The sequence below is a fragment of the Bacillus sp. 17RED48 genome, from assembly GCF_019837545.1.
GTDB lineage: Bacteria > Bacillota > Bacilli > Bacillales > Bacillaceae_G > Bacillus_A > Bacillus_A wiedmannii.
The window spans coordinates 1-57,671 of sequence record NZ_JADAXG010000008.1 but is presented as its reverse complement, the minus strand read 5'-3'; the positions used below and the strand labels follow the sequence as shown (position 1 = coordinate 57,671).

Genomic DNA, 57,671 nt, shown 5'->3' with positions numbered 1-57,671 from the left:
ATTTCATGTGGTTGGCTTTTGTATGCAGTATTAGGAAAATCATCTCATATGCCTTCACATACAACGCTAGTCAAGTTACCAGCGATATTTGCTTGGGGCACACCTAGATTCGATATTGGAATGACTCTAACTGCAACTTTATTTACCTTTCTTTTAGTTGCAAATACAATTGCTGCTATTTCGGCTGTAAAACAAGTGGCTCCCCTATCTAAAGAAAATGAAAAGCAAACACTGAACCGTGGTGTATGGGTCGGAGGTATATCACATATTATTTCATCATTGTTCTCTACAATTGGAATTGTACCATTACCTGCATCAGCAGGATTTATTCAACTAACAGGTCAAAAAAAGGTGAAGTCGTTTCTTATAGCAAGTCTTATATTAGCAGGTATTTCTTTTATCCCCTCAATTGTAAACTTTATATCCTTGCTACCAGGTCCTATTGCTAATTCTGCACTTTTAGCTACATTTGTCCAAGTAATAGGCATTTCATTTCAATCCATTTTACGTGAAGAATTAAAGCAACGCCGATTAACTATATTAGGAATTTCATTATTAATCAGTTTGGGAATAATGTTTCTTCCAGAAAGTGCATTTAGTGGAGTTCCTTCTTCCTTACAATATGTTTTAAGTAACGGATTACTCGTAGGTACTATGATCGTTATTTTGCTAGAGCAGTTTTGGAAAGAGTAAAATTTGTGACTAAGTAAAAAAGCGCCCTGATTACAGGGCGCTTTTTTATACCTAATGACTAATACTAGCCGTTGGGTATAATGTTGTTCCTCCAATTGAAACTTTTATTTCATTTGTTAATGGAACATTTTGTTCATTAATAATTGTTCTCCACCATTCCCATGCAAGACCAGTACATTCTCTAGCTACGATTTTTATATTTTTTGAATTTGGTGGAAGAGGGATAACTGTAGAGTAATGAGCTGTTTTGTCTCTGCCGCTACCATCCCATGTTTTATGTGTTAGTACTTCTTTCCCATTTTGATCAAATGTGAATTCATCCCAAGATACATCAAATTGAGCAACGTAAGCACCGTAATGATCAAGTTTCATTTTAGCACTTGAATATTCTGTAGTTGTCGTCTCAATATAATCTGTATTGTTATGAACAGCAGCAGTTGCATTATCTTTTAAGAAAGTGCTTGTATATGAAATTGGATATGCTGGATTTTTAAGACTTAATTCAGCATTATCTTTAATGATATTTCGGATTTCATTGAAATCTTTAGTAACAACCTTGTTATGCTCTTTCGCATCTCCGCCTAATACTACAGCAGTAAAGGTACTTTCTTCAAAAATATCTTTATACTGTCCACTCGTTTCGACGCTGTTATTCTTAAGTAAGGCTTTAAAAGCAGCTTGTACATCTTTACTCTTAGATGTTGTTTCTAATTTTACATAAACAGTTCTACCATAAGCTACATTTGAAACCATAACAGGTGGAGCCGAATTACTTATACCTTTACGAGTTAACTCACCAAAAGTAACACTATTATCAAAAAGATCGGATGGATTGTTAGGTAGTTCAGCACTTACGGTATAAAATATTTGCTTATATGCCGCTACCATCACTTTCTTCTCTCCATTTGCAACCGCATTAAAATCGATGTTTAGACTGTTATCGAGATATTTAGCGTTAACGTTAAGGGCACTTGCGATTTGTGATTTACTATAAACCATAGATTCTGTATACTGCATTCTTGCAGGTAACGTATGTGTTTTAGAATACTTTTCATTCCAAGTAGATACTAAATCATCTACTGCTCCAGCCACATTACCATATGTCGGATTTTGGACAGTAATTGTATTTTCTTTTCTCATGCCAGGTAAGTCTATACTAATATTCAAAGGCTTTCTCTTAGCCACTAATAAACTCGGTTGATTGTCTGCAAAAGCTTTATTTGCAAGTTGTACCGCTCCTGGATACGTACGATTCACCACAGAATCAATAATCGAAATATCGACTGGTGAAGTTGTAAGTGATTTTTTCTCGCGTTCCACTACTACAAATTTACCATTTGAATTGATACTTTCTTTCGGAACAAAACTCTCTACCTTATCACCATTTACAGCTAAAACTTCTTGATTATTATATTTAAGATTTGCTATGCCAGTATCAATGCCACTAGCATTTTTGATTACATCAGTTGCATTACCTACTTGTGTTTCTGCGAAGGAAATAGATGAATAATTAATAGTGCATAAACTAACTAATAAACATGTAAGGAATTTTCTTCTTTTAGTGTTTTTCTTAATATTCAGAAAAATCACCCCGTTCTTTTTTTAGTAAGATATGATAATGATTGATAAATGATAGCTAACTAATAAACTTACATAAATGCTTTTAAAAGTTCTTGAATTAACGGGATTACGCCACCTACAAATTTCAAAACTGCCATTGCGATTTCCATATTATTTCCTCCTTTTTCTTGCTACGATAATGTGATTTATCTTTATGCCCTCATTATAGTGACCCCTTACACTTTTATCAATACACTCTGATATGCAATATTACATATAAAAAACCAAGCTGAATTCTTTTAAAAAGTTATACAGAGATATTTTTTCGTTTGGTACATACTTGAATAGGTGAAGCATTCCTTTGCATTTTATGAGTAATTTACAAGTTTATTGTTTGAAGCATCGCAGGACCGGAAGTAATGAAATACCTGTGGGACAGAGCTATCATCGGCAATTGCATAAAAAAAGCTGCTGCCTATAAAATATAGACAGCAGCTTTTTTACATACTCATTTTGTAACTAATAAACAGCGATGGGCCCATAAGGACCTTTAATAATTTCTATTTTTGTTTCAAAAATATCTGTCAAAAGTGTTGGGTCCATAACCTCTTCTACTGTTCCAAAAGCAGCAATTTGTCCATCTTTCATAGCACAAATTTTATCAGAGTATTTAGCTGCAAAATTTATGTCATGCATAACAGTCAAAATTGTTCTTCCGAATTCATTAGCTGCACGTCTCAAATGCTCCATCATTTGAACAGAACGAGCAACATCAAGGTTGTTCAGAGGCTCGTCCAAAAGCACATATTCAGTCTCTTGGCACAATACCATCGCTACATATGCCCTTTGTCTTTGACCACCAGAAAGCTCATCTAAATATCTATTCTCTAAACTAGTTAAATCTAAGAAATCGATATATTTAGAAATGATAACCTCATCTTCTTTAGTTAATCTTCCCTTTGAATAAGGAAAGCGCCCAAATCCAACTAGTTGTCTAATAGTAAGCCTCGTTACAAAATGATTTTCTTGTCGCAATATAGTCAAAATTTTTGCTAAGTCTTTTGATTTGGATTCAGAAACATCCATATTCGCTACTTGAATTTGGCCTTCATCCATATCTAAGAGTCTTCCAATCATCAATAGTGTCGTAGACTTTCCAGCACCATTTGGTCCAATTAAAGAAGTAAAGCCCGCTTTTGGTATTTCAATATCCAAAGGTCCTATTTTTACCTTATCAGTATAGAACTTTTTAACATTATCAATTTTTATCATAAAGCCCTCTTCCTTAAAACAATAGTTAAGAATATGATTCCACCAAATAATTCAATAATAACTGAAACTACACCTTGAGCATTGAATACATGATACATTAAAAAGTATGCACTCGTCATTATCAAAAATCCTATTGCAAAAGCCATTGGAAAAATATATCTATGATCATAAGTTGACGCCGCCTGATAACTCAAAGTTGCTACTAAAAAGCCGTAGAAAGTAAGTGGCCCAATTAGAGCTGTTGAAATGGACATCAAAATAGCAACTAATACAAGCGTATAAATTACACTAGGTTGATATTTAACCCCAAAGGAAGTAGCAACATCCTTTCCAAGTGATAAAATATTCAACTTCTTAGAATGAACAAAAATTAATACCGCTACAATTATAATCATAGGAATTACAACAGGAAAATATGCAGGATCTGCATGATTAACAGAACCAAATAATTTCGCTTGTAAAATATCAAACTCTGAAGGCGCAAGTAGCTTTCTCATAAAAGTTGATACGGAATTCAGTCCAGTACCAATAATAATTCCAACTAAAAGCATAAGTTGTAAATTCCCGTATTTACCGGAAAGTAACCATCCATAAAGTATCAAACTCATCAAGACCATAGCAACAACTTGGAATAAAAATGATCCAATTCCATTAAAGTTTATTAATGCACTAGCACCAAAGAAGAATATTGTACTCGTATGAATTGCTGAATAAAGTGATTCGAAACCTAAAAGCGAAGGAGTAATAATCTTATTGTTCGTAATAGATTGGAAAGCAACTGTCGACAAGCTATGGCAAACTGCAGCAATAATCATCGCAACAATAGCTATTATCCTTCTCTTAACAACTGGGATAAAAGAAGGTGAATCTATCGGAACTGGATTGTTATAAACTAAAAGTCCATATGAAGAAAGGAGACCTAAAGCAATCAATGTTATCAGTACAATCCAATAACGTCTTGCTTCCTTCTTAGAACGAAAAGCACTAGCTGATCTACTTTCATTATGAAGGCTAGAATCGATTTCGACATTTTCTTTATTTTTATAGTCTAATGTGATCATCGTAGCCTCCTTGGTTTTCTTCGTCTCAATAAAATAGTAATAAACACGACTGCTCCCACTGTTGCAAGTATTAAAGAAACAGGTACTTCAAAAGGCTTTATAATTGTTCTAGAAATGATGTCACAGGTAGTTATTGTCCCCATTCCGATCACACATACCCAAGGTAAATTACTCCTAAGATCATCCCCTCTAAACATGGAAACAATGTTTGGAACAATTAATCCCAAGAAAGGTAAGTTTCCAATAACAGCTGCAACAATTCCAACTGCAACAGAGATAAGGCCAGTCCCAAAAAGAACAATTCTATTGTAATTAACTCCAAGGCTTGTTGCGACATCTTCTCCTAGCCCAGCTAAAGTCAATCTATTAGCATACATAAAAATAAGCAAAGTAACGATAACAATTAGCCATAAATATTCATATCTTCCCACCTGAACGGTAGCAAATGAACCTACGAACCAAGTTTCAATACTTTGCGTCATTTGAAAAAGGAGTCCCAAAAAAGTAGACACTGCAGAAATAACTGCTCCAAGCATCAATCCAATAATAGGGACAATTAAAGACGAACGAAGTTTAACTCTTCTTAAAAACAGAAAGAAAATCATAGTTCCTATAAAAGAAAAAATGATTGCACCAGTCATTCTTTGAACTAAAGTCGGGGCAGGAAATAATAAATATACAAAAAGCAGGCCTAAGCCTGACCATTCAATAGTCCCCGTTGTAGTAGGTTCAACAAAACGATTCTGTGTAATTAATTGCATTACGAGCCCTGCCATCGCCATTGCAGCTCCAGTAAGCATTAATGCAACTGTTCTCGGAACACGAGTGATGAAAAACATCTCCATTCCGTCCTCTTGTCCACGTATATCATAAACTCCAGTAAACAGTGATATAATCCCTAAAATTATAACAACTATAATCGCTATTATAAAAGGTTTTGTCCATATTTTATTGTGATTATAAAACTGGGGTTGAGAAATATTCTCAACCCTAGAAATCATATTTTTTGACACTGTTTCGTACTCCTTTACACTACTTAGCTAAAGTTTTTGCGATATTTCCAAATAACTCTATATAAGTCTCAATTGATTCATTTGTGTAAGTATCTGCTGGTGCATAAATAACTTGTTTTTTAGAAACAGCAGTTGTGTTTTGAAGAGCAGGTGATTTAGAAATAACATCTTGAGCAGGAGCTGAAGTAGCAGCATCAGATGTTGCAGCATCACGATCTAATACGAAAAGCCAATCAGGATTTGTTTGTGCAATAGCTTCAACAGAAACGTCATCACCTTTATGACCTGCAGTAGAATTAGACACTTCTAGTGCTGGAGTCCAACCGAAAATTTCATACATTGGTCCCCAAACGCGACCAGAGTGAGGCGCAGCAAAACCAATATTCCCACCAGTAACGATAACACTCATAACTTTATCTTTTCCATTATAAGCAGATTTTGCATTTTCAATAGATTTATCAAAATCAGCTACTAATTTTTTAGCCTCTTTATCTTTATCAAAGATTTTTCCTAAAGAAATTGTAGAATCTTTAAGTCCTTTTACTAAATTTTCTCCAGGCTTAGTAGCTTTCTCAGAAACATCAACATTAAGATCAATAACAGCTGCATTTGGCACTAATTTTTTGATTTCTTCGTAATGGCCAGCAAATCTTTGACCAACGATTACAAGGTCAGGGTTTGCCGCTGCTATAATTTCAAGATTTGGTTCGCGGTGATTCCCAATATTTTTAACTGAATCATCTTTTTTATATGCTGAATCTGCAGGCATTACATCCTTTGGAGCAGCCGCTAATTTAATTCCCCAATCAGCTAAAGTTTCAAAAGTTCTATTATCTAAAGCAACTACATTCTTTGGATTTACAGGGACTTTAACAGTTCCATGTGCATCAGTAATTTCAACCGTTTTTGGCTTATCACTACTATCACCTTTATTAGCTTTCGAAGTTTCCTTACCTGAATCTGAGCAAGCTACTAACATTAAAGTGAAAATCGCTAGAATACTTACTAATTTTAAAAGCATAGTTTTTTTCATACGTATACTCCTTATTATGTAATTTAGTTCGAAAATGATGACGTCCATAGATTGAATTAGATAGTAACTGCTATTCACCTAAACCAATATTGATAATCATTTTCATTTGAATATCCTGTTAATTAGTATAGTCATTAATTCTGTGAAAATCTTGTGAATGGTGTGAGTTAATAGAATTAAGCATACTTTGTATACGAAAAGTAATATGTGCAGTCAGGCGTGTTGATTAACCTTTATTTTACAGAGAATACATGAGAAAATCTTGATTTTCTTTTCAAGTAGGTACTTGCATTAGATACGGTCGCGCTAGAATCTTCCCCTCCACACTAACCAAATATATGAGCACCTTATAAACCATGATCCATTGCCTGATAGAAATATTCTAGTTCCGTCTTTTAATATTTCACAGAAACTATTTTATTATCTTATTTTTATCATTCAACCATTGAATAGCCTCTGCCATGTATCGTTTGAATATATCTGTCTTTCTTCTCGCACTTTAACTTTTTTCTTACATACCCAATATATAAGTCTACTACATTTGGATTTACTACTACGTTATATCCCCAAACCTGATTCAAAAGCATTTCACGGCTCAATATTGTATTTTTATTCTTGATTAAAAATACAAGTAAATCGTACTCGCGCTTCGTAAGCGAGAGATTTTCGCTACCTTTTTTCACAATATTGCTAGATGCATCAACAAAGAGATCTTTAAACTGAAAAAAGTTTGTCTCATTTTGCTGAGTATAGTCAGTTCTCCTTAAAATAGCTTGAACCCTTGCTACTAATTCTTCTTTCGCAAATGGTTTTCTAATATAATCATCTGCTCCTGCTTGTAGCCCTGCTATGCAATCCTTACTAGAAATATTGTCGGTCACAATAATGATCGGTGTCGTTTTAACAATTCGTATTTGTCTACAAATTTCTGGCCCCGATATACTTAATGAATCCCAATCCAATATGATAATATCCCAATCTTGTTCATATACTATATTTAAACCTTGGTTTTCATTGTGAAGTTTTAAAATGAAATAGCCCTCTTGCTTTAGACCGCTTACGATTTTCTTCGCAAAAGACCGTTCATTCTTAATTACTAACACCTGCTTCACCGATGGTTCACCTCTACTTCAATATAACTTAGTTAGATAAAAAATTATCTCAAAAAAACATTTTAAAATTTATAAATATGACCCCCCTAAAAAAGGCCATTGTAACAGCTTATTAGGAGAACTCTATATAATCTTACAATAAATATGAATAGAAACACAAAGGATATGAAGATTTAAATACATATTATGTAATCATTAAAGGTAGCTATAGTATCTACCTGTTTATCGTCAATAACTATTTCTTCATTTTCTTTTTCAGGGGTACCACCCTTCCCTCATCAACTTAAACATTTTATAAAACTACAAAACAAAAAGAACCATAAGCTTGCCACAAAAAATAGTAGTGGTCCATCTCCAACATTTAAAATCAAATATTTTTCATTGGGAATATCTTGTTGTTTTAGACTATAGAATAAAGTATTAGACCATTAAAAAATGGTTGTAAGCTGAAAAGGTATTAATCTTTTTGATTAAATAAAAAATACTTTTGTTTTTCTTTTATTTACTTTAATATCAATAAGGGCACCAAAAAAATAGATAGAGGTGCTAAAATGTACGGAATTATTAATTATGAAGTGTTTTTACTAACAGGGATTTTATTAAATTTAATTCCTGGTGCGGACACCATGTATATTGTGGGAAGAAGTATTTCACAAGGCAGAAAAGCAGGTGTGTATTCTGTTTTTGGTATTATTACTGCCTCTTTAGTTCATACGTTATTTGTTGCTTTTGGTTTATCTATTATACTTACAAAATCCGTTGTATTATTTAACATCATTAAGATTATTGGTGTTATCTATCTCGTATATCTAGGGATTAAAATGGTACTTGATAAGACGAATGTAGATTTCCAAGCTTCATCCAATAAATTAAACATTAGAAAGATATATATACAAGGGCTTTTAACAAGTCTTACGAATCCAAAAGTCTCTTTATTCTTTATTGCGTTTCTTCCGCAATTTATAGATACAAAGGCTTCAGGTCCTATTCCCTTTATCATTTTAGGACTTACTTTTACAGCCACTGGATTATTGTGGTGTTTATTTGTGGCTTATTTCTCTTCATATGTTACAAAAAAACTAAGAGGAAACCAAAAGGTAGGAATGATTCTAAATAAGGTAACAGGAATGATTTTTATTGGTATGGGGTTAAAGTTGCTTCAAACGAAAGCTCCTCAATGAACCTGAATAACATAACAATGCCCCCTTCTAAGAAATGTTATATCGGGTTTAAACCAATTCCTATATACTAAAAAGTCCCTTCAGAATTTGAAGGGGCTTTTTAATATACCTGTCTTGATGATACGATTCACTCTTTATTGAAAAAAATGAGTGTAAATTGAGTCTGCTATCAAATAATTACTGTTAAAATAGATATTTCTTGCTGTTAGGAATAGTCGATGTATCTATTTGTATAGAGAAAGCATATCTTTGCCGCAAACAAAAAGAACCATAACCTCGCCAATCTGGCAAAGTTATGGTTCATATCATACAAAATAAAAAAACCACCAAATATGTATTGGTGGAGACGGTGGGAGTCGAACCCACGTCCAAAAATATCGGCACTTAAGCTTCTACGAGTGTAGTCGATATATTAGCATTTCGCGAACTCTTCGGCCTATCGACAGGCTTCCAAGTTGCTAGTCTGATTGTTCTCTTCCTTCGCCCTCAGACGGCGAACTCCGGCGTAGTCCACTTAGTTTGAGTCCCTTACCCTACCACATGGACGATGGAGGGAGGAACCTTTAGTGCAATTAAGCAGCTAAAGAAAGATTGTTTTGTTTGCCAATTATAGGCTTTGACGTTTTAACGAGGCCGATCCCCTCGACTCGCAACCTAAGCTCGAACTATCCCTGTCGAATCCGTAACGTCCCCATGATAAAAATGGAGCATACGAAGAAATATCGTGATAGCTACTAAGAGCTGTTTTTCAATGTGCAACAATCTTACATAAGTTATTATAACATACGCGCGTCGTTTTACAAATGTAAATATCTGTATTACATCTTTTGACGATCACGGAACGCGCGTGCAATTTCACGTTTTGCTTCTTTCTCTTTTAAATCGTTACGCTTATCATATTGCTTTTTACCTTTTGCTAAACCAAGTGCCATTTTCGCGAATCCATTTTTTAAATAAATTCTAACTGGAACTAATGCATAGCCTGTTTCTTTTGAAGCACCCGTTAACTTCTCAATTTCTTTTTTATGAAGAAGTAACTTTCTCGTGCGAAGCGGATCATGGTTGAAACGATTCCCTTGCTCATATGTACTAATATGCATATTATGTACCCATACTTCACCATTATGTACACGTGCAAACGCATCTTTCAAGTTCACGCGTCCAGCGCGAATCGACTTAATTTCAGTTCCTTGAAGGACAAGCCCTGCCTCGTATGTTTCTTCGATGAAATAATCATGAAATGCTTTTTTATTTTGTGCAATAACCTTACCTGTACCCTTTGGCATATAACGTCCCTCCTCTATTTTTACTATTGTAACAAATGTTAATAAAAAGCGAAAGTGGCTCGCTCAGAATGTAAGGTGGATGGAGCTTCTGACCTTGAGGCGCTCTTTGCCTCTCGGGAAGAAGCGAAGCCGCCGAACATTCTAGCCACTGTAGCTGGATTCCAACAAAAAGCGAAAGTGGCTCGCTCTCAAGCCACCAATAAAAAAGAAAAAGCCCCGCTTTTCATCAAAGCGAAGCCCTCCTTTTCTTACTTACGCTTTTTCTTTTTCTTCTTGAACCCTGGTACATTTTCGAAGAATGCTTTTTTCTTCTTACCGTTACCATCTTTTTTCCCTGGCTGACTAGCGGACGTGGAAGTGGAAGCAGAAGCTGATCCTCTTCCTTTTCCTTTGCCACCACGGTCGAATTTTCTACCTGTACCACGTTCTCCGCCGCGCTCATCACTGCGTTCGCTACGTCCACCGCGTTTCTTTCTGCCTGTTCTTGGCTGTTCGATAACGACTGGACGATCTTTGAACTTACGACGAGGCGTCCCTTTCATGCCAACGATTTCAAAGTCGATTGCACGCTCGTCTTTGTTTACGTTAATAACGCGAATTGTAATTTCGTCTCCGATGCGGAATACGTTACCTGTACGTTCTCCGATCATTGCGAAATGTTTCTCGTCATAACGGTAGTAATCATCCGTTAAGTAGCTAACGTGTACAAGACCTTCAATTGTATTTGGAAGCTCTACGAATAAACCGAAGTTTGTTACAGAGCTAATCATACCGTCATACTCTTCACCAATCTTATCAACCATATACTCTGCTTTTTTCATTTCGTCTGTTTCACGTTCTGCTTCAACAGCACGACGTTCCATATTAGAAGAATGCTCTGCAATTTCAGGTAAGTTTTCACGCCATTTTGCTTGTGTTTCGTTGTCGACTTTACCGTTAATAATGTATTCACGAATTAATCTATGAACGATTGTATCTGGGTAACGACGAATTGGTGATGTGAAATGTGTGTAGAACTCAGTTGATAAACCGAAATGTCCTAAGCTATCCGCATCGTAACGCGCTTGCTTCATTGAACGAAGCATTACTGTTGAAATAACTACTTCTTCAGGCTGTCCTTGAACCATTTCAAGAATTTGTTGCAGCGCACGAGGATGTATTTCATTCGCACGTCCTTTTACTGCATATCCGAAGTTTGTTACAAACTCGAAGAAACGTTCCAGCTTATCTTCTTTCGGATCTTCATGGACACGGTACATGAATGGTACGTTCATCCAGTGGAAATGCTCTGCTACTGTTTCGTTCGCAACAAGCATAAATTCTTCAATTAACTTCTCTGATACAGAACGATCACGCATGACAACATCTGTCGGTTTACCTTCTTCGTCTACTAATACTTTCGCTTCTTTAAAGTCAAAGTCAATTGCACCACGACGCATACGTTTTTCACGTAAAATCTGTGCCAATTGACCCATCTCTTTAAACATCGGTACTAGCGGCTCATAGCGTTTGATTAACTCTTCGTCCTCATCTTCTAAAATGCTTCTTACGTCAGCATACGTCATACGCTCTGTCGTTTTAATCACACTTTGGAAAATCTCATGCTTTACAACATCACCTAAGTTGTTGATTTCCATTTCACAAGATAACGTCAGACGGTCTACTTTCGGGTTTAACGAACAAATACCGTTAGATAGACGATGCGGAATCATCGGAATTACACGGTCAACAAGATATACACTCGTTGCTCTTTCCGCTGCTTCTACATCAATTGGAGAACCTTCTTGAACGTAATGACTTACATCCGCAATATGAACGCCAAGCTTGTAGTTACCGTTCTCGAGCTTCGTTACTGTAACAGCGTCATCTAAATCTTTCGCATCTGCACCGTCAATCGTTACGATCATTTGGTCACGCAGGTCACGGCGATCTTTTAAATCTTCTTCTGAAATCGTTTCTGGTACACTGTTTGCATGCTCCATCACTTCTTCAGGGAATGCTAAAGGTAGATGATGTTTATGAATAACTGATAAAATATCTACTCCTGGATCATTTTTATGACCTAGAATTTGAATAACTTCACCTTCTGCACTTAAACGATTCTCTGGGTAACTCGTAATTTTCACAACTACTTTATGGCCTTCTACAGCACCCATTGATGCACTTTTCAAGATAAAGATATCACTCGTCCAGCGCTTATTGTCAGGTATAACAAATCCAAAGTTTTTCGATTCTGTATATGTACCAACTAGTTCTTTTGTGCCGCGCTCTAAAATACGTACAATTGAACCTTCTTGGCGTGATCCACTTGATTGTGCGCTAACACGCGCTAATACTGTATCACCATGAAGTGCACCGTTTAACTCTGTAGGCGGGATGAAAAGATCATCATCTCCCGTTTTCTTCTCTTCTGGTACAACGAATGCAAAGCCACGTGCATGTCCAATTAATTTACCGCGTACTAAATTCATCTTTTCAGGAAGACCGTAACGGTTACTACGTGTGCGAATAACAAGCCCCTTCTCTTCCATCATTACAAGTGCCTTTACAAAATCTTTAAAGCCCTCAGACCCTTCAATTCCAAATGCCTCTTCTAACTCTTGTATTGTTAACGGTTTATACGCTTCTTCTCTCATAAATAATAACAACTTATCAATATTTTCTTGTATGATTTCTTCCAAGCAGAAATACCTCCTTTAAACCCTTATATTATTTAGTGTATCCGAAAGACTGGGGATGTATAAAGCGAAACTTTAATACTCCCCTAATGATTTTTACAGTTTTCACAAAAAATTCCTTATGAAAAAAAGAGGCAACTAGATCTTACCAATCTAGTTGCTCCAAGAAGTTATATACATCCTCATGTAGCTCGTCACGTTGCTTATCAAGTGTAATGACATGCGTAGAGTCTTCATACCATTTAATGTCTTTTAACGTAGATTCTACACCGTTATAAATAATGTTAGCACTATCTGTATTAATCATTTCATCATGACGTGCTTGTACAACAAATGTCGGTGCATAAATCATATCCACATTGTTACGTACGTCAGCAATTAATTGTTGTAATGCTTTTAATGTATTCATCGGTGTCTTTTGGAATTCCAACATTTCTTGTTCGATTTGCTCTGGTGATTTTTGCTCACGGTTTTTATATTCGCGGGCATATGCCAATATACCTTGGTACATCGTTTCTTCACTCTTAATATACATTGGTGCACACATTGGTACTACACCTAAAACAGGTACTGTATAACCTAATTTTAAAGAAAATACGCCGCCAAGTGATAATCCAACAACAGCAATTTTCTCAAAGCCTTTATCTTTTAAAAGCTGATATGCCTCCATTACGTCTTGCCACCAATCTTCAGGACCTGTATGAACAAGCTCTTCTGGTGGTACACCGTGCCCTTTATAAATTGGCGCATGACAAGTGTAGCCTTTCTTCTCTAAGAAACGCCCTAACATACGTACATCAGCTGAGTTTCCTGTGAAACCATGTAGTAATAAAACAGCGCGGTCTCCACCCTCAAATGTAAATGGTTTCGGAGATGCTAATTTCATCATGTACTTCTCCTCTTTCTCTTCTGTAATCTAGTCGTATTCTTTCTATATCTAGTGTACCATATTTATATTTCTATAATCTAATTAGAAACATCTTTCAAATAGCAAAATAAAAAAAGAAGAACCATTAGTACATCTTACTAACGCTTCTTCTTTCAATTCTATAAATTTAAGTACGTAACAGCAATTGTTAATACGAAGAATAGAACAGCTAAAACAATTGTAATACGGTTTAATACTGCTTCAATTCCACGTGCTTTTTGCTTACCAAATAATTGCTCTGCACCGCCTGAAATTGCACCTGAAAGGCCTGAGCTATTACTAGACTGCATAAGTACCATAACAATCATTAAAATCGATACAATAATAAGTAAAACGGATAATAACGTATGCACTTGGCGTACCTCCTACAAAGATTCAGTTATTTTAACTGTAGCATAAATCCTATAGAAAAGCGAGAGCTATAGAGTCGCTCTCGCTTTTCTTCTATTACATAAACATCATTGCAAATAACGGCCCGAGCAAACATGTCAAAATTGCTGTTAATGTCATTGTTACCGATCCAATAACACCTTCATGTTCATTATTTTTCATCGCTCTCATTACACCCATAATATGAGAAGCACATCCAAATCCGATACCTTTACCAACTGAGTTTGTAACACGGCTCCATTTTAATAAAAGTGGGCCAGTAATCGTTCCAGTAATACCTGCGATAACAACGAAAGCTGCTGTTAATGAAGGTACACCACCAACTTGCTCTGAAACACTCATCGCAACTGGCATTGTCACCGATTTTGGTAAAGAAGATAAAATTAAGCTTTTATCTGTTCCCATAAGTGATGCAATGGCAAAATCACTGGCGATTGCAACTGTTGTTCCTACTAATACCCCGCCGGCAATCGGTACAACATATTTTTGCAGAACGTGACGTTGTTTATAAAGAGGAATTGCAAATGCTACAACACCGGGCCCCAGCAGTTTTGCAATCCAGCCACCACCGCTTTCCATATAATGTTGATATGGTATATCAAGCATGATAAATAAGAAAGCCATTAATCCTGTTGCTACAAGCATTGGAATGGTGAATGGTGTTGGAAATAATTTATAGATTTTTTTAGATAATTGGTATAATAGCACCGTAAAAAGAACCCAACCGATTCCGATTAATATTTGGCTCATCTCGACTCTCTTTCCTTTCTATTCGCAAGATATTGTCCTGTATGTCCTGCGACAATAATAATTAAAAATGTACTCGCTACAATTGTAATGAAAAGAGAAATTCCTTTACTCATAAAAAAAGCACCGTAATTCATTAGGCCAAGCGTTGGCGGAATTAATAAAAACGGCATAATAGCAACGAGTGTTTCTGCTCCTAAATCGAACCATTTCACTGGAAGGACTTTTAGGCTAAGTAAAACAAGTAAGAGGAACATTCCAATCAAACTTCCTGGAATCGGAATATTTAACACTTCTTGTACCCAATTTCCAACCATATAAAAAACGTAAAGAGCTGCAATTTGGACAAGAATCTTTGTAAATTTCATGTTCATCATCCCTCATGTTTATACGATCTTCTCTTAATATCTTTATCATAGTATAAATTGTAAAAAGCTGCAATTTATCAACTTGACAGCAAAAACAGCCTATGTTATACGCTTACACCCTTGATATGACTGCATTTCTAAACAAAAATTAAGTCAAAAACCTTGACCTAATATAAAAAGTTTTTATTTTCTGAATTTGTAACGTTGTTATTTCAATAAAATAATCTTTTTATCCTTAAGCTTACATATATATAAAGTGAAACTTTCATTAGTGGCGGTTTTCTTCCTCCCCACAATCGGACTTTTACGGGATAAACAAGATAGGTGGTGAGCATATGCCAAAAAAAGTTCTTATTTTTTGTGATCCTGGGATTGATGATACGATGGCTCTCCTCTTAGCATTCTTTATCGATGAAATAGAAATCGTCGGTATTGTTGCTGATTACGGCAATGTCCCAAAAAAAATGGCCGTACAAAACGCTCATTTTCTTAAGAGCGAAGCAAAGGATAGAAATATCAAGATATTCGGTGGTTCAGAACGTCCACTTACTGGTGCCCCTCCAGCTTTCTTTACGGAAGTACACGGGAAACAAGGGCTCGGGCCAATTATTCCAAAGGGACATGTGACTAACGGGGAGATGGAGAATTTTTTCGAAGTTATTCCTCTTATTGAACAGTATAAAGATGAATTAATCATTGTAAGTTTAGGAAGACTTACCTCCCTAGCAATTTTATTCATTGTATGTAAACAGCTCATGAAGCAAATTACATCTTACTACGTAATGGGCGGCGCCTTTTTACATCCTGGTAATGTGACCCCTATTTCCGAAGCGAACTTTTATGGCGATCCTACTGCCGCTAATATAGTCCTTCAATCCTCACCTAACATGTACATCTATCCATTAAACGTCACTCAGTATTCCATCATTACACCAGAAATGGCTGAATACATTGAAGCAAAAGGAAAAGCCCCACTCGTCAAACCGTTATTCGATCATTATTACTACGGCTATTATAAAGACGCCTTACCGCATTTAAAGGGGAGCCCCTTCCATGACACAATGCCAATACTCGCTTTACTTGATAACTCTATGTTTACGTATCACAAGTCACCTATCGTTGTCATGACAGAATCTTATGCACAAGGAGCAAGCATAGGAGAATTTCGTTCTTTAGGAGAATCTAAGCCATTTATTGATTGGCCGAGTCATCAAATCGCAATTGATTTTGATTATAACCGCTTCTTTAAATATTTCATGTCACTTATGACGGGTGAGCAATTTTAGCATAAAAAAACAGACCGTGATTTCTCACGGTCTGTCGTTATTTTCTACAATTATCGTTTAATGTTGTAGAAAGATTTGATACCATCGTAAACAGCGATTTCGCCTAGTTCGTCTTCGATGCGTAATAATTGGTTGTACTTAGCAATACGGTCAGTACGGCTCATAGAACCAGTTTTGATTTGGCCAGCGTTAGTTGCAACTGCGATGTCAGCGATTGTAGCATCTTCAGTTTCACCAGAACGGTGAGATACAACTGCTGTGTAACCAGCACGTTTAGCCATTTCGATAGCTTCGAAAGTCTCAGTTAAAGTACCGATTTGGTTAACTTTAATTAAGATTGAGTTAGAGATACCTTTTTCGATACCTTCAGCAAGTTTTTGAGTGTTAGTTACGAATAAGTCGTCACCAACTAATTGTACTTTATCACCGATACGCTCAGTTAATAATTTGTGACCATCCCAGTCGTTTTCGTCTAAACCATCTTCAATAGAGATGATTGGGAAGTCTTTGCAAAGCTCTTCGTAGAAATCAACCATTTCTGCAGAAGTTAAGCCAGTACGGCCTTCGCCTGCAAGGTCATATTTACCAGTTTCTTTGTTGTAGAACTCAGAAGAAGCAACGTCCATTCCTAAGAATACGTTCTCGCCAGCTTTGTAACCAGCTTTTTCGATAGCTTCGATGATTACTTCTAATGCTTCACGGTTAGAACCAAGGTTTGGAGCGAATCCACCTTCGTCACCTACTGCAGTGTTAAGACCTTTGTCATGTAATACAGCTTTAAGTGCATGGAATACTTCAGCACCCATACGGATTGATTCTTTGAATGTTGGAGCACCAACTGGTAAGATCATGAACTCTTGGAAGTCTACGTTGTTATCAGCGTGAGAACCACCGTTGATGATGTTCATCATTGGAGTTGGTAATTGTTTTGCATTGAATCCACCAAGGTAACGGTATAATGGAAGACCTACGAAGTCAGCTGCTGCGTGAGCTACTGCCATAGATACACCAAGGATAGCGTTAGCGCCTAGTTTACCTTTGTTTGGAGTGCCATCTAATTCGATCATAGCACGGTCGATACCAGCTTGGTCAGTTACGTCGAAACCAACGATTTCTGGAGCGATTGCTTCGTTAACGTTGTTTACTGCATTTAGAACACCTTTACCAAGGTAACGAGATTTGTCACCGTCACGTAATTCTACTGCTTCGTGCTCACCAGTAGATGCACCACTTGGTACGATAGCGCGTCCGAAAGCGCCGCTTTCTGTGTAAACTTCTACTTCTACAGTTGGGTTACCACGAGAGTCAAGGACTTCGCGAGCATAAACATCAATAATTGTTGACATAATAAATTCTCTCCTTTTTATATAAGCAAATTATTTAATAATTGTTTTACCTGTCATTTCTTTCGGTTGTTCCACATTTAAAAGCGTAAGCATTGTTGGAGCGATATCTCCTAAAATACCACCTTCACGAAGCTCTACATCATTTTTTGTAACGATGAAAGGAACCGGGTTAGTTGTATGAGCTGTCATTGGTCCTCCATCAGCAGTTAACTCCTGATCAGCATTACCATGGTCAGCAGTAATAAGTGCTACACCATCTTTTGCAAGAATCGCTTCTACAACTTTTCCTAAACATTCGTCAGTTGCTTCTACTGCTTTAATTGTTGGTTCCATCATCCCAGAATGGCCAACCATATCACAGTTTGCAAAGTTAAGAATGATAACATCATGTTTATCATTTTCGATTTCATTTACTAAAGCGTCCGTTACTTCGTAAATGCTCATTTCAGGTTTCAAGTCATACGTTGCAACCTTCGGTGAGTTAATTAAAATACGCTCTTCTCCTGGGAATTCAGCCTCACGACCACCGCTAAAGAAGAATGTAACGTGCGGATACTTTTCAGTTTCCGCGATGCGAAGTTGCTTTAATCCCGCTTGCGCAACAACTTCACCTAATGTGTTATCAAGGTTCATTGGCTTGAATGCCACGTAACCATCTACAGTTTCACTGAAATGTGTCATACAAACGAATTCAGGAATGTGAGGTACTTTTTCACCACGATCGAACTCACGGAAGTCTTCGTTTGTAAATACACGAGCAATTTGAATTGCACGGTCTGGACGGAAGTTATAGAAGATAACTGCATCATCATCATTGATTGTTGCAACTGGCGTGTTATCTTCGTTAACAATTACAGACGGCAATACGAATTCATCGTAGATACCATTTGCATAAGAGTCTTCTACACACTCTTCTGCTGATTTATAAGTAGGGCCTTCACCATTCACCATAGCACTGTAACATTTTTCTACGCGATCCCAACGCTTGTCACGGTCCATGGAGTAATAACGACCAGAGATAGTCGCGAATTGTCCTACTCCTGTTTCTTTAATTACTTCATTTGTTGCATCGATATAACCTTTTGCTGTTTGTGGTCCAACATCGCGGCCGTCTAAGAATGCATGGATATAAACTTTCTCCACGCCTTCTTTTGCTGCTAAGCGAAGAAGAGCAAACATATGGTTCATGTGACTGTGCACACCACCATCAGAAAGTAAGCCGAATAAATGAAGAGCAGTACCTTTTTCTTTTACGCTTTTAATTGCATTTTGGAAAGTTTCGTTCTGATCGAACTCACCTTCACGAATTGCAACGTTTACGCGTGTTAAGCTTTGATATACGATGCGGCCTGCACCGATATTTAAGTGACCAACCTCAGAGTTACCCATTTGACCTTCTGGAAGACCTACTTCCTCACCACAAGCTGTAAGCGTTGTGTGAGGGAATTTGTTCCAGTAACCATCAAAATTAGGTTTCTTAGCTTGTGCTACAGCATTCCCGTGAGTTTCTTCACGTAGTCCGAAACCATCAAGAATGATTAAAGCTGTTGGCTTTCTCATTTTACCGCCCCCAGAAGACCTAAGAACGAAGCAGGCTCTAAGCTAGCACCGCCAACTAAAGCGCCGTCGATGTCAGATTGTGCCATATACTCTTTAATGTTTTCTGGTTTTACGCTACCGCCGTATTGAATACGAACAGCTTCTGCAGCTTCTGGAGAAACAGCTTCTGCAACAACTTTACGGATGTGCGCACATACTTCGTTTGCATCTGCAGAAGAAGAAGATTTACCTGTACCGATAGCCCAGATTGGCTCATAAGCGATAACAGTTGCTTTAACTTGCTCTTCTGTTAAACCTGCAAGTGCTTTTGTCACTTGACCTGCTACTAGATCAAATGTTTTTCCGCTTTCGCGCTCTTCTAAAGTCTCACCACAACATACAATTGGTGTTAAACCATGTTCAAATGCTGCAAGAGTCTTTTTGTTTACTGACTCGTCTGTTTCAGCAAACATTTCACGACGCTCAGAGTGGCCAAGTACTACGTAGCCTACTTTTAAGTCGCTAAGTGCTACTGGGCTAATTTCGCCAGTGAATGCACCATTTTTTTCGAAGTGCATGTTTTGTGCACCTACTTGTAAATCAGTTCCTTCAGTTGCTGCTACTAAACGCTCTAAGAATAGAGCTGGAGAGCAAACTACTGCATCAACAGCTGAAGCTGCTGGGATTTGACCTTTAACTTCCTCTACGAAGCTAACTGCTTCAGATAGAGTTTTATTCATTTTCCAGTTACCTGCGATAATTGGTTTACGCATGCTTTGCACCGTCCTTTTTCTTTGGCTGCTACTTATTTGTCGTTAAGACAAACTACACCTGGAAGCTCTTTACCTTCCATGAATTCTAATGACGCACCGCCGCCAGTAGAAATGTGGCTCATTTTATCAGCCATACCGAATTTTTCAACAGCTGCTGCAGAGTCACCACCGCCGATAACAGAGTATGTATCTTCTGCATCTGCTAATGCTTGTCCTACTGCTTTTGTACCTTCTGCGAATGGAGTCATTTCGAATACACCCATTGGTCCATTCCATACAACAAGCTTAGAATTTTTAATTACATCTGCATAAATTTCACGTGTTTTAGGACCGATGTCCACGCCTTCCCATGTAGAAGGAATAGAGTCGATACCTACGATTTGAGTTGTTGCAGTTTCAGAGAATTCCTCTGTGATTACAACATCAACTGGCATGTAGAAGTTTACGCCTTTTTCTTTTGCAAGTTGCATAAATTCTTTAGCTAGTTCAATTTTGTCGTTTTCACATAGAGATAGACCAATTTCATGACCTAAAGCTTTAACGAATGTGTAAGCAAGTCCGCCACCGATGATTAAGTTATCTACTTTGTCTAATAGATGACGAATTACACCGATTTTATCTTTTACTTTCGCACCACCAATGATAGCTGTGAATGGACGTTCTGGGTTAGAAAGTGCTTTTCCAAGTACATCTAACTCTTTTTCCATTAATAGACCAGATACTGCTGGTAGGTAGTCTGCGATACCTGCTGTAGAAGCGTGAGCACGGTGAGCTGCACCGAATGCATCATTTACGAAGATATCAGCAAGAGCTGCAAATTCTTTCGCAAGTTCTGCATCGTTCTTTTCTTCGCCCGCATAGAAACGTACGTTTTCAAGAACTAATACGTCGCCTTCGTTCATTGCTGCAACCATTTCTTGTGCAACTGGTCCGAATGCTTCGTCTGCTTTTTTAACATCTTTACCAAGAAGCTCGCCTAAACGTGCTGCTACTGGAGTAAGACGTAATTCTTCTACTGCTTGACCTTTTGGACGGCCTAAATGACTTGCTAAAATAACTTTCGCACCTTGCTCTACTAAATATTGAATTGTAGGAAGAGCTGCACGGATACGAGTTTCATCTGTAATTTTGCCTTCTTTCATAGGTACGTTGAAATCAACGCGGCAAAATACACGCTTACCTTTTAAATCTACGTCACGAATTGATTTTTTGTTCATTGGATTTCCCTCCGACTACTAGTTAGGATTGACAAAACCCACTCAAAAGCTTAACACATTTGCTTTTAAAACGAAAGAAGAGAGAGAGGGAACAAACCCTCTCCCTCGTTTTGTCATTGATTACTTATATAATTAAGAATTAAAGACCTTTAGAAGTCATGTATGCTGCTAGGTCTACTACACGGTTAGAGTAACCAGTTTCGTTATCGTACCAAGAAAGTACTTTAACCATGTTACCTTCCATTACCATTGTAGATAATGCATCGATTGTAGAAGAAGCTGTACATCCGTTATAGTCGATAGATACTAATGGCTCTTCGCTGTATCCAAGGATACCTTTTAATTCGCCTTCAGCTGCTGCTTTGAATGCTGCGTTTACATCTTCAACTGTTACTTCTTTGTCAAGTTCAACAACTAAGTCAACAAGAGAAACGTTAGCAGTTGGAACACGTACAGCGCCACCGTTTAATTTACCTTTAAGTTCTGGTAATACTAATGCTACAGCTTTAGCTGCACCAGTAGATGTTGGGATCATGTTTTCAGCTGCTGCACGAGCACGACGTAAATCTTTGTGTGGTAAGTCTAAGATTTGTTGGTCGTTAGTGTAAGAGTGAATTGTTGTCATCATTCCGCGTTTTACGCCGAATTTTTCGTTTAATACTTTAGCGAATGGAGCTAGACAGTTTGTAGTACAAGAAGCGTTAGATACTACGTTGTGGTTAGCTGCATCGTATTGTTCGTGGTTAACACCCATAACTACAGTGATATCTTCGTCAGAAGCTGGAGCTGAGATGATAACTTTCTTAACTGATCCACCTAAGTGTTTTTCAGCGTCTGATTTTTTAGTGAAACGGCCAGTAGATTCTACTACTACTTCTACTCCGTAGTCGCTCCATGGTAATTGAGCTGGGTCACGCTCAGCGATAACTTTAATTTCTTTACCGTTAACAACGATGCTGTTTTCGTTAGCAGATACTTCTGCATTTAAAGTTCCGTGAACTGTGTCATATTTTAAAAGGTGAGCTAATGTTTTAGCATCTGTTAAGTCGTTGATTGCTACTACTTCTACCTCAGAGTTGTTAAGAGCTGCGCGGAATACGTTACGTCCGATACGTCCAAATCCATTAATACCAATTTTAGTCATTTGAATTTCCTCCTTGGGGGATTATATTAAAGGGTAATACCCTTTGTTAACTGTTTTGCTGCACCTTCATCTGTAATTAGAATTGAAGTGTGCCCTTGTTTAATTACAGCCTGTATTGCCTTTGCCTTTGAAGAACCTCCAGCGACTGCAACAACGTGAGATACATGTTGTAAATCCTCAAGTTGCATACCAACTGTTCTTACTTTATGAACAACATTTCCTTGTTCATTAAAGTAGTAACCGAAAGCTTCGCCTACTGCTTCGCTTGCTTGAATCTTTAACCAATCTGCTTCTGAAGTATTTCTGCGACGTGCCATTGTTAACGCATCACCTATTCCATGAATGACGATATTGGAAGATCGAATCAACTCAAGAACTTCTTTCACGGAAGGCTCTGTCACAATAGACGCATATGCTTCGCTACTAACATGGTCTGGAACATACAATAAGCGATAATTACTCATCGTATTTTGCGCCATCTTGGCACAAATGGTATTGGCTTCTAATTCGACGCCCTCTCCAATTCCACCACGCGCTGGGACAAATAGCATATGTAAATCTTTGCAATCAAGCTGCATCATGTCCGCAGCAGCAGCTAGCGTAGTTCCTCCAGCCACAGCAACGATATTATTCGCTTTCAGACGGTCTTTTATACAAGTCACACAAGCACGGCCCATCTCCAGTTTGACCCACGGCGATTCATCACTATCACCAGGGACAACGAAAACTTCATCCAAGTCTAATGTTTCCTTAAGTTGCTTTTCTAAAACCTTTAACCCGGAAATTTCTTTCATAAAGTCTTCCAAAGCAAGAACTAAAGCTGTTCCTTCTTCTGTCAAAGTCATTCCAGAAGAAGCGACGTGAACTAAGTTTTGTTCTTTCAAAACTTGGACTTCACTTCGCAATACTCGTTCTGTCATACCGAGACTTGCTGACAAGTTTCTTCTTCCAATAGGCTGCATGAGCCTAATGTATTGAAGAATTTGCATTCTCGTTTGCATAACAGGTAGCAGATCAGGTAATAATTTTTTTGTGTTCTGAATCCATGAGCGCATATCTTTTCTCCTCACTACATTGGTTCATTTTCCCTAGTGGTCACTTTGTGTCCCGTAGTGACATTTTATGTCCCACGTAGGTTAAAAAAATAATCCCTGCTACGTGTATTATTGTAACAGGAGATAGAAACTTATTCAACTCTTAACTGCATTGTTTATATAGTTTATTATGACACCTTTGTGAATGTTACCATATTCTACCTGTTTCCCGCCTATTTCTACAACCGGAATCATTAAATGATACTTCTCCAAAAGGTCATTATCTTCATATATATCTATTTCCTCGATTTGAAAAGAATATTCACATTGTACTTCCTGTAAAACTTGTTTCGCCTGCACGCAAAGGCCACAATCTTTTTTTGTATACAGTACAACTTTCATATTCTTCACCTATCCGATCGTTTTTCGTAATGATGAAGCTGGAATGTGCATTTGTTCTCTATACTTCGCCACTGTTCTTCGAGAAATAACGATTTCATGCTCTTCTTCTAATAATTTTGAAATCTTTTGATCTGAAAGTGGCTTTTTCTTATTCTCCGCCTCAACAAGCGTTTGGATAAATCGTTTCACACGCTTTGTAGAAACTACTTCATCTTCAGTAGTCGAAACAGCATTACTAAAGAACGATTTCATCTCAAATAAACCATGTGGTGTTTGCACATATTTATTTCGCGTTGCACGACTAATTGTAGATTCATGCACACTTAACTCTTCCGCTACCTCTTTTAAAGCAAGTGGCTTTAAATGTTCTGGACCTTCCCAGAAGAAATCACGTTGTTTTTCCATAATAATAGTCATCACTTGCAGAAGCGTTTGTTTTCTCTGTTTTAAACTGCGCATAATCCACTGCACATGCTGATACTTTTCTGAGACGTAAGATGCTACTTCACTTTCACTATTATTCAGAAGCGCACTATACTCAGAATGAATTTCAATTCTCGGCATATTTCTCTCGTTCATTTGTAAAACGAGACGATCACCATCTTTTTTCACCGCCATATCAGGCACAATATAAAGTGGTTTATCAGAAGAAAACGCAAGACCTGGTTTCGGCTGTAATGACGTAATACAGTTCACCGCCGATTGCAATTCCTCATTACTACACTTCAACACTTGGACGAGCTTTCGCCAATCTTTCTTCACGAAATAAGCAAATTGATCCTCTATAACCTCTTCCGCTAATCCATTCCGTCTTTGTAAGCGCTTCAATTGCAAAGTTAGACATTCCTGAATATTACGCGCTCCTACCCCTGCTGGCTCGAGCGATTGGACAAGCTCTACAGAGCGGTCGACTACATGAATTGGTGCGGAAAGGAGATCCGCTAACTCTTCGTTCGTTTCTTGTAAATACCCATTTCCATCCATGTTCATAATAATGAAAGAAGCTATTTTTCGCTCTTCTTCTTCTATTTTATAATACTGTATTTGATTTAATAAATGTTGCTGAATCGTTGTTGAATCCACACTGTAGATTTCCATCTGATTCTCGACTTGTTTGCTGGTACTTTTACTTGTGTTAGAGCTCTTTTTCTTCTCCCTCTCAAAACCACCTAACTCAATAAGGGGATTCTCTAACGATTGCTCATACAAAAACTCCGATAATTCTTGTACATTATACTGGAGCATTGTAATCGCTTGCCTTAACTCTTGTGTCATTGCCAAACGTAAGCTTTGTTCTTGTAAAAGACTTGCCTTCAAACTAATCTCCCCCTTGTTTCTATTGTACAATAAGTTTGGTAAAAGGAGAATGCTATCACAGACACCCATTCCAAAATATTATTAATTTATATGTATTAATGAGATTTACAACTTACAACCGAAATTTGAATAATATTGAAAGAAAATAATAGCGTGATAAAAATTATTACCACATACTAATAGTAAATCTTATTACTAGATATAACAAGTATTAATAAAAAGGTCTGCACTTATATTTGTAAGTGCAGACCTTTTTATGCAGATAGATTCATTATGCTTCGTTAAATATAACATCCCCTTCTTCAGCAGGCCATTCACCTTCTAATTCCATGTCGTCTAACATCATTTCAGCCGTAAAGACAATCGCTATTAAATCCTTATGGTAGTCTCCGCTAGGCAAATAGTGACTAGGTCCAAAACAATCCCTATCAATTTCTTTATAGTGCAATTCCATATTTAACATGAATTTCAACATTTCATCGCCTGTAATTTCACCAGAATCAGATACAGCAACGGTTCTACGTTCGTTATCCCCTAAAACGCTTAAATTCCCACTAATTTTACGCACCTGCAATCCCCTCATACTATAAGTTTTAAATAATTTTAGTATAAACTCATTGCAGAATTAACAGAAGTACCTTGTAAGCCCATAACAAAAACCCCCTATACACGATTATTTCTAATCACATACAAGAGGTTGTTTTAAATTTATTATTCATTTTCAACACGGAACACCAACAATAAAAAACGCGCCCAGAGGGATTCGAACCCCCGGCAGACGTGGTACCGGAAACCACCGCTCTATCCGACTGAGCTATGGGCGCATGATTATAAAGACACTTCATTTTCTTTCCATAATAATAGCAATAAAATCCATCTAAATCAATAAAAATATCCCCGTAATCCTTTATGCACCTTAGTTAGTAGTATATTAACTAAACACTCTCTCCTAAATTTTCCAATCATAAATTCACCCCAACTCACAAATTATAATCTTTGAATTGATATTCCAAAGGGGGCTTCATTCAATGACTGTAATTACAAAACTAAAGCAAACTGTTTCTGGATTAAAAAGTGCACAAGCTAGCTTAGAGGGATTCGCTCTTGATACGGATAACCAACAAGCAAAGCAACTTTTCCAAACAGCTGCAGAGCAAACGCAAACGATTATTGATTCTTTAAACCCACGCGTTGAAGAAGTCCAACAAGAAGAACCACAATACTCACAGCAATAACAGATTCGTCATGCTGTGAAATAGAAAAAGGATGATATGCAGTCATCCTTTTTCTATCACATTACATATTGCAATAGAAATGGAATGATAATCATGCGAAAACTCGGCCTCATAACCGCGTTATTTGCCCTTCTATGTAGCTCTTTTGCCGGATGTGATAATAGTCCCTTAGATAAAAAAGTGAAAGAAGAAGCAAAACGAACGGAGAAAGAAAAAGGTCCCAAACTAACAAAGACGAGTACGGAATCCTTTAATCAATCTATATCACAAGGTGCCAAGAAAAGTGCTCTCGCTATGGATGAAATTATAAAAAGCACCGCAGTGAATTCAAATTTAGATCTCTACATAGCAGTTACACCTGAGCATCACGAAAGGTTTGGGCTAAAAGCTTTGCGTAAGAAGCTTCAAAAGCAGCTAAGTGATGAGCATCCTACTTTCGATGTTCGTGTAAGTACTGATAAAAAAATCTTTATGTTACTCGAAAAGCTTGAGAGCAAAATTAAGAAAAAAGAAGTATCTAAAGACGAGATCAATAAGCAATTAAAACTCATTGGGAAAAAAATGGAGTCTAACACTTAACGCTTTTTAATAGAAAAGGAAGGATCGCAATGTCTAGTAAAGATAAGAACTTAACCCCTGTGCAACAAGAGTATAAAAAATTCGAGCAAGAACGCGAACCGAAGCGCCCTGTCTTGAAAAATTGTATTAAAGCCTTTTTCGTCGGTGGTTTTATTTGCTTCATCGGACAACTCATTTCTACGTTTTATATCACATATTTTGATTTCACTGAGCGTTCAGCAGGAAATCCGACAGTCGCAACTCTCATTTTCATTTCCATGTTACTAACTGGATTCGGTATATACGATCGGTTTGGACAGTTTGCCGGAGCAGGCACAGCTGTACCTGTCACTGGATTTGGTAACTCTGTTATTGCCGCATGTATCGAACACCGAACGGAAGGGTTCGTCCTTGGTGTTGGTGGTAACATGTTTAAATTAGCTGGATCCGTTATTTTGTTTGGTGTATTTTCGGCTTTCGTCATCGCACTTATTAAAACGATTCTCGTTCAATGGGGAGGGCTATAAATGTTACAAGGACACCGAACGTGGGTATTTGAAAACAAACCAGTTATTATTTCGACAGGAGTCGTTGGCGGACCATTTGAAGCGAAAGGGAAAATCCCAGAAGACTTCGATATCCTTCATGAAGATTTATGGCTCGGACAGGATTCCTATGAAAAAGCACATAAAATTTTATTCGAAGAAGCTTGTAGCCGAGCTACTGAAAAAGCAGAACTTCGTAAAGATGATATCCAATTCGTACTTGCAGGAGATTTAATTAATCAAATTACTCCTACAAGCTTTGCTTGTCGTACACTCGGCACTCCTTATCTTGGATTATTCGGTGCTTGTTCTACTTCTATGGAAGGTTTAGCACTTGGGGCAAGTATCGTAAATGCAAAAGGTGCAAAATATTTATTAACTGGGGCATCAAGCCATAACACCGCGGTAGAAAAACAATTCCGCTATCCAACTGAATACGGCGGTCAAAAGCCTCCTACCGCACAATGGACAGTAACCGGGGCAGGCGCGGCTATTTTAAGTGACACTGGACATGGTCCTAGGGTAACATCTGCAACAATCGGACGAGTGGTTGATATGGGACTAACGGATCCGTTTAATATGGGCGGTGCGATGGCTCCAGCTGCCGTCGATACAATTGAAGCCCACTTGCGCGAACGCCAAATTGATGCCTCTTACTACGATTTAATCGTAACAGGCGACCTAGGACATGTCGGACGCGAAATTGCTTATGACTTACTACATAAACACGGAACAAAAGTGACAAGCGAACAGTTTCAAGATTGCGGGCTACTCATCTATAGAGAAGGACAACCTGTCATAGCTGGTGCTAGCGGACCAGGATGTTCTGCAACAGTTGTATACGGTCATTTATTAAACCGAATGAAAAGAGGAGAGTTCAAAAAAATACTTGTCGTTGCGACAGGCGCTTTACTATCTCCACTTACATTCCAACAAGAAGAAACGATTCCATGTATCGCTCACGCCGTTTCGATTGAATTTGGAGGTGTAACGCAATGATTTTTTTCTGGGCTTTCGTCATTGGCGGACTCATATGTGTAATCGGCCAACTTATGTTTGATGTTGGCAAGCTAACACCCGCTCATACAATGGCAACACTCGTTGTTGCCGGTGCTATACTGGACGGATTCAACCTGTATGAACCATTAATCGACTTTGCTGGAGCCGGGGCAACTGTACCTATTACAAGTTTCGGTAATGCCCTCGTTCACGGCGCAATGGAAGAAGCTGCAAAACACGGCATCGTCGGTGTCATTACGGGAATGTTTAAAGTAACGAGCGCGGGTGTATCCGCAGCTATTATTTTCGGCTTTATTGGCGCATTGCTGTTCAAACCGAAAGGATAAGAGGTGTTTGTATGACAGTTATCGCTAGCGTTAAAACCTGCCTTGCTAGTGTAAGGGGCGCTCAAGCAAGTTTAAGCTCCCTTTCACTAAATTCACAGGACGCGGAATCAAAACGCTTATTTCATGAATGTATGTTAGAAATGGACAGCATCATCGCTGATTTACAGAATAGAGTTTCAGTATTAGAACGCGAAGAACCTCAATATAAAGGGTTTTAAGTAGACTGGAGGAAATGACTATGTCTCACCTGCCTGAATGGACACTTGTCATCCTTCGCTCTGTATTCATATTAATTATTTTATTCACTATTACAAAATGCTTAGGAAAAAGACAAATCTCTCAACTTTCCTTTTTTGAATACATAGCGGGAATGACAATCGGTGATATCGCTGCTCAAATATCTACAGGGCTTGATCAAAAGTTTTTCCATGGTGTCTTTGCCATACTTATTTTCGCCTCGGTACCTTTTTTCGTTGGAATTCTTTCCTTAAAAAACAAAACTGCTAGAGACTTTTTTGAAGGAAAGTCTACCGTTTTAATAAAGGACGGCAAAGTACTTGAGGATAATTTAAAGAAAGAGAAATATACAAGTGATGAATTACTTGAACTTCTTAGAGGAAATGGTGCATTCAGTATAGCTGAAGTCGAATTTGCTGTCTTAGAACCGAGCGGAGAATTAAATGTATTATTAAAGAAAGATTCTCAGCCACTTACAGCAAAAGACATCGGGTTAAAAGTACCTAATGAAAAAGAACCGCAAACTGTTATTATGGATGGCAATGTCTTAGATGAACCTCTATCCTCTAGTGGACATAACCGTGCTTGGTTACATTCTGAACTAGAAAAGCTCGGTGTTGTTATTGAAAATGTCTTTCTCGGTCAAGTGGATTCATACGGACAACTTACTATCGACATTTATAATGACAAACTACAAATGCCTTCTCCTCAAAACAAGCCTTTATTATTAGCATCTTTAAAAAAATGTCATGCTGATCTTGAACTATTTTCCCTAGAAACAAAGTCGAAATCAGCAAGCGAAATGTATAGTAAAAACGCGAAACACATCGAAAAGATTTTAAATAAAGTAACCTATCTTTTAAAAGAATAGATATCGAAAGAACGCTTCAGTAAAAAGGCGTTCTTTTCTTTTTTCTACAACTTTCATGACGTTTAAATTTATGTAATTCGGTTATGATGTTGAAGATACATAAGCAGGGAATTTCAAAAACATAGCGAATAATTCATGGTACAACTACATATTTTTTTGATTTAAAGTGGTTTCGTTTGACCTTTATTGACCATAATTGTATTATAAGACTAAGAAAGCTTTAGAAGGAGGAAATAACAGATGAATTTAATTCCTACAGTAATTGAACAAACAAATCGTGGAGAACGCGCTTACGATATTTACTCTCGACTATTAAAAGACCGCATCATTATGCTTGGTAGTGCAATTGATGACAACGTAGCTAACTCAATCGTTTCCCAGCTTTTATTCTTGGAATCTCAAGATCCAGAAAAAGATATTCACATCTACATCAATAGCCCTGGTGGTTCTATCACAGCAGGTATGGCAATTTACGATACAATGCAATTTATTAAACCACAAGTATCAACAATCTGTATCGGTATGGCTGCATCTATGGGTGCATTCTTACTTGCAGCAGGTGAAAAAGGAAAACGTTATGCACTTCCAAACAGTGAAGTAATGATTCACCAACCACTTGGCGGAGCACAAGGTCAAGCGACTGAAATCGAAATCGCTGCAAAACGTATCCTATTCTTACGTGAAAAACTAAACCAAATTCTTGCTGACCGCACAGGTCAACCACTTGAAGTACTACAACGCGACACAGACCGCGACAACTTCATGACAGCTGAAAGAGCTCTAGAATACGGCTTAATCGATAAGATCTTTACAAATCGTTAATAACTAAAGGTGGAAGCGGCTCGTTCAGAATCGCAGGGTGTTGGAGCTTTTACATCCGAGACGCTTTTTGCCTCGAATGTAAAAGCGAAACAACCGGAGATTCTAGCCGCTGGAGCTAGATAGATCTAAAACGAAAGCGCCCTCTTACAGGGCGCTTTTTTATAATTAAACCTCCGCACGTGCGCCCTACATACCCGCCCCCCAACAACAAACAACAAAACAAAAAAGCTATCGCACATGCGCGATAGCTTCTTATTGTATATATGCAGCTAATGCTTCTAAAGCTTCTTCTGCATCTGAACCTTCTGTTGTAATTGTTATCATGCTACCAGTTCCAATTGCTAAGCTCATAATCCCCATTATGCTCTTTGCATTCACTGTCTTTCCATCTTTCTCGATGAAGATATCCGCATGAAAGCGATTAGCCTCTTGTACAAACAACGCAGCCGGACGTGCTTGTAAACCGTTTTTTAATGAAACCTTAACTCGTTTTTGAACCACAGCTCCATTTCCCCTTTAACCTCTTATTTTTTTGCTACCGTTTCCCCCGCGCGTAATTTCTCTGCAATCTCATCGATTTTACGCAAACGATGATTAATACCCGATTTACTAATTTTCCCCCCGGATACCATCTCGCCTAACTCTTTCAATGTTACATCTTGATAATCTCTTCGTAATTGTGCAATTTCTCGCAGTTTATCTGGTAATATATCAAGACCAACCGTCTCATCAATATAACGGATATTTTCAATCTGCCTTAGCGCTGCACCAATTGTTTTATTTAAATTGGCTGTTTCGCAGTTCACTAAACGATTTACTGAATTACGCATATCACGAACAATTCGAATGTCTTCAAATCTTAAAAGTGCATTATGAGCGCCTATAATATTTAAAAACTCCGTAATCTTTTCTGCTTCTTTCAAATACGTAATGTACCCTTTTCTTCTTTCCAACGTCTTACTATTTAAATCAAATCCGTTCATCAATTCACATATAGCATCATTATGTTCCTTATATAACGAAAAGACCTCTAAATGATAAGATGATGTTTCTGGGTTATTTACTGAACCACCTGCTAAAAATGCACCGCGTAAATACGATCGTTTACAACATTTCTTCTCAATCAATTCTTGTGATATATTTCGAATCAACGAAAAGTCGTCTCGAACAATATGAAGATCAGCTAATATTTCGCGAGACTTCTCAACAAGCCGCACAATATATACATTATTTTTCTTCAATCGCATTTTTTTACGAACAAGTAATTCTACCGTCACGTCATATCCTTTTTTCAAAAGCGTATAAATCCTTCTTGCAATTGCCGCATTCTCCGTTTGAATATCGATAGATAGACGACGATTTGAAAAAGAAAGCGATCCGTTCATTCGAAGTAACGCTGATAATTCTGCTTTCTCACAGCATTCCTTCATCTCAAGATTCGTTAGCTCTTTCTTTGTTTCTGATGCAAATGACACAGTCAACACCTCCTTATACGATTACTTTGGAACAAAAATCTTGTCCTATATGAAATGATGAGCGTTACCTCAAAAGAGGCAACGCACATCTACAAGAGTGAATATAAAATAGAAGCTAGTTTTAATGTATCGTGCCTTACAACACGATCATCATACTTCGCTAATTGATCTTGAATGACATCAATATTGCTCTCTGTAAAACGCTCTTCATCTACTACAACTGGTGCCGACATTTCTTCCTCATATAACTGACGTAATTCACAAGGAATATCACGGTTATTTACAATTGCAGTATCGATAAATGGTTTACCTAAATGATCATGTAACGCCTGCACATGGTCAAACGCAGTATATCCCATCGTTTCACCAGCTTGCGTCATAACATTACACACATATACCTTCTTCGCTTTTGCAGCAAGAACAGCGTCCCCGATTTTGTTAACAACTAAATTCGGTAATATACTCGTATACAAACTTCCTGGACCAAAAACAAGTAAATCAGCTCGTTTAATTTCAGCCAACGTTTCATGTAACGGCTCTACATCTTCTGGAGTTAAAAAGACGCGGTTAATCTTCTTCCCGGAATAAGGAATCTTTGATTCACCTGTTACAATTTCTCCATCTTCTAGTTCCGCATGAAGTACCGCACTTTGGTTCGCTGCCGGTAACACACGTCCTCTGACATTTAACACTTTACTCGTTTCCGTAATCGCATGGAAGAAGTCTCCTGTAATCGAGGTCATACCCGCTAATAATAAATTTCCTAACGCATGACCTTTCAGCCCGTCTCCCGTTGTGAAACGATGCTGAAATAAAGCTTCCACCAGCGGCTCTACATCTGATAACGCAACAAGTACGTTACGAATGTCACCTGGGGGTGGAATTTCGAGCTCATCACGTAATCTACCTGAACTGCCACCATCATCAGCGATTGTAACAACTGCTGTAATATCAACCGGATATTGTTTTAATCCTCGTAATAAAACAGAGAGTCCAGTACCGCCTCCCATGATAACAATTTTAGGTTTTCTCTCTTTTTTCATCCCTTAATGGCCCTTTCTCTTCTCCACATCACGATGAGATACATGAACGCTATACTCTGGTTTCAAATGTTTCCCAAGGTATTCTGTAAGCGTAACAGAACGATGCTGTCCACCTGTACATCCAATTGCAATTACAAGTTGACTCTTGCCTTCTCTTTTATAATGAGGCAGCATGAAAGTAATAAGATCCATCAATTTTTCTAAAAACTTATGTGTCTCATTAAATTTCAGTACATACGATGAAACTTCTTCATCTAGTCCTGTTAATGGCTTCATATGTGGAATGTAATATGGATTTGGTAAAAAACGAACATCAAATACTAAATCGGCATCAATTGGAATACCGTACTTAAATCCAAATGACATAACATTTACACGAAACGCTTGCTCAGTTTCAGTTGAAAACAGATGAACAATTTTTTCACGTAATTCTTTCGGTTTTAAATCCGATGTATCCAGCACAATATTCGCTCGTGCCTTCATATCAGTTAATAAGCCACGCTCCATCTCGATTCCCTTTAACGGCAAACCAGTTGGTGCAAGTGGATGCGAACGTCTCGTTTCTTTATAACGAGTTACAAGCGTGCCATCTTTCGCATCTAAGAATAAAATATGAGGAATAATCCATGTACGTTCTGATAAATCATCAAGTGCTCCCCATAAATGTTCGAAAAACTCTCGGCCACGTAAATCAACGCCAAGTGCCACTTTATTCATTTTCCCTTTTGAATCCGCCATAAGCTCAATAAACTTCGGCAATAACATCGGTGGTAAATTATCTACACAGAAATATCCTAAATCTTCAAAACTTTGTAAAGCTACTGTCTTTCCAGCTCCAGACATTCCTGTAATAATTACCATTTTTATATCATTATTCTCTGTCATCGTATCCTCTCCTTGACGGTTTAACTCGGATCTAATCGATATGAAAGCAACTCAAAATCTGGGGTATATACAAATGTACCGTAGATTATGCCATTTCCTTTAATTAAATAATCAATAATGTGATAATCTCCTGGTGCCATTGCTAAATCATCAATTTTGTCAAATGTATGCCAACCAATGATGCCTTCTTCGCTCTCTAGTTTGTTTTCTCCTGCAAAATCTGTCGCTAAAAAGGAGAACATCATCCATTCAGAAACAACTTTATCACCTTCTTGGATGACAAAGGTGAAGACCCCTTTTAACGCTGGGTTCTTTAAATAAATACCTGTTTCTTCACGATACTCGCGAACAACGGAATCTCTTACTGTCTCACCACGCTCCATTTTCCCGCCTGGTGCAACCCACCAATTTCGGCGAGGTTTTTGGAGTAAGAGTACTTCATTATCTCTAATTAACACACAGTTTGTCACTCTTTGCATGTTTCTTCACCTCAGCTACTTGCAGTAAATTTCTCACTGCATACTCATTTCATTATACTATCAAAAACAGTTTGCTACAACGAAGGAGCCAGTCCTCTTTCGCTAAGCACATGCTACTCAACAATTTTAAAAAAGCTTTCTAGAACAAGCAATGTAAATGCCTAGACTTTCAATGAATAGCATAAAAAATCCCCTTAACGATTTTTATCGCCAAGGGGATTAAAGTCCTTATTTCTTACCGAAATAAGTAACAATCGCAAATCCTAAAATAAAGGTAATAATTGAACTTATAATTGAAAATCCTCCAGTTGGAATACCAGGGAACACAATTACAATCGAGCCGATAACAAGTCCAATAATTGCCGCAAATGTCATACTTTTATAACGATCTAACAAGAAACTAATTCCTTTACTACTTACAACAAACCCCGCCATAACACCAGCACCGATAACTACGATTAAAGGTAAGTTCAGTGTAGTTAAAGCATTAATTGCTGTCGGATACACACCAATAATTAATAAAATAAATGATCCGCTAATTCCAGGAAGCAACATAGCCATACTAGCCATCCAGCCCGCGAAAAATAAACCAATTGCATTTAAAATTGTTAACGTCGTAATTGGATCTGCTGCCTTATCTGGTTTAAAGAAAGCTGTAATCGCAACAAGAATTGCTGCAACTATTAATAAAACAATGTGCTTACCTTTAAACGACGACTTTGCATCAGCTTCTCTCATTAACATCGGTAATATACTAATAATTAAACCGAGGAAGAAAAATTGAGTCGGTTCATAATGATTTGCAAGTAAATATTTAATAACGTGGCTTAACGTTAAAAACGCTGCTGCCACACCAGCTGCAAGGGGAATTAAAAAGCCTAAATGTTTTTTCCATTCGCGACTAAAGAATCCACTAATTGCCGCAAGCAATTGTTCATAAATCCCTAACACAACAGCGATTGTACCGCCGCTCACACCAGGAATTAAATCACTAACGCCCATACAAAATCCACGATATATATTACGCCATTCCATACTGAATAAATTCCTCATTTCTTATAGTGATTTTTCCGTAAAGTCCAGTATATCAATAAGAAAGCTTATAATCTTAATATTTTTTGACAAAACTTTGACATTTTCATAAAAAAAGAAGAAAGCTCCTATTGGTAGCTTTCTTCTCAAAAGGCATATTATCCCTTATTTTTCTGATACAGTTTTTAGTTCTTCTAATAATTCTTCTACATAATGTTGAGCACTTTGTGCTGCGATACTACCATCACCTGTTGCCGTTACAATTTGACGTAGCATTTTTTCACGAACATCTCCAGCTGCGAAAATACCAGGAACTTTCGTTTCCATACGCTCATTTGTTTCAAGGTAACCATTTTCATTTGTAATACCTAGTTCAACAAATGGTTTTGAAAGTGGTAACATACCGATGTATATGAATACGCCGTCAGTTTTGACTTCTTTCTCTTCTCCACTGTTTACGTCTACAAGTGTCACGCTTCCTACTTTACCATTTGCATCGTTAATTTCTTTAATAGTGTGATTCCAAATGAAATCTACTTTCTCGTTTTGGAAAGCACGATCTTGTAAAATTTTCTGTGCACGAAGAGTGTCACGACGGTGAACGATTGTTACCTTTGATGCGAAGCGTGTTAAGAACACACCCTCTTCAACAGCAGAATCTCCACCACCAATAACTACAAGTTCTTTTCCTTTAAAGAAAGCCCCATCACATACTGCACAATATGATACACCACGGCCGCCAAGCTCTGTTTCGCCTGGCACACCAATTTTTTTATATTCTGCACCGCTTGCAACGATAATTGCACGTGCTTTATATTCTTTTTTACCAGCAATAATTGTTTTGTATTCTTTACCATCGATGACTGCTTTCACATCACCGTATGCATATTCAGCACCAAATTTCTTCGCATGCTCAAACATTTTATTTGATAAGTCTGGTCCTAAAATGGACTCATAACCTGGGTAGTTTTCTACATCTTCTGTGTTTGCCATTTGGCCACCTGGAATACCACGCTCAAGCATTAATGTGCTTAAATTCGCACGAGATGTATATACTGCAGCTGTCATACCAGCTGGTCCTGCACCAATAATAATGACATCATAAATTTTTTCTTCTGACACATCATTCACTCCTATTCATTCCTACACAATTAAGTTACCCTCATTATACTGTTAGCATCATTTTTTTCCCAATGATTTGCTTACCCTATGTGTGCGTACGCTTAACAGCCTGCACATACTTTCGAACAGTCGCTACAGATACATTATATACATCTCCAAGCTCCGACTGTGTCATCTTATTTCCTTGTTCGCCGCGCACAATATATTCAACCGCAGCTGACCAGCCGTATACATTTGTAAAAACTGCCCCAGATGTATATAAACGTATGAACGTACAAAACCAAAATTGTAAACACTCTTCGATTAATTCATCATCTTTTTTCGTATAATTATATAAAGCATCCGCAATTTGCGCGCACTGTTCAAATTGCTGTAAATCCGCTGGAATGCTCTTATGGCTATTAAGTAAAAAGAAATACTTTGCAAGTTGCGATACGATTGGAACACCGTTTTTCGCCTGCGTTACATCAAAGAAGAATCCCACCTTCTCTGGCGTTGACAATTCATTCATTAAATATAAAGCTAGCATTTGTTCCTCTAGCGTCGCACTTTGTTGAAATGATTTTCGTAATTCTTCAAATAATACGTTTTGTCCTTCATCTGCTAAATTCAGCGCATTCCACGGTTCTTTTCCCTTTTTATCAGGGTGCAATTCTACAACATGCTGCCACATTTTTTCAGCTACTTGCTGATCTTTCACCATATAAGCAGAATATGCAAACCAATAATAAAAACTAACGTCTCCCTCGTATCCTTGACGCTTTAATACTTTGAACCATTTATATGCAGGCTCAAAATGACCAATTGTTGCAAGTGTCGTTCCTAGTTTCAAACGATGCTCGAACGAAATCGGATATACTGAAACTAACTGCTCCGCTAACGCTTCTACTTGTTTATGCTCTCCAATTGAATATAGGAAAATAAGCGTATTACAAAGCGCATGTATATTACCAGGATTTTTCTCTAAAATCATTTCCGTTAACTTCAGAGCTTTATCTACATTACCAGATTGAAAATGTGCAATGGCTAAATTATTATGACCCGACCAAAATTCCGGATAATCTTTTGTAACAATTTCTAATGTAGCAATTGCTTCTTCCAATTGTCCGTTACGAATATAACGATTCGCTTCTTCCTGCATAACAATTAGATCATCTTCATCCTCAATCTCTTCCTCGCCCATCGCTTCTTCTTCCATAATTTCAAGTAATTCTAATGTATCTTCTACAAATTCCTTCTCTTCTGCAACTTCTAAATAGCGATCCGCATACTTTTTCGCCTGCTGAAATAGCCCCATATATGCATAATTATTTGCAATAAAATAATAGCATTGTTCAAGTTCTGGATTAGATCTAACAAGCTTAAAGAAGATTTGATTCGACTCTTGATATTCACCAGCCTCAGATAATACTGTTGCTAATTGACATAAAATAAACGGCTCCTTCTCACTTTGTGCCGCTCTTCGAAAATATTTAATTGCATCTTGCAATTTCTGCCCTTTGTAAGCCCTCATCCCTTTTTTATAAAAGAATTCCGCTAATTGATTAAAAGAGATAACTTGTCCGTTCTCCTTATATATTCCTTGATTTTTCCCCATATATCCTCCAGTTTTTTGTTTTCTTCGTTCACACATTCTTCTATCTATAAGTATAAACGATTCCGTAAAAAACAAAACAGTATATTATACTCAATTATTTCCTTTTTATTCATTAAAAAAGAAGAGAAATGTTACATTTTTAGCATCAACCTTCTCTAGCATCCATTTCTTCTTTCGTATAAATAACACGCATTGGATTTCCACCCACGAAAGCACCACTTTGGACATCTCTATGAACAAGTGTGCCAGCTGAAATAATCGCGCCATCCCCAATTTTCACACCTGGTAATATAGTCGTATTTGCTCCAATCATCACTTCATTTCCTATGATGACCTCTCCAAGTCGATATTCGCGAATTAAATATTCATGTGCTAAAAGCGTTGTATTATAGCCGATAATCGAATTCTCTCCCACAGTTATCTTTTCTGGGAACATAATATCCGGCATTACCATAAGCGCAAATGATGTTTTCTTTCCGACTTTCATCCGTAAAAATGTACGGTACAACCAATTCTTGACGGATAAAAATGGTGTATAACGCGCAATTTGGATAATAATAAAGTTCTTCATTACCTTCCAAAAAGACACTGTTTTATACACATTCCATAATGAATTTTCTCCCGAAACAGGATAGCGCGTTGTCCGTCGCACTTAACTCGCTCCTCTACTAAAAAGTGAAACTGTAAGTTAATAGGGAAATACACCCCCACTAACTTACTTGGACCTTTATAAACGGTTCATATTAGACAAAATTGGTAGCAAATCACTCATTTTATCTAGCATAAAGTCCGGCTTGTAAGCCTCTAAATATGCTCTACCTTTCAACGTCCATGAGACAGCAGCTGTTTTCGTACCCGCATTTTGTCCACCAACAATATCATGATGGTTATCCCCAACCATCAATGCTTCTTCCGGTTTCGCATCTAATAACTCAAGCGCTTTTTGAAGTGGTTCTGGATGTGGTTTCACATGCTCTACATCATCAATTGTCACGACAACATCAAAAAATTCATCAAGCTTTGATAACCTTAATCCCATCTCAACTGTTTGTCTCGCTTTCGTTGTAACAATACCAACTTTATAGCCTTGCTTCTTCAACTCTTGAACTGTTTCATATACAGTTTCATATTCTTCCACTAATTCATCGTGATGATCATGGTTAAATTGACGATAACATGTAATCATCTCTTCAACCTTGTTGTCATCAATCTTGCTGAAAGTATCATGTAAAGAAGGGCCGATAAATGGCAATACATCTTCACGCTTATATTGATTTGGATAATATGTATGTAACGTATGTAAAAAAGAAGAAATAATAAGTTCGTTTGTATTAATTAAAGTTCCATCTAAATCAAATAACACTGTATTTATTCTCATTGCCTTAGTCCCTTCTCTTTCCTGAATATGAAAGAAGCAGCACCTTATAATAAGATGCTACTTTTCTCTAATTTTCCGAATATCTTTTATCAGCTTGTCCCATTTTCCGTCTCACAATAATGAAAACAATAGAAATAACAACAAGTCCAATTGACATTACTTGTGCGATACGAAGTGGTCCTAACATTAAACTATCTGTACGTAAGCCTTCTACGAAGAAGCGCCCTATTGAATACCAAATTAAATATGTGAAGAATAATTCCCCGCGTCGTAAATTCACTTTTCGTAATGAAAGTAATAAAATGACACCTGCAAAATTCCATAATGATTCATATAAAAACGTTGGGTGATAGTACACACCCTCAATATACATTTGATTAATAATGAAATCCGGTAAATGAAGTCCTTCTAAAAACTGTCTCGTTACTTCATCACCATGCGCCTCTTGGTTCATAAAGTTTCCCCATCGACCAATTGCTTGTCCTAGTAAAATACTTGGCGCAGCAATATCAGCCAACTTCCAGAATGAAACCCCGCGTCGTTTTGCAAAAAGAATTCCTGTAATAACAGCCCCGATTAAACCACCATGAATCGCCAAGCCACCTTGACGAATATTAATAATTTGACTCGGGTTTTGCGCGTAATATTCCCATTCAAAAATAACATAGTACATTCTCGCAAATAGAATAGCGATCGGTACTGCAATTAATACAAGGTCAACAAATGTATCTTTTGGAATACCTAGCCTTTCTCCCTCGCGAGTTGCTAGCCAAAGACCTAATAGCACACCCGTACCGATAATAATCCCGTACCAATAAACAGGAAACGGCCCAAGTTGGACAGCTACGCGGTCAAGCTGTGGTACAGAACCTAACAGCATATGTATGACCTCCCTCTCCAAAGTTTACTCCTGATTTCCTAACTCAATCGCACTCATTAATCGTTCAGAGAACTGTTGTGCTGCATTGACTCCCATACGTTTTAAACGGAAGTTCATCGCTGCTACTTCAATAATAACAGCCAAGTTTCGACCAGGACGAACTGGAAGTGTAATCTTTGTAAGCTCTGTATCAATAATCTTCATCTTCTCTTCATCAAGACCTAAGCGATCGTAATTTTTCTTTTGATCCCAAATTTCAAGATTAATAACAAGTGTAATACGCTTATAATTTCGCACTGCCCCTGCACCGAATAACGTCATCACGTTAATGATACCTAGACCACGAATTTCTAATAAATGCTCAATTAAATCTGGTGAGCTTCCGACTAACATGTCTTCATCTTCTTGGCGAATTTCTACACTATCATCCGCAACAAGGCGATGACCACGTTTTACAAGCTCAAGAGCTGTCTCACTTTTACCGACACCACTTTGACCTGTAATTAAAACACCAACACCGTAAATATCTACTAACACACCATGTACAGCTGTTGTTGGTGCTAACTTACCTTCTAAATAATTAGTTAAACGACTTGATAATCTTGTTGTCGTTTGAGAAGAACGTAATAAAGGCATACCTGATTCACGCGATGCATGCAGTAACTCATCTGGTACATCTTGATTACGAGTTATAATAATACATGGCGTCTCCTCAGTACAAAGCGCTTTCATTCTCTCTTGCTTTTGCTCTGACGTTAATGTGTCAAAGAACGTAAGCTCCGTCTTTCCAAGAAGCTGCACACGATCAGCTGGATAATATGTGAAAAATCCTGCCATTTCAATTCCAGGTCGTGATAAATCACTTGTATCAATCGGACGATTAATTCCTTCTTCACCACTTATTAACTCCAATTGAAATTGTTCAATTAAATCTTTTGTCCTTACTTTCGGCATATGTATAAACCTCCACTCCGCTGCGGGTTCAGTCTCATTTGATGTAAAATTCCATTCTACCGGATATTGTACCATTTTTTTCTGGAAACAAGAAATACGGTTTCTAATAAATAGAAAAAAACATTTCATATACATCATGAAATGTTTTTCTTTTTGTCATTTTCTCTTTTTTTCATACAGTGGCTCCACAATTGCCTTTTCAATAATCATATTAAAAATTGAAATACAAATTGCCGCTACAATCGCTACACCGAATCCTGATATATTAAATGCATCTCCTAATAATGAATCTGCTATTTTTAACGTAATCGCATTAATAACAATTAAGAAGAACCCGAAAGTTACAAGAGTAATTGGTAGCGTAATTAAAATTAAAAACGGTTTTACGAACACATTTAAAACAGCCAAGATAATACTCGCAATAATTGCAGTTTGTATATTTGCTACGTAAAACGCGTCTGGCGCAATCCCTTTTAAAAGTCCCGATACAGCGATTAACACAACGCTATTTACAAGAAGTGATACAATCCATCTCATTTCCTTACACATCCTTTTGACATATATATTTCATCATACGCTAATAGATAAGAAACGCAAGTATCATACAAACACTTATATCAACTTATTCTATTCTCCATGCTTGTATACCTACTAACATTCCCTCGCAAAATAAGGACCACACCATCTATGTTCATGAGTTTTTACAAAAGTCCAAGTGAACTCTTTATCTACAATATAAATATCGCCTTTATACATATCGCCCCTCTCACACAATATATCCTCCATATGTAATAAACTCGTATCTTTTATTAGCAGTACATCATCACAATGTTGATAGAATATGTAACAATTCTTTTTCACTTCATTATGAAACGCGTTCTCCGCTTCTTCACCCTCTAAACACTTCTTTTTCTCATAACTAAATATGTGCCAAAGATACCCACATGCATACTTATCTCCATACAGAAAAATGTCTTCTTTTTCCTCATCACTTAAATGGTTTGCAAAATGACCCTCCCAGCGTTTGCGAAAATAAACACCCCAATTTTGAAACTCTCTTACCTTCATATTTTTCTTTCTTAAAATATCTACAAACTCCATTTTCTCCCCCTATGAACGAAAAACCGAGTGTCATTTCCACTCGGTTTTTTAGTAATACACTTATTGCGATAATTCTACTTCTTTTATTTTCTCTTTCATTCTTGCTTTATCACGAACTAAAATATCTTTTAAATACTTACCTGTATACGAGCGCTCTTCTTTCACTACTTGCTCTGGCGTTCCGGAAGCAACGATTTGTCCACCTTTGTCTCCACCTTCTGGTCCAAGGTCAACGATATAATCAGCTGTTTTAATTACATCTAAATTATGTTCAATAACAAGAACTGTCTCGCCACTTTCAACAAGGCGTTGCAGAACTTCTAGAAGACGCGCGATATCATGTGCATGCAAACCAGTCGTTGGCTCATCTAAAATATATAACGTACGCCCTGTAGAACGACGGTGTAATTCAGAAGCTAATTTCACGCGCTGTGCTTCTCCTCCAGATAACGTAGTAGCTGGCTGCCCTAATTTCATATAACCAAGCCCTACATCTACAAGCGTTTGAAGTTTACGCTTAATTTTCGGGATATTAGCGAAGAACTCTACTCCATCTTCAATTGTCATCCCTAACACTTCAGAAATGTTCTTATCTTTATACTTCACTTCTAACGTTTCGCGGTTATAACGTTTACCATGACAAACTTCACACGGAACGTATACGTCTGGTAAGAAGTGCATTTCGATTTTAATAATTCCATCACCACGGCACGCTTCACAACGTCCACCTTTTACATTAAAGCTGAAACGTCCTTTTTGATATCCACGCACTTTCGCTTCATTCGTTTGTGCAAACACATCACGAATATCATCGAATACACCTGTATACGTCGCTGGATTAGAACGTGGTGTACGCCCGATTGGCGATTGATCAATATCGATTACTTTATCCAAATGCTCAAGACCTTTAATTTCTTTATGAGTACCTGGCTTCGCTTTCGCTTTATATAACTTTTGCGCTAATGATTTATATAGTACTTCATTAATCATCGTACTTTTACCGGAACCAGATACACCCGTTATCGCTACAAACGTACCAAGCGGGAATGACATCTTTGCATTCTTTAAGTTATTCTCTTTTGCACCGATAATTTCCACTTTACGTCCGTCACCTTTACGTCTTTCAAGTGGAACCGGAATAAACTCTTTACCGCTTAAATACCTCCCTGTTAGCGAATTATCATCTTGCATCACTTCAGCTGGCGTCCCCGCTGATACAACTTGACCACCATGAATACCTGCACCAGGTCCGATATCAAGTAAATAATCAGCAGCCATCATCGTATCTTCATCATGTTCAACGACAATTAACGTATTACCTAAATCACGCATCTCTTGCAACGTACGAATAAGACGATCGTTATCGCGCTGATGTAAACCGATAGAAGGCTCATCAAGAATGTAAAGTACGCCAGTCAGACGAGAACCGATTTGCGTCGCTAAACGAATACGCTGCGCCTCACCACCTGATAAAGTTCCTGCAGCACGACTTAACGTTAAATAATCTAACCCGACGTTCACTAAGAATCCAACGCGCTCCTGGATTTCTCTTAAAATTAAATGAGCAATTTTTTGTTGCTTCTCCGTTAGCTCTACATTCGAGAAGAATTCCTGTACTTCTTGAACAGAATACTTCGTTACATCAGCAATCGTTTTATCACCAACGAAAACAGCTAAACTCTCAGGCTTTAAGCGTCCACCTTTACACTTCGGACAAGCTTGCTCTGCCATATACTTTTCCATTTGCTCACGGACATAATCAGAACTCGTTTCACGATAACGACGTTCGATATTTGGAATAACACCTTCAAATAAAATCTCATTTTCCTTTACTTGACCAAATTCATTTACATAGCGGAAATAAACTTTCTCTTCACCGCTTCCGTACAACACTTTATCAAATAAATCTTTCGGTATATCTTTCACAGGCACATCCATATCAACGCCGTAATGATTACATACAGATTGTAAAAGCTGTGGGTAATATTGTGAGCTTGTCGGTTCCCAAGGCGCAATCGCATGTTCATTTAATGATAAATCCCAATTCGGAATGACAAGTTCTAAATCTACCTCTAACTTTGAACCAAGTCCATCACAAGAAGGACACGCCCCGAATGGACTATTGAATGAGAACATGCGCGGCTCTAATTCTCCGATTGAAAAGCCACAATGCGGACAAGCATGATGTTCACTAAATAGAAGTTCCTCTTCTCCCATTACATCAATTAACACTCGGCCCCCGCCAAGCTTTAATGCACTTTCAAGTGAATCCGCAAGACGGCTTGCAATCCCTTCTTTTACAACAATACGGTCAATTACAACTTTAATGGAATGCTTCTTATTTTTATCTAACGCAATATCTTCAGATACATCAAGCATTTCACCATCAACACGTACACGAACATATCCTTGCTTCTTAATGTCTTCAAGCACTTTCACATGTGCACCTTTACGCCCAGAAACGATAGGAGCTAACACTTGTAATTTCGTACGTTCAGGATATTCAAGTACACGGTCTACCATCTGCTCTACTGTTTGTGATGTAATTTCAATACCATGATTCGGGCAAATCGGCGTACCAATTCGTGCGAATAGTAAACGTAAATAATCATAAATCTCCGTTACCGTTCCGACAGTTGAACGTGGATTACGACTCGTTGTTTTTTGATCGATTGAAATCGCTGGAGATAAGCCTTCAATTGTATCCACGTCAGGTTTATCCATTTGTCCTAAAAACTGGCGCGCATACGCAGATAACGATTCTACGTATCTGCGTTGCCCTTCTGCATAAATCGTATCAAACGCTAATGATGATTTCCCTGAACCAGACAATCCCGTCACAACAACAAGCTGATTTCTCGGAATGGTTACATCAATATTTTTTAAGTTATGTGCTCTAGCACCTTTTACGACAATAAAATCCTTGCTTATGCTCACTCTGTTCACCCTTCCGCTTTTAATTCTAATAGTAAATCTCTTAATTCAGCTGCACGCTCGAAATCTAACGCTTTTGCTGCTTCTTTCATCTCTGCTTCCATCTTCGTAATTGTCTTTTCACGCTCTTTTTTCGTCATCTTCTTGGCTGGTACTGCTTCATATGTTTCCGGCTCTTCAGCAGCTGTCGTTGCACGGATAACATCACGCACGCCTTTTTGAATCGTTTTCGGCGTAATACCATGCTCTTTATTGTAAGCTTCTTGTATAGTACGACGACGTTGCGTTTCTTCAATCGCAATTCCCATCGATCTCGTTATACGATCTGCGTACATAATAACGCGGCCGTTTTCATTACGTGCCGCACGACCAATTGTTTGAATTAATGAACGCTCCGAACGCAAGAATCCTTCCTTATCAGCATCTAAAATAGCTACAAGTGATACTTCTGGAATATCTAATCCTTCTCGTAATAAGTTAATACCGACCAGTACATCAAACTTACCAAGGCGAAGGTCACGGATAATTTCAATACGTTCTAACGTTTTAATTTCAGAGTGAAGATAGTTTACTTTAATTCCTACATCTTTTAAGTAGTCTGTTAAATCCTCTGACATTTTCTTCGTTAAAGTCGTAATTAATACACGTTCATTTTTTGCAATGCGATCTTGAATTTCTCCTAATAAATCATCAATTTGCCCTTCAATTGGTCGTATATCAATTGGTGGATCTAAAAGCCCTGTTGGACGAATAATTTGTTCTATTACCTCCGGTGCCTGCTCTAACTCGTACGGTCCTGGCGTTGCCGAAACGTAAATAACTTGATTCGTTTTCCCTTCAAACTCATCAAACGTAAGCGGTCTATTATCTAAAGCTGATGGCAAACGGAACCCATGATCCACAAGTACTTGCTTACGTGCTTGGTCCCCGTTATACATCGCTCTTACTTGCGGTACTGATACGTGTGACTCATCCATAACAATTAAGAAATCTTCCGGGAAATAGTCTAATAACGTATACGGTGTTGCACCCGCTGGACGAAGTGTTAAATGACGGGAATAATTTTCAATACCTGAGCAAAAGCCCATCTCACGCATCATTTCTAAATCATAACGTGTACGTTGCTCTATACGCTGCGCTTCTAACAACTTGCCATTATCATTTAATTCCTTTAAACGCTCTTCTAATTCTTTTTCGATATTTTCAATAGCGACCTTCATCTTTTCTTCACGTGTAACGAAGTGAGATGCTGGGAAGATTGCTACATGATCACGTTCTGCTAATACTTCACCTGTTAACGCATTTACTTCGCGAATACGATCTATTTCATCGCCGAAAAATTCAATTCGAATACAATGCTCATCAAGTGATGCCGGGAAGATTTCAACTACATCTCCGCGCACACGGAATGTACCACGCTTGAAATCAATGTCATTACGCCCATACTGCACATCAACAAGTTCACGAAGCAATTGATTGCGGTCCTTTTCCATACCAACTCGAAGCGAAACAACTAACTCGCGGTATTCTTCTGGAGAACCTAAACCATATATACACGAAACACTCGCAACGATAATAACATCGTCTCTTTCAAATAAGGAAGACGTTGCTGAGTGACGCAATTTATCGATTTCATCATTAATCTGCGCATCTTTTTCAATAAAAGTATCTGTTTGCGGCACATACGCTTCTGGCTGATAATAATCGTAATAACTAACAAAATACTCCACTGAATTGTTAGGAAAAAAATCTTTCAGCTCACTATATAACTGTCCTGCTAACGTTTTATTATGAGCCATGACAAGTGTTGGCTTCTGCACTTCTTTAATGACATTTGAAATCGTAAATGTCTTACCCGTTCCTGTCGCCCCAAGCAACACTTGCTTTTTCTTTCCACTATTAATTCCCTCTACAAGCTTCTCTATAGCTACCGGCTGATCACCTTGCGGGGAATACGCTGAGATAATTTCAAATTGATGTTCCAAACAAAACCGACCTCCTCGTAAAAAATCTGTATTCCCATTTTACCACGAATGCTCATAAAAAAACCAAGAAAACGAACAGATATTCGGTAAAACTTTCGACAATATATACATAGAAAAAGGAAGGAGCCAAAACTTCCTTCCTCTACTAACTCTATTTTTTAGGTACATATAATAAATCATATCCATTGCGCCCATTTTCATTCACACAGTCTATTAACCTATAAGCCGTTTGTAATTCACGCTGCTCTTTAACAATCCTTTTACAGTTATCTTTATGTAACCCTTTATCCTCACCAGCAAATTGGTCTTTTCTATTATCTGACACATAAAGTATATCGTTCTCACTATGCTCTAGCGTTTGAAAGATCGGGTCACCTTCATGGGTATACTGTACAATCCTTATTTTATCAACCTTCCCTTGGTCAACATTCAAAATGAATTTTTCAAATTTATCTAGATTGGAAATTCCCGCTCTCTTTACAATGACATCATTCTTCCTATCAATTTCAATGTTAGGTTGTGAGCATGCTACTAAGCTAAAGAAAAAGAGAAATAGACATATAAAACCACTTCTTTTTCCTATTGTCATCCTCTCCTATAAAAATTCTTTGTATACCGCAAAAGCTACTTTCCTCTACGAAAGTAGCTTCTCTTTTCCTTTCTCTTTCTTCGGAAAAATCACATATGAAAATGAAATAACTGTATCCACTAAAAGTATAATCGCCCAAACTTGACTAACGCGACTAGCTGGTTCATTTAAAACAATCCCAGTTTCTAACCAATTATGCCATTGGTCAAACGGGACAAAACCGTACAGAAAGAAAAAGAAAATATGCACAACAATGAATAAAACAAGATGCAATACCAAATTTTTTATTTCCTGCTTCGCATAGGCCATACCTGTTAATTCTATATGTTCTTCAATAATAGGCGCTGGTTCATTCCGCCATTTCGCAACTAGCTTTTGCGCAAATATATCAAGCTTCTTCAAATCCTTTTTCCCGTAGAAAACTGCATACAATAAAATAATTACAGTAATGATTTGAAAATTAGAGAACTTCCCTGTTTGATAATAGTCCACTACCCCTAATGTTAAAATAAATACTTCATTTACGAGGAGTACAATCCCCATAATAAAGCTCGCTTTCTTCAAACGGAATCCGTAACGGAGTAAAAAGAAGCCGATAGCCGATAACCAAAATACAATCTCTGCCCCAATTAAAAAATACCAACGATATTCTGCAAGTATACTCATTTATCCATCTCCTTTTCATCATATATACGAAAAGCTTCATCCATATATAATAAAAGTTCTTCTTCAATTGGATACATGCTCATTTTCTGCGAATCTTCCTTCGATTTTCTAACTTCCCATAACTTATCTAAAAATGCTTCATCACCATTAGCCATTTCTAAACACTTCTGCATTAATCTCTTCGTTGCCTCTTGTACCTCATCACTCGCGGCTTCTTTGCCGTCTTTCATAAAAATACGTAATTGCTTTAATAAATCTACCCATTCTAAAACATTCGGATCTTCTTCACTCATATTTGGCAAGTTATGAAGCAATTTTTGTTCTTCCCTTGAAAATACTTCATTTTGAAATATTTCACGTATGCGAGACGACTGCTTCGAAAGCTGGATAAGTTCAAACATAACTTTCCAATCGAGCTCTCCCTCCACATCCACCGAATAAACAACTGCTTGTAAAACACGCTCCATTCGATTGAATTTCTTTTGTTCTTCCTGTACAAATCGAAGTTGTTTTTCAAGTGAATCCTTTAAATTAAGCTCATCTTTTACTAACATATTCGCAGATTCTTTTAACGAAAATCCCATTTCCTTTAAAAATAAAATTTGTTGCAGCCGTATTACGTCAGCTTCACTATATAAACGATGCCCGCCTTCTGTTTTCCCGCTCGGCTTTAATAAATCTATTTGATCATAATAACGTAATGTACGTACTGTTACCCCTGTCTCTCTCGTCAATTGTTGTATGGAAATCACTACCATCACCTCTTCCCCTTCATTATAAAAGATGACGTTACGTCACTTTCAAGTCTTTTGTAAAAAAAATACAAAAAGCTGTTTATACTCTTCGTATAAACAGCTTTTACGGGAATAATCCTTTTTGTACAGCACGCCCACAAAATAAAATAAGTGCTCCAACAACAACACTCGTTGCTGTTTTATGATAATGAGCTGAAACTAATAAATAATATGATAAACCGACAGTACCAATCATAATACAAACGCTTGGCACTGGATTACGAGAGAAGTTCTGCATTCCCCAAAACAAAGCAAAAATAGCCGTAGCGACACATAATACCGGTAATCCCATCCCAGTTCCCCTTTTTCTATCTATTCCTTGTTGCTAACACACTCGTCGATGCCATACTTATTAATAAACCAAAAATAGCAATATATAATAACTCATTTACATGTACTGCTTGCCTATCTAAATGCTTATTTACACAAAGATACACAATGAACAGGAAAATGAAGCTTGTAATACAAATCGTAAAATACGACTTCATCTTATTCACAACTCGCTCATCAATCGACGGAACTCCCTCTTCTTTCAAACGCTTCTGTTCTCTATATTCCGAAATACTATATAAAATGACTAGTGCTACATTCGATATGAAGATCGTTCCCCACGAAATACTTAAAATCATTAAACTCGCATTTAAAATAAGACCCGCTAAAAATAAACTTCCTATAAACCGTATAACATCTTGCTTACTCATACATGATCAACCTCTTTTTGATTTCTATATTTCCACTTCGGCCAATAGTTCACAAAGAAATAAACAAACTGCCCTAGTACAAATAAAACAAACGGCATACCAGCATTTCCATCAACAATTAAATTATATAAACTCCATATCGCTAAACTAATCGTAAAAAATAACCCTACATATTTAAACGCTTTATCTGACTGGAATCTCTCAAACTCATCTTGCATTTTTCATTCCTCCTATCTCTATGCTCGTTTCCCTATCATGACTCCTATGATGAGACTACCCGCAAATAAGGAACTACATATCATAAATATTTCTTGCACTGGTATAACAGCTCTGCCTATTGATTTACTCGCAACAATATAAACAATAAGCAATAGAAACGCGAATACAAATGAGACATTTACATATTTTTTTATATTTTCATTTACTCGCTCATCTATATCTGGAAGTTCTTCTTTTTTATACTTACGCTTTTTGTAATACGCATACACTATCAAAAATACAATTGCTAAAACGTTACTCACTACGAGCGGTAAAATTGGTATAGCCGGATTCATAATATGAACTACAATGTCTCCCAAAAACAATCCAATAGTCGCACCAATCAATAACTTTTTAGTATCTTCCATTTTTTCTCCCCTTACTCTAGCGTAAATATTTCCTCCACCTTCACCCCAAAATATTTGGCGATTTTTAGGGATAACTCTAGACTCGGGTTATAATGATGGTTTTCAATCGCCACAATCGTCTGCCGTGTCACCTGCATCGCCTTTGCCATTTCAACTTGCGTTATATGATTTTGCTTTCTTAACTCTTTTATTTTATTTTTCACACCCATAGGCTCCACCTTCGAAAGTAAAGATATCTTTACTTTAATTATAAATATTTTCCAATTTCAAGTAAAGATATCTTTACAAATTTTAGTAAAACATTTCACTGAACATCTTCTCTAACCAAGTACAAGAGTAATTCAATTTATATCAGCGATTTTTTAAATATATCGACATCCGTAGCACTATAATCATAAGAAAAAAGCTGTCCCAAAATATCTTTTGGAACAGCTTTTTCGTCCTACTACATAAATCCTAATGCATATACAAGAACGTATCCAAGAATAGAAAGGCAAACCGAGCCGATCAGCCCCGCCACGAATGCCTTACTTCCTAACTTACGGAACGTTTTAAACTCTACATTTAAACCAAGCCCCGCCATCGCCATTGCAATCAGCATGTAAGCAATGACAACAATATAGCCGGCAACAACTTCTGGTATAACCCCGAGCGAATGCACTGCACTCATCGCTAAAAATCCGAAGATGAACCACGGAATTGGAAGATCGCGCCACGATTTTTTTTCCTCGCTACCTTCACTCTTACCAAACCATAATCCAATTAAAATCGCTACTGGCACAAGCATTGCAACGCGCGTTAATTTCACGATAACTGCGATGTCTACAGCCGTACTGCCTCCTGGTGCCGCAGCTGCGATGACATGGGCGATCTCATGCAGCGTGGCACCTGAGAATACACCGTAACCGTACTGTGAGAAGCCAAGCACTGGGTATAATAGCGTATAAATAAGTGTAAATATTGTACCTAAAATTGCAATAATCGCTGCCCCAACTGCCGTTTCTTCATCCTTCGCTTTCACTTGCGGTGCAATTGCCACGACCGCTGCCGCACCGCAAATTGCTGTTCCGCACGCTGTTAAAATTCCGAGTTTCTTTTCTACTTTAAATACTTTCGTTAGTCCATATACAACGAAAATCGTAAATGCAATAACAACCGCAGCGATGACCAATACTTTCGGCCCTGCCTTCGCAATATCAACAAGATTTAACCGCATTCCAAGTAAGATGATCCCAAAGCGCAGCAACTTCTTACTCGCAAAGTTCGTCCCGGCAATCGCATCATGAGGAACTCCAATTGCTGCACGCCAAACCATCCCAATTAGAATAGCAATTACTAATTGTCCCATAATATTTAAAAATGGAAGCTCTGCTAAATATTTCGCAGCAATTGCGATTAATAGTGTAATCCCAATTCCTTGCGAAAATCCAAAGCCCTTCTTCTTTTGTATAACAAGTGTTTGTTCCACTTTGAACCACTCCAATAATCGTATTGGAACATGCATGTTCTTTCTACTTACATTATAAGAGAGTTTCTATAATAAGTTTAATATCAATATTAAATCTCTATCATCAGAAATACTTATGATAAGATGATAGAAAAAGAAAGGAGCCCATTACATGAACGTAGACATTTTAAAAATATTTGTTACTGTCGTTGAACAGAAGCACTTCTCCCGTGCAGCAGAATTATTAAACCTTTCACAACCTGGCGTAAGTATGCATATACGCAACTTAGAAAACGAATTTGGCACCACTCTTATTCAGCGCTCCCCAAAGCACGTCCAAGTGACGGAGGCTGGAAACATACTATATATACATGCAAAGCAAATGCTCTCTCTTTACGAAGAAGCCAAACAAGAAATTAACGAACTACATAACGTTGTAACAGGAACTCTTCGCATCGGTGCTAGTTTCACAATTGGCGAATACTTACTCCCAAAAATACTGGCTAACTATGCGAATGAAAATCCACACGTCGAAGTTCATACCTTTATCTCAAATACAGAAGACGTTTTACAAAGCCTTCGCTCTAATCAAATCGATATCGGCTTAGTGGAAGGGCAAGTCGTATACGCCGACGTTGACGTTGAAACGTTTATGCAAGATGAAATGAAGCTCGTCGTCCCTCCAAATCATCCACTGCTCTGCACAAATGAAATAAATGAAAGTACACTCCAAGATCAAGTATGGGTATTAAGAGAAAGTGGTTCTGGTACACGCGCTTATAGTGACCGCTTTATTCATCAACACCATTTGAAAATGAAACGATTCTTTACATTTAGTAGTATCCAAAGCGTAAAGGAAGCAGTTAGTGCCGGGCTTGGCATCGCTATACTTTCTGATTGGACTGTACGAAAAGAGCTACTGGCAAAAGAGCTATTCCACGTCGAAGTTCCAAATGAACAACTAATTCGTCCATTCTCCATCGTGCGCGGCAAATACTTCATCCTGTCTAAAGCCATTCAGGTGTTTTTAAATCATGTAGACTCTTTTGCGAAAAAACAGCATTGACCTTCACATTAGTGTGAAGGTTTACAATACATGTAAAAGGAGTGAAACACATTGCGAATTGGAGAGTTATCAAAAGAAACCGGGGTTAGCGAAAGATCACTAAGACATTATGAAGAAAAAGGATTACTCCCTTCTAAGCGCCTCGCAAATGGCTACCGTGATTTTGATGAAGGTGCCATCGAAAAAGTGGAGCTTATTCAAATGTACTTACAAATTGGCTTAAATTTAGAAGAGACGGCAAGGATGCTGCGCTGCCTCGAAATAGAGCCGCACCTGTACGAAAATCCTTGCAGCAGTATCCTTACGCTTTATGAAGATAAACTTAATGAAGTAACGAAGCAAATCTCATTACTTTCTAGCATTCAAACGAATTTGCAAAAACACGTTTCACTCCTAAAACAAGCAAATGAAAAGGGATGATTACATGTTTGTTATACATGGCAGTTCAAGACAAAACGGAAATACAGAGGCTTTAACACATATGATGATAGAGGGCATTGAAACAGAACAAATTTACTTACGAGACCATACAGTCCATCCTATTACAGACCAACGTCATGATGCAGAAGGATTCCAAGCTGTAAACGATGACTATCAACATTTAATTGAACGCATGCTAGAGCACGACACAATTATCTTCTCTACACCACTATACTGGTACGGAATGAGCGGTCATATGAAAAACTTCGTCGATCGCTGGTCACAAAGCTTGCGTGATACATCTCTTCATTTCAAAGAGAAAATGAAAGGCAAAAAAATGTATGTTGTCATCGTTGGCGGAGACAACCCGAAACTGAAAGCATTACCGCTTATTGCTCAATTCCAATATATCTTTGATTTTGTTGGTTCTTCATTTGAAGGTTATGTTATTGGGGATGCAAATGGACTGGATGAAATTAAAAACGATGCTGAGGCGCTGGCAAAAGCACAATTGTATAATGATAAATTCAAAAATAGTAAATAGAAATTAGTTTGACAAAAACGATGACATCACATCTCTCGAACAAGAATACGAAACATTATTAGTTCAAATCCGAAAATGTAAAGAAGCGCTCTAATGTCTTCCCTATATATCGACAAGGCCTTCCGCATTTCCCAAGAAATATTGAAACTTCGACATAGAATAGCATTAATAAAAGTGAAAAAGCCGTGCATCAGCACGGCTTTTTCACTTTAAATACGGACGGCAGTCCCGCTCACTGCAACCATTAGCATTCCTTCGCGAACTACTTCGTAATCCACGTCGATACCAACAATTGCATTTGCATTTTTTTGTCTTGCGAAAGTTTTCATCTCTTCCATTGCAATGTCGCGCGCTTCTTTTAATTTACTTTCATAAGCGCCCGCACGACCGCCGACAACATCACGGACAGAGGCGAAAAGGTCACGAACGATATTCGCGCCCATAATCGCTTCTCCATTGACGATATCGATATACTCAATAATTTCTTTTCCTTGAATTGTAGACGTTGTTGTTACAATCATGCTTCATAGCCTCCCATATAAGATTTTCACTTACTTATGGTGCACTAATTCAGCAGAAATTATATTTACGAACTGAACTGAGCTTCGTATAAACGGCTATATCCTCCGCCTTGCTCAATTAGTTCCTCATGTGAACCTTGTTCTGCAATACCATCTTTATTTACAACGACGATACGATCTGCATTTTTAATCGTTGCAAGTCTGTGAGCGATAACTAATGTTGTACGGCCGACAGATAGTTCAGCAAGTGATTTTTGAATCGCAAGTTCCGTCTCTGTATCTAATGCGGAAGTCGCTTCATCTAATATTAAAATTGGCGGGTTTTTCAAGAACATACGAGCAATCGCTAGACGTTGCTTCTGTCCACCAGAAAGTTTCACACCACGCTCACCAATAACCGTATCTAAACCGTCTGGTTGTGAGTAAATTAAGTCTTCTAACTGTGCACGTTTTACTGCCTGCCAAATTTCAGCTTCTGACGCCTTTAAGTTTCCGTAAGCGATATTTTCACGAATTGTTCCTGAGAATAAGAACACATCTTGCTGCACAATTCCAATTTGCTTACGAAGTGAAGATAACGTCATATCTTTCGTATCAATACCATCAATTTGAATCGATCCTGACGCTTGTTCATAAAAACGTGGTAATAGACTACATAACGTCGTTTTTCCAGCTCCTGATGGTCCTACGAAAGCAACTGTTTCACCTGCATGTATTTTCAAACTAATATCATTTAAAATCGGTTCTTTATTTTCATATCCGAATGTAATGTTGCTATATTGAATATCACCATGTACATGTTTAACTTCCATCGCATCTTTAGAGTCTACAATATCTGGCTCTGTTTCAAGAAGCTCTACATATCTCTTAAAACCAGCGATCCCTTTCGGATAGCTTTCGATTACCGCATTAATTTTTTCAATTGGGCGGAAGAAAATATTCGTTAATAGAACGAATCCGATAAATCCACCGTACGTTAATTCACCTTGCAGAACAAACCATGTACCGCATATTAAGACGAAGAGCGTTACGAGACGCATGAGCATATAACTAATCGATGAATTTAACGCCATAATTTTATACGCCATTAATTTCGTTGTACGGAAACGAGCATTGTTTACAGCAAATTGATCTTTCTCAAACCTTTCATTTCCGAATGCTTGTACAACACGGATACCACCAACGTTATTCTCAATACATGCATTAAAATCAGCAACGTCTGAGAATAAACGTCTAAACGTACCTGTCATTTTTTTATTGAAGTAAAGTGCCAACCATAATAGGAATGGAATAACGAAGAACGTTAATAGCGCTAACTTCCAGTTGATCATCATCATAAATGAGAATGCCCCAACTAAAGTCATAACAGCGATAAATAAATCTTCTGGCCCATGGTGAGCAATTTCCCCAATTTCCATTAAGTCGTTTGTAAGACGTGAAATTAAATGACCTGTTTTATTATTGTCAAAAAATCTGAATGATAGCTTTTGAATGTGATCAAATAATTTCTGCCTCATATCCGTTTCAATGTTAACACCAAGCATATGTCCCCAATATGTAACGACATATTGTAAGCCTGCATTTAATATATACACTGCAAGTAAACCGAAACAAGCCCATAAAATAAGCGTCCAGTTTTGTCCTGGCAATAACTTATCAATAAATTGATTTACGATAAGCGGGAAGCCAAGTTCTAGTAACCCTGCGACAACCGCGCAAGAAAAGTCGAGTATAAATAAACCTTTATACGGTTTATAGTAAGAAAAAAATTTACGTAGCATATCTTACCTCCATTTTCCAAAATTAAAACACCCTCTAAATGATAACCATTATCAAATAATTATTCAAGTTATCCGTCTATGAAACTAAAAAGAATGTTTGCGATAGTTGTCGTTTTTTTGCCGGAAAGTCGATATATTTGAATAATCGCCGATGCAAATACCATTTACTACCAAACCCACCCCCCACAACAAAAAAAGGTATCACCACAAGGTGATACCCTTTCTTCTATTTGTGATTTTTCATAATTAATAAAACTGAAAGCTTATTATTTCCAATGTTTTTTCTTAATTTTTTTCATAATTCTCCTTACTAAAACCTACCTAAAACAATTATTGAATATTACTTTTATAATTAAGCAAAATTAAGTAACAATCATTGAAGGATTCTCCGACTGATAAAATTTATTTTAAATATAATATTTCAAAACACATTCAAACTGTACACAGAAAAGAAAGTCTAAATTTTTATTTTTGGAACTTGATTGGGACAAGAAAATCTAAACCAAAATCTTTTTAGATTTATATAATAACACGTCTGTTGATTATCTAAATTCTACCAAAAAATGAATGCAAAAGAGAGATTCCTCTTGTACAATGTAAGTTACCACACCAACATTGACGAAACGAGGAATCTCTCATGAACAAGAATACCACGTC

62 protein-coding genes, 1 tRNA gene, 1 other RNA gene and 1 pseudogene (1 of these 65 running past the window's edge) are annotated in these 57,671 nt (G+C 37.5%); 15 read left to right on the top strand and 50 right to left on the bottom strand.

Features of this window, described 5'->3' with window-relative positions:
- A protein-coding gene (locus tag ILT06_RS25180; RefSeq protein ID WP_064476229.1) for a purine/pyrimidine permease crosses the window boundary here: on the top strand, positions 1 to 693 show its 3' portion. 588 nt of this gene lie to the left of the window's left edge; only the last 693 of its 1,281 coding nucleotides appear in the window; the start codon falls outside the window, past its left edge; the stop codon is at positions 691 to 693.
- A 51-nt stretch (positions 694 to 744) separates the two neighbouring features.
- On the opposite strand, the gene alo is transcribed toward ILT06_RS25180, so the two are convergent.
- From alo to ILT06_RS25150, 6 genes are all read right to left on the bottom strand, one after another.
- Positions 745 to 2,283, bottom strand: coding sequence for an anthrolysin O/cereolysin O family cholesterol-dependent cytolysin Alo (gene alo, locus ILT06_RS25175; RefSeq protein ID WP_149173755.1), 1,539 nt, complete (start codon positions 2,281 to 2,283; stop codon positions 745 to 747).
- Between the two features lie 489 nt (positions 2,284 to 2,772).
- Entirely contained in the window at positions 2,773 to 3,525 is a 753-nt protein-coding gene (locus tag ILT06_RS25170) for an iron ABC transporter ATP-binding protein (protein ID WP_063263139.1), read from the bottom strand.
- Positions 3,522 to 4,586 carry an iron chelate uptake ABC transporter family permease subunit gene (locus ILT06_RS25165; protein WP_064476227.1) on the bottom strand — a complete coding sequence of 355 codons (1,065 nt, stop codon included), beginning with the start codon at positions 4,584 to 4,586 and terminating at the stop codon, positions 3,522 to 3,524. The genes ILT06_RS25170 and ILT06_RS25165 overlap by 4 nt, the downstream gene beginning before the upstream one ends.
- Positions 4,583 to 5,599, bottom strand: a complete 1,017-nt coding sequence (locus tag ILT06_RS25160) for an ABC transporter permease (RefSeq protein ID WP_000042060.1) — start codon at positions 5,597 to 5,599, stop codon at positions 4,583 to 4,585. The genes ILT06_RS25165 and ILT06_RS25160 overlap by 4 nt, the downstream gene beginning before the upstream one ends.
- A gap of 19 nt (positions 5,600 to 5,618) precedes the next feature.
- Positions 5,619 to 6,632, bottom strand: coding sequence for a siderophore ABC transporter substrate-binding protein (locus tag ILT06_RS25155; RefSeq protein ID WP_000753430.1), 1,014 nt, complete (start codon positions 6,630 to 6,632; stop codon positions 5,619 to 5,621).
- A 434-nt stretch (positions 6,633 to 7,066) separates the two neighbouring features.
- Positions 7,067 to 7,744, bottom strand: a complete 678-nt coding sequence (locus ILT06_RS25150; protein WP_064476226.1) for a response regulator transcription factor — start codon at positions 7,742 to 7,744, stop codon at positions 7,067 to 7,069.
- A gap of 551 nt (positions 7,745 to 8,295) precedes the next feature.
- Here ILT06_RS25150 and ILT06_RS25145 point away from each other — a divergent pair.
- Positions 8,296 to 8,925 (top strand): LysE family translocator, encoded by a 630-nt coding sequence (locus ILT06_RS25145; RefSeq protein WP_103655855.1) that lies wholly within the window; start codon positions 8,296 to 8,298, stop codon positions 8,923 to 8,925.
- Between the two features lie 338 nt (positions 8,926 to 9,263).
- Here the strand turns inward: ILT06_RS25145 and ssrA are convergent.
- From ssrA to ILT06_RS25110, 7 genes are all read right to left on the bottom strand, one after another.
- Positions 9,264 to 9,618: a transfer-messenger RNA gene (gene ssrA / locus ILT06_RS25140) on the bottom strand.
- A gap of 125 nt (positions 9,619 to 9,743) precedes the next feature.
- Complete coding sequence (smpB, locus tag ILT06_RS25135; RefSeq protein ID WP_001123922.1) at positions 9,744 to 10,211, bottom strand: SsrA-binding protein; 468 nt, start codon at positions 10,209 to 10,211, stop codon at positions 9,744 to 9,746.
- A gap of 248 nt (positions 10,212 to 10,459) precedes the next feature.
- The gene (gene rnr, locus ILT06_RS25130) at positions 10,460 to 12,892 is read right to left on the bottom strand and encodes a ribonuclease R (RefSeq protein WP_097860409.1); all 2,433 of its coding nucleotides are present in this window, start codon (positions 12,890 to 12,892) and stop codon (positions 10,460 to 10,462) included.
- 142 nt (positions 12,893 to 13,034) lie between these two features.
- Positions 13,035 to 13,775 carry a carboxylesterase gene (estA, locus tag ILT06_RS25125; RefSeq protein ID WP_000761972.1) on the bottom strand — a complete coding sequence of 247 codons (741 nt, stop codon included), beginning with the start codon at positions 13,773 to 13,775 and terminating at the stop codon, positions 13,035 to 13,037.
- Positions 13,776 to 13,936: 161 nt separating this feature from the next.
- The gene (gene secG / locus ILT06_RS25120) at positions 13,937 to 14,170 is read right to left on the bottom strand and encodes a preprotein translocase subunit SecG (protein ID WP_000557263.1); all 234 of its coding nucleotides are present in this window, start codon (positions 14,168 to 14,170) and stop codon (positions 13,937 to 13,939) included.
- Positions 14,171 to 14,264: 94 nt separating this feature from the next.
- Complete coding sequence (locus ILT06_RS25115; protein ID WP_000078299.1) at positions 14,265 to 14,957, bottom strand: LrgB family protein; 693 nt, start codon at positions 14,955 to 14,957, stop codon at positions 14,265 to 14,267.
- Positions 14,954 to 15,322, bottom strand: a complete 369-nt coding sequence (locus ILT06_RS25110; protein WP_000673212.1) for a CidA/LrgA family holin-like protein — start codon at positions 15,320 to 15,322, stop codon at positions 14,954 to 14,956. The genes ILT06_RS25115 and ILT06_RS25110 overlap by 4 nt, the downstream gene beginning before the upstream one ends.
- A 335-nt stretch (positions 15,323 to 15,657) precedes the next feature.
- Here ILT06_RS25110 and ILT06_RS25105 point away from each other — a divergent pair, with 335 nt between their 5' ends.
- Entirely contained in the window at positions 15,658 to 16,608 is a 951-nt protein-coding gene (locus tag ILT06_RS25105) for a nucleoside hydrolase (protein WP_222655637.1), read from the top strand.
- A 50-nt stretch (positions 16,609 to 16,658) separates the two neighbouring features.
- Here ILT06_RS25105 and eno read toward each other — a convergent pair whose 3' ends face one another.
- The 10 genes from eno to ILT06_RS25055 all read right to left on the bottom strand — a co-directional run bounded on the left by eno (position 16,659) and on the right by ILT06_RS25055 (position 26,204).
- Complete coding sequence (eno, locus tag ILT06_RS25100) at positions 16,659 to 17,954, bottom strand: phosphopyruvate hydratase (RefSeq protein WP_000103948.1); 1,296 nt, start codon at positions 17,952 to 17,954, stop codon at positions 16,659 to 16,661.
- Between the two features lie 30 nt (positions 17,955 to 17,984).
- Positions 17,985 to 19,514 (bottom strand): 2,3-bisphosphoglycerate-independent phosphoglycerate mutase, encoded by a 1,530-nt coding sequence (gpmI, locus tag ILT06_RS25095; RefSeq protein WP_001231145.1) that lies wholly within the window; start codon positions 19,512 to 19,514, stop codon positions 17,985 to 17,987.
- Complete coding sequence (gene tpiA / locus ILT06_RS25090) at positions 19,511 to 20,266, bottom strand: triose-phosphate isomerase (RefSeq protein ID WP_001231042.1); 756 nt, start codon at positions 20,264 to 20,266, stop codon at positions 19,511 to 19,513. The genes gpmI and tpiA overlap by 4 nt, the downstream gene beginning before the upstream one ends.
- A 32-nt stretch (positions 20,267 to 20,298) precedes the next feature.
- Positions 20,299 to 21,483 carry a phosphoglycerate kinase gene (locus ILT06_RS25085; RefSeq protein WP_002198882.1) on the bottom strand — a complete coding sequence of 395 codons (1,185 nt, stop codon included), beginning with the start codon at positions 21,481 to 21,483 and terminating at the stop codon, positions 20,299 to 20,301.
- Positions 21,484 to 21,622: 139 nt separating this feature from the next.
- A complete protein-coding gene (gene gap / locus ILT06_RS25080) occupies positions 21,623 to 22,627 on the bottom strand; it encodes a type I glyceraldehyde-3-phosphate dehydrogenase (RefSeq protein WP_000161234.1) in 1,005 nt (334 codons plus the stop codon).
- A gap of 26 nt (positions 22,628 to 22,653) precedes the next feature.
- Positions 22,654 to 23,682 (bottom strand): sugar-binding transcriptional regulator, encoded by a 1,029-nt coding sequence (gene cggR, locus ILT06_RS25075; protein ID WP_222655636.1) that lies wholly within the window; start codon positions 23,680 to 23,682, stop codon positions 22,654 to 22,656.
- 135 nt (positions 23,683 to 23,817) lie between these two features.
- A complete protein-coding gene (locus tag ILT06_RS25070) occupies positions 23,818 to 24,063 on the bottom strand; it encodes a glutaredoxin family protein (protein WP_064476221.1) in 246 nt (81 codons plus the stop codon).
- A gap of 9 nt (positions 24,064 to 24,072) precedes the next feature.
- Positions 24,073 to 25,380: an RNA polymerase factor sigma-54 gene (gene rpoN, locus ILT06_RS25065; RefSeq protein ID WP_222655635.1), complete on the bottom strand. Its 1,308-nt coding sequence runs from the start codon at positions 25,378 to 25,380 to the stop codon at positions 24,073 to 24,075.
- Positions 25,381 to 25,651: 271 nt separating this feature from the next.
- The gene (locus tag ILT06_RS25060; protein WP_222655634.1) at positions 25,652 to 25,948 is read right to left on the bottom strand and encodes a hypothetical protein; all 297 of its coding nucleotides are present in this window, start codon (positions 25,946 to 25,948) and stop codon (positions 25,652 to 25,654) included.
- Positions 25,949 to 26,128: 180 nt separating this feature from the next.
- A tRNA-Arg gene (locus ILT06_RS25055) sits at positions 26,129 to 26,204 on the bottom strand.
- A 204-nt stretch (positions 26,205 to 26,408) separates the two neighbouring features.
- On the opposite strand from ILT06_RS25055, the gene ILT06_RS25050 reads away from it, so the two are divergent.
- The 8 genes from ILT06_RS25050 (at position 26,409) to clpP (ending at position 30,994) form a co-directional block, all read left to right on the top strand.
- The gene (locus tag ILT06_RS25050) at positions 26,409 to 26,615 is read left to right on the top strand and encodes a DUF1657 domain-containing protein (protein WP_000216160.1); all 207 of its coding nucleotides are present in this window, start codon (positions 26,409 to 26,411) and stop codon (positions 26,613 to 26,615) included.
- Positions 26,616 to 26,708: 93 nt separating this feature from the next.
- On the top strand, positions 26,709 to 27,194 hold the full coding sequence (locus ILT06_RS25045; protein WP_103655914.1) for a YhcN/YlaJ family sporulation lipoprotein: 486 nt from the start codon (positions 26,709 to 26,711) through the stop codon (positions 27,192 to 27,194).
- Positions 27,195 to 27,223: 29 nt separating this feature from the next.
- Entirely contained in the window at positions 27,224 to 27,700 is a 477-nt protein-coding gene (gene spoVAC, locus ILT06_RS25040) for a stage V sporulation protein AC (RefSeq protein WP_000095399.1), read from the top strand.
- Positions 27,701 to 28,717, top strand: coding sequence for a stage V sporulation protein AD (gene spoVAD / locus ILT06_RS25035; protein ID WP_048563458.1), 1,017 nt, complete (start codon positions 27,701 to 27,703; stop codon positions 28,715 to 28,717).
- A complete protein-coding gene (gene spoVAE, locus ILT06_RS25030; RefSeq protein WP_000575919.1) occupies positions 28,714 to 29,064 on the top strand; it encodes a stage V sporulation protein AE in 351 nt (116 codons plus the stop codon). The genes spoVAD and spoVAE overlap by 4 nt, the downstream gene beginning before the upstream one ends.
- Before the next feature lie 11 nt (positions 29,065 to 29,075).
- On the top strand, positions 29,076 to 29,282 hold the full coding sequence (locus ILT06_RS25025) for a DUF1657 domain-containing protein (RefSeq protein ID WP_064476217.1): 207 nt from the start codon (positions 29,076 to 29,078) through the stop codon (positions 29,280 to 29,282).
- A 20-nt stretch (positions 29,283 to 29,302) separates the two neighbouring features.
- Positions 29,303 to 30,172, top strand: coding sequence for a DUF421 domain-containing protein (locus ILT06_RS25020; protein WP_064476216.1), 870 nt, complete (start codon positions 29,303 to 29,305; stop codon positions 30,170 to 30,172).
- Positions 30,173 to 30,412: 240 nt separating this feature from the next.
- Positions 30,413 to 30,994 carry an ATP-dependent Clp endopeptidase proteolytic subunit ClpP gene (clpP, locus tag ILT06_RS25015; protein ID WP_001049163.1) on the top strand — a complete coding sequence of 194 codons (582 nt, stop codon included), beginning with the start codon at positions 30,413 to 30,415 and terminating at the stop codon, positions 30,992 to 30,994.
- Positions 30,995 to 31,246: 252 nt separating this feature from the next.
- On the opposite strand, the gene ILT06_RS25010 is transcribed toward clpP, so the two are convergent.
- The 25 genes from ILT06_RS25010 to ILT06_RS24890 form a co-directional block, all read right to left on the bottom strand.
- Entirely contained in the window at positions 31,247 to 31,495 is a 249-nt protein-coding gene (locus ILT06_RS25010; protein WP_000250305.1) for an HPr family phosphocarrier protein, read from the bottom strand.
- A 23-nt stretch (positions 31,496 to 31,518) separates the two neighbouring features.
- Positions 31,519 to 32,469 (bottom strand): DNA-binding protein WhiA, encoded by a 951-nt coding sequence (gene whiA, locus ILT06_RS25005; protein ID WP_064476215.1) that lies wholly within the window; start codon positions 32,467 to 32,469, stop codon positions 31,519 to 31,521.
- Between the two features lie 89 nt (positions 32,470 to 32,558).
- Complete coding sequence (locus ILT06_RS25000) at positions 32,559 to 33,512, bottom strand: gluconeogenesis factor YvcK family protein (protein WP_000712182.1); 954 nt, start codon at positions 33,510 to 33,512, stop codon at positions 32,559 to 32,561.
- Positions 33,513 to 33,515: 3 nt separating this feature from the next.
- Positions 33,516 to 34,397: an RNase adapter RapZ gene (gene rapZ / locus ILT06_RS24995; RefSeq protein ID WP_103655917.1), complete on the bottom strand. Its 882-nt coding sequence runs from the start codon at positions 34,395 to 34,397 to the stop codon at positions 33,516 to 33,518.
- 20 nt (positions 34,398 to 34,417) lie between these two features.
- A complete protein-coding gene (locus ILT06_RS24990; protein WP_001190080.1) occupies positions 34,418 to 34,876 on the bottom strand; it encodes an NUDIX hydrolase in 459 nt (152 codons plus the stop codon).
- Between the two features lie 228 nt (positions 34,877 to 35,104).
- Positions 35,105 to 35,911 (bottom strand): DUF368 domain-containing protein, encoded by an 807-nt coding sequence (locus tag ILT06_RS24985; protein ID WP_000455195.1) that lies wholly within the window; start codon positions 35,909 to 35,911, stop codon positions 35,105 to 35,107.
- A 162-nt stretch (positions 35,912 to 36,073) separates the two neighbouring features.
- Complete coding sequence (trxB, locus tag ILT06_RS24980) at positions 36,074 to 37,030, bottom strand: thioredoxin-disulfide reductase (RefSeq protein WP_001288065.1); 957 nt, start codon at positions 37,028 to 37,030, stop codon at positions 36,074 to 36,076.
- 85 nt (positions 37,031 to 37,115) lie between these two features.
- Complete coding sequence (locus ILT06_RS24975) at positions 37,116 to 38,627, bottom strand: tetratricopeptide repeat protein (protein ID WP_064476214.1); 1,512 nt, start codon at positions 38,625 to 38,627, stop codon at positions 37,116 to 37,118.
- Between the two features lie 145 nt (positions 38,628 to 38,772).
- A complete protein-coding gene (locus ILT06_RS24970; RefSeq protein WP_149173758.1) occupies positions 38,773 to 39,279 on the bottom strand; it encodes an acyltransferase in 507 nt (168 codons plus the stop codon).
- 75 nt (positions 39,280 to 39,354) lie between these two features.
- Positions 39,355 to 40,005, bottom strand: a complete 651-nt coding sequence (ppaX, locus tag ILT06_RS24965; RefSeq protein WP_064476212.1) for a pyrophosphatase PpaX — start codon at positions 40,003 to 40,005, stop codon at positions 39,355 to 39,357.
- 67 nt (positions 40,006 to 40,072) lie between these two features.
- Positions 40,073 to 40,885: a prolipoprotein diacylglyceryl transferase gene (gene lgt, locus ILT06_RS24960; RefSeq protein WP_149173759.1), complete on the bottom strand. Its 813-nt coding sequence runs from the start codon at positions 40,883 to 40,885 to the stop codon at positions 40,073 to 40,075.
- A gap of 24 nt (positions 40,886 to 40,909) precedes the next feature.
- On the bottom strand, positions 40,910 to 41,839 hold the full coding sequence (gene hprK / locus ILT06_RS24955; RefSeq protein ID WP_222655633.1) for an HPr(Ser) kinase/phosphatase: 930 nt from the start codon (positions 41,837 to 41,839) through the stop codon (positions 40,910 to 40,912).
- A gap of 156 nt (positions 41,840 to 41,995) precedes the next feature.
- Positions 41,996 to 42,376 (bottom strand): phage holin family protein, encoded by a 381-nt coding sequence (locus ILT06_RS24950; RefSeq protein WP_001267307.1) that lies wholly within the window; start codon positions 42,374 to 42,376, stop codon positions 41,996 to 41,998.
- Between the two features lie 114 nt (positions 42,377 to 42,490).
- On the bottom strand, positions 42,491 to 42,940 hold the full coding sequence (locus ILT06_RS24945) for a DUF4275 family protein (RefSeq protein WP_222655632.1): 450 nt from the start codon (positions 42,938 to 42,940) through the stop codon (positions 42,491 to 42,493).
- Positions 42,941 to 43,000: 60 nt separating this feature from the next.
- Complete coding sequence (uvrA, locus tag ILT06_RS24940) at positions 43,001 to 45,871, bottom strand: excinuclease ABC subunit UvrA (protein ID WP_222655647.1); 2,871 nt, start codon at positions 45,869 to 45,871, stop codon at positions 43,001 to 43,003.
- An 11-nt stretch (positions 45,872 to 45,882) separates the two neighbouring features.
- Positions 45,883 to 47,859, bottom strand: coding sequence for an excinuclease ABC subunit B (gene uvrB, locus ILT06_RS24935; RefSeq protein ID WP_064476209.1), 1,977 nt, complete (start codon positions 47,857 to 47,859; stop codon positions 45,883 to 45,885).
- Between the two features lie 151 nt (positions 47,860 to 48,010).
- Positions 48,011 to 48,448, bottom strand: coding sequence for a DUF4362 domain-containing protein (locus tag ILT06_RS24930; RefSeq protein WP_222655631.1), 438 nt, complete (start codon positions 48,446 to 48,448; stop codon positions 48,011 to 48,013).
- Between the two features lie 45 nt (positions 48,449 to 48,493).
- Positions 48,494 to 49,114 carry a hypothetical protein gene (locus ILT06_RS24925; protein WP_088047807.1) on the bottom strand — a complete coding sequence of 207 codons (621 nt, stop codon included), beginning with the start codon at positions 49,112 to 49,114 and terminating at the stop codon, positions 48,494 to 48,496.
- On the bottom strand, positions 49,111 to 49,872 hold the full coding sequence (locus tag ILT06_RS24920) for a MerR family transcriptional regulator (RefSeq protein ID WP_222655630.1): 762 nt from the start codon (positions 49,870 to 49,872) through the stop codon (positions 49,111 to 49,113). The genes ILT06_RS24925 and ILT06_RS24920 overlap by 4 nt, the downstream gene beginning before the upstream one ends.
- Before the next feature lie 100 nt (positions 49,873 to 49,972).
- Complete coding sequence (locus tag ILT06_RS24915) at positions 49,973 to 50,200, bottom strand: hypothetical protein (RefSeq protein ID WP_064476205.1); 228 nt, start codon at positions 50,198 to 50,200, stop codon at positions 49,973 to 49,975.
- Between the two features lie 16 nt (positions 50,201 to 50,216).
- On the bottom strand, positions 50,217 to 50,609 hold the full coding sequence (locus tag ILT06_RS24910; RefSeq protein ID WP_088047805.1) for an ATPase: 393 nt from the start codon (positions 50,607 to 50,609) through the stop codon (positions 50,217 to 50,219).
- Positions 50,606 to 50,827 carry a hypothetical protein gene (locus ILT06_RS24905; RefSeq protein ID WP_064476203.1) on the bottom strand — a complete coding sequence of 74 codons (222 nt, stop codon included), beginning with the start codon at positions 50,825 to 50,827 and terminating at the stop codon, positions 50,606 to 50,608. The genes ILT06_RS24910 and ILT06_RS24905 overlap by 4 nt, the downstream gene beginning before the upstream one ends.
- A gap of 18 nt (positions 50,828 to 50,845) precedes the next feature.
- Positions 50,846 to 51,235: a hypothetical protein gene (locus ILT06_RS24900; protein WP_098103016.1), complete on the bottom strand. Its 390-nt coding sequence runs from the start codon at positions 51,233 to 51,235 to the stop codon at positions 50,846 to 50,848.
- Between the two features lie 11 nt (positions 51,236 to 51,246).
- Positions 51,247 to 51,444, bottom strand: a complete 198-nt coding sequence (locus tag ILT06_RS24895; RefSeq protein ID WP_000538364.1) for a helix-turn-helix transcriptional regulator — start codon at positions 51,442 to 51,444, stop codon at positions 51,247 to 51,249.
- Positions 51,445 to 51,680: 236 nt separating this feature from the next.
- Entirely contained in the window at positions 51,681 to 52,703 is a 1,023-nt protein-coding gene (locus ILT06_RS24890; protein WP_064476201.1) for a YeiH family protein, read from the bottom strand.
- Between the two features lie 151 nt (positions 52,704 to 52,854).
- On the opposite strand from ILT06_RS24890, the gene ILT06_RS24885 reads away from it, so the two are divergent.
- The 4 genes and pseudogenes from ILT06_RS24885 to ILT06_RS32700 form a co-directional block, all read left to right on the top strand.
- Entirely contained in the window at positions 52,855 to 53,748 is an 894-nt protein-coding gene (locus tag ILT06_RS24885) for a LysR family transcriptional regulator (protein ID WP_088047802.1), read from the top strand.
- A 51-nt stretch (positions 53,749 to 53,799) separates the two neighbouring features.
- Entirely contained in the window at positions 53,800 to 54,168 is a 369-nt protein-coding gene (locus tag ILT06_RS24880) for a MerR family transcriptional regulator (RefSeq protein WP_064476199.1), read from the top strand.
- Between the two features lie 4 nt (positions 54,169 to 54,172).
- Complete coding sequence (locus tag ILT06_RS24875; RefSeq protein ID WP_064476198.1) at positions 54,173 to 54,712, top strand: flavodoxin family protein; 540 nt, start codon at positions 54,173 to 54,175, stop codon at positions 54,710 to 54,712.
- 16 nt (positions 54,713 to 54,728) lie between these two features.
- Positions 54,729 to 54,806, top strand: a pseudogene (locus ILT06_RS32700) (macrolide transporter); the annotation flags it as partial.
- A gap of 115 nt (positions 54,807 to 54,921) precedes the next feature.
- Here the strand turns inward: ILT06_RS32700 and ILT06_RS24870 are convergent.
- Complete coding sequence (locus ILT06_RS24870) at positions 54,922 to 55,233, bottom strand: heavy metal-binding domain-containing protein (protein ID WP_000637523.1); 312 nt, start codon at positions 55,231 to 55,233, stop codon at positions 54,922 to 54,924.
- A gap of 65 nt (positions 55,234 to 55,298) precedes the next feature.
- Positions 55,299 to 57,014: an ABC transporter ATP-binding protein gene (locus ILT06_RS24865; RefSeq protein WP_048563441.1), complete on the bottom strand. Its 1,716-nt coding sequence runs from the start codon at positions 57,012 to 57,014 to the stop codon at positions 55,299 to 55,301.
- Positions 57,015 to 57,671: the final 657 nt, after the last annotated feature.

Coding starts and splice junctions, on each gene's coding strand:
- ILT06_RS25170 (WP_063263139.1), bottom strand. CDS start 3,525: ATGATAAAAATTGATAATGTTAAAAAGTTCTATACTGATAAGGTAAAA.
- ILT06_RS25165 (WP_064476227.1), bottom strand. CDS start 4,586: ATGATCACATTAGACTATAAAAATAAAGAAAATGTCGAAATCGATTCT.
- ILT06_RS25155 (WP_000753430.1), bottom strand. CDS start 6,632: ATGAAAAAAACTATGCTTTTAAAATTAGTAAGTATTCTAGCGATTTTC.
- ILT06_RS25145 (WP_103655855.1), top strand. CDS start 8,296: ATGTACGGAATTATTAATTATGAAGTGTTTTTACTAACAGGGATTTTA.
- smpB (WP_001123922.1), bottom strand. CDS start 10,211: ATGCCAAAGGGTACAGGTAAGGTTATTGCACAAAATAAAAAAGCATTT.
- estA (WP_000761972.1), bottom strand. CDS start 13,775: ATGAAATTAGCATCTCCGAAACCATTTACATTTGAGGGTGGAGACCGC.
- ILT06_RS25115 (WP_000078299.1), bottom strand. CDS start 14,957: ATGAGCCAAATATTAATCGGAATCGGTTGGGTTCTTTTTACGGTGCTA.
- ILT06_RS25110 (WP_000673212.1), bottom strand. CDS start 15,322: ATGAAATTTACAAAGATTCTTGTCCAAATTGCAGCTCTTTACGTTTTT.
- ILT06_RS25105 (WP_222655637.1), top strand. CDS start 15,658: ATGCCAAAAAAAGTTCTTATTTTTTGTGATCCTGGGATTGATGATACG.
- eno (WP_000103948.1), bottom strand. CDS start 17,954: ATGTCAACAATTATTGATGTTTATGCTCGCGAAGTCCTTGACTCTCGT.
- gpmI (WP_001231145.1), bottom strand. CDS start 19,514: ATGAGAAAGCCAACAGCTTTAATCATTCTTGATGGTTTCGGACTACGT.
- tpiA (WP_001231042.1), bottom strand. CDS start 20,266: ATGCGTAAACCAATTATCGCAGGTAACTGGAAAATGAATAAAACTCTA.
- ILT06_RS25085 (WP_002198882.1), bottom strand. CDS start 21,483: ATGAACAAAAAATCAATTCGTGACGTAGATTTAAAAGGTAAGCGTGTA.
- gap (WP_000161234.1), bottom strand. CDS start 22,627: ATGACTAAAATTGGTATTAATGGATTTGGACGTATCGGACGTAACGTA.
- cggR (WP_222655636.1), bottom strand. CDS start 23,682: ATGCGCTCATGGATTCAGAACACAAAAAAATTATTACCTGATCTGCTA.
- ILT06_RS25070 (WP_064476221.1), bottom strand. CDS start 24,063: ATGAAAGTTGTACTGTATACAAAAAAAGATTGTGGCCTTTGCGTGCAG.
- ILT06_RS25050 (WP_000216160.1), top strand. CDS start 26,409: ATGACTGTAATTACAAAACTAAAGCAAACTGTTTCTGGATTAAAAAGT.
- ILT06_RS25045 (WP_103655914.1), top strand. CDS start 26,709: ATGCGAAAACTCGGCCTCATAACCGCGTTATTTGCCCTTCTATGTAGC.
- spoVAC (WP_000095399.1), top strand. CDS start 27,224: ATGTCTAGTAAAGATAAGAACTTAACCCCTGTGCAACAAGAGTATAAA.
- spoVAD (WP_048563458.1), top strand. CDS start 27,701: ATGTTACAAGGACACCGAACGTGGGTATTTGAAAACAAACCAGTTATT.
- spoVAE (WP_000575919.1), top strand. CDS start 28,714: ATGATTTTTTTCTGGGCTTTCGTCATTGGCGGACTCATATGTGTAATC.
- ILT06_RS25025 (WP_064476217.1), top strand. CDS start 29,076: ATGACAGTTATCGCTAGCGTTAAAACCTGCCTTGCTAGTGTAAGGGGC.
- ILT06_RS25020 (WP_064476216.1), top strand. CDS start 29,303: ATGTCTCACCTGCCTGAATGGACACTTGTCATCCTTCGCTCTGTATTC.
- clpP (WP_001049163.1), top strand. CDS start 30,413: ATGAATTTAATTCCTACAGTAATTGAACAAACAAATCGTGGAGAACGC.
- ILT06_RS25000 (WP_000712182.1), bottom strand. CDS start 33,512: ATGAAAAAAGAGAGAAAACCTAAAATTGTTATCATGGGAGGCGGTACT.
- rapZ (WP_103655917.1), bottom strand. CDS start 34,397: ATGACAGAGAATAATGATATAAAAATGGTAATTATTACAGGAATGTCT.
- ILT06_RS24990 (WP_001190080.1), bottom strand. CDS start 34,876: ATGCAAAGAGTGACAAACTGTGTGTTAATTAGAGATAATGAAGTACTC.
- ILT06_RS24985 (WP_000455195.1), bottom strand. CDS start 35,911: ATGGAATGGCGTAATATATATCGTGGATTTTGTATGGGCGTTAGTGAT.
- ILT06_RS24975 (WP_064476214.1), bottom strand. CDS start 38,627: ATGGGGAAAAATCAAGGAATATATAAGGAGAACGGACAAGTTATCTCT.
- ppaX (WP_064476212.1), bottom strand. CDS start 40,005: ATGAGAATAAATACAGTGTTATTTGATTTAGATGGAACTTTAATTAAT.
- lgt (WP_149173759.1), bottom strand. CDS start 40,885: ATGCTGTTAGGTTCTGTACCACAGCTTGACCGCGTAGCTGTCCAACTT.
- hprK (WP_222655633.1), bottom strand. CDS start 41,839: ATGCCGAAAGTAAGGACAAAAGATTTAATTGAACAATTTCAATTGGAG.
- ILT06_RS24950 (WP_001267307.1), bottom strand. CDS start 42,376: ATGAGATGGATTGTATCACTTCTTGTAAATAGCGTTGTGTTAATCGCT.
- ILT06_RS24945 (WP_222655632.1), bottom strand. CDS start 42,940: ATGGAGTTTGTAGATATTTTAAGAAAGAAAAATATGAAGGTAAGAGAG.
- ILT06_RS24930 (WP_222655631.1), bottom strand. CDS start 48,448: ATGACAATAGGAAAAAGAAGTGGTTTTATATGTCTATTTCTCTTTTTC.
- ILT06_RS24925 (WP_088047807.1), bottom strand. CDS start 49,114: ATGAGTATACTTGCAGAATATCGTTGGTATTTTTTAATTGGGGCAGAG.
- ILT06_RS24920 (WP_222655630.1), bottom strand. CDS start 49,872: ATGGTAGTGATTTCCATACAACAATTGACGAGAGAGACAGGGGTAACA.
- ILT06_RS24915 (WP_064476205.1), bottom strand. CDS start 50,200: ATGGGATTACCGGTATTATGTGTCGCTACGGCTATTTTTGCTTTGTTT.
- ILT06_RS24910 (WP_088047805.1), bottom strand. CDS start 50,609: ATGAGTAAGCAAGATGTTATACGGTTTATAGGAAGTTTATTTTTAGCG.
- ILT06_RS24905 (WP_064476203.1), bottom strand. CDS start 50,827: ATGCAAGATGAGTTTGAGAGATTCCAGTCAGATAAAGCGTTTAAATAT.
- ILT06_RS24900 (WP_098103016.1), bottom strand. CDS start 51,235: ATGGAAGATACTAAAAAGTTATTGATTGGTGCGACTATTGGATTGTTT.
- ILT06_RS24895 (WP_000538364.1), bottom strand. CDS start 51,444: ATGGGTGTGAAAAATAAAATAAAAGAGTTAAGAAAGCAAAATCATATA.
- ILT06_RS24885 (WP_088047802.1), top strand. CDS start 52,855: ATGAACGTAGACATTTTAAAAATATTTGTTACTGTCGTTGAACAGAAG.
- ILT06_RS24875 (WP_064476198.1), top strand. CDS start 54,173: ATGTTTGTTATACATGGCAGTTCAAGACAAAACGGAAATACAGAGGCT.
- ILT06_RS24870 (WP_000637523.1), bottom strand. CDS start 55,233: ATGATTGTAACAACAACGTCTACAATTCAAGGAAAAGAAATTATTGAG.
- ILT06_RS24865 (WP_048563441.1), bottom strand. CDS start 57,014: ATGCTACGTAAATTTTTTTCTTACTATAAACCGTATAAAGGTTTATTT.